The organism is Paenibacillus artemisiicola (genome assembly GCF_017652985.1).
In the GTDB taxonomy this organism is placed as follows: domain Bacteria; phylum Bacillota; class Bacilli; order Paenibacillales; family Paenibacillaceae; genus Paenibacillus_Z; species Paenibacillus_Z artemisiicola.
On sequence record NZ_JAGGDJ010000018.1, the window covers coordinates 57672 to 99144 of the forward strand.

The 41473-nt window shown below is 61.0% G+C and carries 38 protein-coding genes (1 of these 38 running past the window's edge); 27 read left to right on the forward strand and 11 right to left on the reverse strand.

Features of this window, described 5'->3' with window-relative positions:
• Together I8J29_RS19655 and I8J29_RS34245 are read left to right on the forward strand one after the other, a co-directional pair.
• Positions 1–324, forward strand: partial view of an ABC transporter substrate-binding protein gene (locus I8J29_RS19655; protein ID WP_208849212.1) — the 3' end only. It extends 1002 nt beyond the left edge of the window; 324 of the gene's 1326 nt are visible here — the last part of the coding sequence; its start codon lies off the left edge, out of view; the stop codon is at positions 322–324.
• 315 nt (positions 325–639) lie between these two features.
• Positions 640–762 (forward strand): hypothetical protein, encoded by a 123-nt coding sequence (locus I8J29_RS34245; RefSeq protein WP_276316304.1) that lies wholly within the window; start codon positions 640–642, stop codon positions 760–762.
• A gap of 264 nt (positions 763–1026) precedes the next feature.
• Here I8J29_RS34245 and I8J29_RS19660 read toward each other — a convergent pair whose 3' ends face one another.
• The 8 genes from I8J29_RS19660 to I8J29_RS19695 form a co-directional block, all read right to left on the reverse strand.
• Entirely contained in the window at positions 1027–1239 is a 213-nt protein-coding gene (locus tag I8J29_RS19660; protein WP_208849213.1) for a hypothetical protein, read from the reverse strand.
• Between the two features lie 49 nt (positions 1240–1288).
• Positions 1289–1927, reverse strand: a complete 639-nt coding sequence (locus tag I8J29_RS19665; protein ID WP_208849214.1) for a PadR family transcriptional regulator — start codon at positions 1925–1927, stop codon at positions 1289–1291.
• A 6-nt stretch (positions 1928–1933) separates the two neighbouring features.
• Positions 1934–3526 carry an MDR family MFS transporter gene (locus I8J29_RS19670; protein WP_208849215.1) on the reverse strand — a complete coding sequence of 531 codons (1593 nt, stop codon included), beginning with the start codon at positions 3524–3526 and terminating at the stop codon, positions 1934–1936.
• Between the two features lie 236 nt (positions 3527–3762).
• Positions 3763–3990, reverse strand: a complete 228-nt coding sequence (locus I8J29_RS19675; RefSeq protein ID WP_208849216.1) for a hypothetical protein — start codon at positions 3988–3990, stop codon at positions 3763–3765.
• 59 nt (positions 3991–4049) lie between these two features.
• The gene (locus I8J29_RS19680) at positions 4050–5039 is read right to left on the reverse strand and encodes a lipoate--protein ligase (RefSeq protein ID WP_208849217.1); all 990 of its coding nucleotides are present in this window, start codon (positions 5037–5039) and stop codon (positions 4050–4052) included.
• A 243-nt stretch (positions 5040–5282) separates the two neighbouring features.
• Positions 5283–5585, reverse strand: a complete 303-nt coding sequence (locus I8J29_RS19685; protein ID WP_240546335.1) for a Dabb family protein — start codon at positions 5583–5585, stop codon at positions 5283–5285.
• A 60-nt stretch (positions 5586–5645) separates the two neighbouring features.
• Positions 5646–6455 carry a phytanoyl-CoA dioxygenase family protein gene (locus I8J29_RS19690; RefSeq protein WP_208849218.1) on the reverse strand — a complete coding sequence of 270 codons (810 nt, stop codon included), beginning with the start codon at positions 6453–6455 and terminating at the stop codon, positions 5646–5648.
• Between the two features lie 131 nt (positions 6456–6586).
• The gene (locus tag I8J29_RS19695) at positions 6587–7435 is read right to left on the reverse strand and encodes an AraC family transcriptional regulator (RefSeq protein ID WP_208849219.1); all 849 of its coding nucleotides are present in this window, start codon (positions 7433–7435) and stop codon (positions 6587–6589) included.
• A 199-nt stretch (positions 7436–7634) separates the two neighbouring features.
• Here I8J29_RS19695 and I8J29_RS19700 point away from each other — a divergent pair, with 199 nt between their 5' ends.
• Positions 7635–8564 (forward strand): manganese-dependent inorganic pyrophosphatase, encoded by a 930-nt coding sequence (locus I8J29_RS19700; protein ID WP_208849220.1) that lies wholly within the window; start codon positions 7635–7637, stop codon positions 8562–8564.
• 256 nt (positions 8565–8820) lie between these two features.
• Here the strand turns inward: I8J29_RS19700 and I8J29_RS19705 are convergent, their stop codons facing one another.
• A complete protein-coding gene (locus I8J29_RS19705) occupies positions 8821–9801 on the reverse strand; it encodes an aldo/keto reductase (protein WP_208849221.1) in 981 nt (326 codons plus the stop codon).
• 270 nt (positions 9802–10071) lie between these two features.
• Here I8J29_RS19705 and I8J29_RS19710 point away from each other — a divergent pair, with 270 nt between their 5' ends.
• From I8J29_RS19710 to rpe, 20 genes are all read left to right on the forward strand, one after another.
• Complete coding sequence (locus I8J29_RS19710; RefSeq protein WP_208849222.1) at positions 10072–11913, forward strand: sensor histidine kinase; 1842 nt, start codon at positions 10072–10074, stop codon at positions 11911–11913.
• Positions 11914–12071: 158 nt separating this feature from the next.
• The gene (locus tag I8J29_RS19715) at positions 12072–13370 is read left to right on the forward strand and encodes a response regulator (RefSeq protein ID WP_208849223.1); all 1299 of its coding nucleotides are present in this window, start codon (positions 12072–12074) and stop codon (positions 13368–13370) included.
• 58 nt (positions 13371–13428) lie between these two features.
• Positions 13429–14337 carry a phosphotransferase family protein gene (locus I8J29_RS19720; RefSeq protein WP_208849224.1) on the forward strand — a complete coding sequence of 303 codons (909 nt, stop codon included), beginning with the start codon at positions 13429–13431 and terminating at the stop codon, positions 14335–14337.
• A 182-nt stretch (positions 14338–14519) separates the two neighbouring features.
• Positions 14520–16754: a helix-turn-helix domain-containing protein gene (locus I8J29_RS19725; protein WP_208849225.1), complete on the forward strand. Its 2235-nt coding sequence runs from the start codon at positions 14520–14522 to the stop codon at positions 16752–16754.
• A 211-nt stretch (positions 16755–16965) separates the two neighbouring features.
• On the forward strand, positions 16966–18558 hold the full coding sequence (locus tag I8J29_RS19730; protein ID WP_208849226.1) for an extracellular solute-binding protein: 1593 nt from the start codon (positions 16966–16968) through the stop codon (positions 18556–18558).
• Between the two features lie 11 nt (positions 18559–18569).
• Positions 18570–19475 carry an ABC transporter permease gene (locus tag I8J29_RS19735; protein WP_338113238.1) on the forward strand — a complete coding sequence of 302 codons (906 nt, stop codon included), beginning with the start codon at positions 18570–18572 and terminating at the stop codon, positions 19473–19475.
• A gap of 2 nt (positions 19476–19477) precedes the next feature.
• Complete coding sequence (locus tag I8J29_RS19740) at positions 19478–20371, forward strand: carbohydrate ABC transporter permease (protein ID WP_420831136.1); 894 nt, start codon at positions 19478–19480, stop codon at positions 20369–20371.
• A gap of 8 nt (positions 20372–20379) precedes the next feature.
• Positions 20380–21327, forward strand: coding sequence for a sugar phosphate isomerase/epimerase family protein (locus I8J29_RS19745; RefSeq protein WP_208849227.1), 948 nt, complete (start codon positions 20380–20382; stop codon positions 21325–21327).
• 8 nt (positions 21328–21335) lie between these two features.
• Positions 21336–22028: a hypothetical protein gene (locus tag I8J29_RS19750; RefSeq protein ID WP_208849228.1), complete on the forward strand. Its 693-nt coding sequence runs from the start codon at positions 21336–21338 to the stop codon at positions 22026–22028.
• Positions 22021–23103 (forward strand): Gfo/Idh/MocA family protein, encoded by a 1083-nt coding sequence (locus I8J29_RS19755; protein ID WP_208849229.1) that lies wholly within the window; start codon positions 22021–22023, stop codon positions 23101–23103. Before I8J29_RS19750 ends, I8J29_RS19755 begins: the two co-directional genes overlap by 8 nt.
• A 31-nt stretch (positions 23104–23134) precedes the next feature.
• A complete protein-coding gene (locus I8J29_RS19760) occupies positions 23135–24154 on the forward strand; it encodes a Gfo/Idh/MocA family protein (protein ID WP_208849230.1) in 1020 nt (339 codons plus the stop codon).
• Between the two features lie 419 nt (positions 24155–24573).
• Complete coding sequence (locus tag I8J29_RS19765) at positions 24574–25443, forward strand: carbohydrate ABC transporter permease (RefSeq protein WP_208849231.1); 870 nt, start codon at positions 24574–24576, stop codon at positions 25441–25443.
• A 1-nt stretch (position 25444) separates the two neighbouring features.
• Positions 25445–26317 carry a carbohydrate ABC transporter permease gene (locus I8J29_RS19770; protein WP_208849232.1) on the forward strand — a complete coding sequence of 291 codons (873 nt, stop codon included), beginning with the start codon at positions 25445–25447 and terminating at the stop codon, positions 26315–26317.
• 199 nt (positions 26318–26516) lie between these two features.
• Positions 26517–27992 (forward strand): ABC transporter substrate-binding protein, encoded by a 1476-nt coding sequence (locus I8J29_RS19775; RefSeq protein WP_208849233.1) that lies wholly within the window; start codon positions 26517–26519, stop codon positions 27990–27992.
• Between the two features lie 202 nt (positions 27993–28194).
• Positions 28195–28614 carry a hypothetical protein gene (locus I8J29_RS19780; RefSeq protein WP_240546336.1) on the forward strand — a complete coding sequence of 140 codons (420 nt, stop codon included), beginning with the start codon at positions 28195–28197 and terminating at the stop codon, positions 28612–28614.
• 124 nt (positions 28615–28738) lie between these two features.
• A complete protein-coding gene (locus I8J29_RS19785) occupies positions 28739–29848 on the forward strand; it encodes a GntR family transcriptional regulator (RefSeq protein ID WP_208849234.1) in 1110 nt (369 codons plus the stop codon).
• Positions 29849–30038: 190 nt separating this feature from the next.
• On the forward strand, positions 30039–30941 hold the full coding sequence (locus tag I8J29_RS19790) for a sugar phosphate isomerase/epimerase family protein (protein ID WP_208849235.1): 903 nt from the start codon (positions 30039–30041) through the stop codon (positions 30939–30941).
• A gap of 117 nt (positions 30942–31058) precedes the next feature.
• On the forward strand, positions 31059–32114 hold the full coding sequence (locus tag I8J29_RS19795; protein ID WP_208849236.1) for a galactitol-1-phosphate 5-dehydrogenase: 1056 nt from the start codon (positions 31059–31061) through the stop codon (positions 32112–32114).
• Positions 32115–32550: 436 nt separating this feature from the next.
• A complete protein-coding gene (locus I8J29_RS19800; RefSeq protein WP_208849237.1) occupies positions 32551–33588 on the forward strand; it encodes an alcohol dehydrogenase catalytic domain-containing protein in 1038 nt (345 codons plus the stop codon).
• Positions 33589–33607: 19 nt separating this feature from the next.
• Positions 33608–34282 (forward strand): ribulose-phosphate 3-epimerase, encoded by a 675-nt coding sequence (rpe, locus tag I8J29_RS19805; protein ID WP_208849238.1) that lies wholly within the window; start codon positions 33608–33610, stop codon positions 34280–34282.
• 73 nt (positions 34283–34355) lie between these two features.
• Here rpe and speD read toward each other — a convergent pair whose 3' ends face one another.
• Complete coding sequence (gene speD / locus I8J29_RS19810; RefSeq protein WP_208849239.1) at positions 34356–34727, reverse strand: adenosylmethionine decarboxylase; 372 nt, start codon at positions 34725–34727, stop codon at positions 34356–34358.
• Positions 34728–35251: 524 nt separating this feature from the next.
• Between speD and I8J29_RS19815 the strand changes: the two genes are divergently transcribed.
• The gene (locus tag I8J29_RS19815; RefSeq protein WP_208849240.1) at positions 35252–36184 is read left to right on the forward strand and encodes a spermine/spermidine synthase domain-containing protein; all 933 of its coding nucleotides are present in this window, start codon (positions 35252–35254) and stop codon (positions 36182–36184) included.
• A gap of 168 nt (positions 36185–36352) precedes the next feature.
• Here I8J29_RS19815 and I8J29_RS19820 read toward each other — a convergent pair whose 3' ends face one another.
• On the reverse strand, positions 36353–37543 hold the full coding sequence (locus I8J29_RS19820) for a pyridoxal phosphate-dependent aminotransferase (RefSeq protein WP_208849241.1): 1191 nt from the start codon (positions 37541–37543) through the stop codon (positions 36353–36355).
• 212 nt (positions 37544–37755) lie between these two features.
• Here I8J29_RS19820 and mtnK point away from each other — a divergent pair, with 212 nt between their 5' ends.
• The 3 genes from mtnK to I8J29_RS19835 all read left to right on the forward strand — a co-directional run bounded on the left by mtnK (position 37756) and on the right by I8J29_RS19835 (position 40995).
• On the forward strand, positions 37756–38973 hold the full coding sequence (mtnK, locus tag I8J29_RS19825; protein ID WP_208849242.1) for an S-methyl-5-thioribose kinase: 1218 nt from the start codon (positions 37756–37758) through the stop codon (positions 38971–38973).
• Positions 38974–39029: 56 nt separating this feature from the next.
• Entirely contained in the window at positions 39030–40259 is a 1230-nt protein-coding gene (metK, locus tag I8J29_RS19830; protein WP_420831137.1) for a methionine adenosyltransferase, read from the forward strand.
• 154 nt (positions 40260–40413) lie between these two features.
• A complete protein-coding gene (locus I8J29_RS19835; protein ID WP_240546337.1) occupies positions 40414–40995 on the forward strand; it encodes a sigma-70 family RNA polymerase sigma factor in 582 nt (193 codons plus the stop codon).
• Positions 40996–41473 lie beyond the last annotated feature (478 nt).

The window sequence follows — 41473 nt, forward strand, 5'->3', positions numbered from 1 at the left end:
CACCCGGACGAAGCGAAGGCGTTCCTGAACTGGATGGCAACGTCCGAGACGGGCAAGAAGTTCGTCGCGACGGACTTCAAATTCATCCCGTCGATCACGAGCATCCCGGCCGACCCTGCGGCCATCGGCAAGATCGGCGCCGACTTCGCGGCGTTCTCCGAAGCGCATCCGGACCAAGTGAAGGGCTGGCAGTGGGACCGCTTCCCGGACGGCGTGACGCAGCAGTTCGGCGCGGCGATGCAGGATTACATGGGCAAGCGGATCAAAGCCGACGAGCTGCTCGACCGGCTGGACAAATCCGTGGCCGATATCGTGAAGAAATAAGCTTGCGCTTGGCGCAGACGCGGCGGCCTGCGGGCCGCCGCGTTTGCTTGCGTGGAGGAAAAGCCGCTTGATCCGGCCGTTGGCCGGGTTGGGCGGCTTTTTGGGTTGGTTGCGGTGGGGGCGGGCATGGCGGAGGGGCTGGCGGAAAGGTTGGGCGCTGCGTCGGCGGTAAGTGGAGCTGCGGAGGAGTGGGAGCAGCAGCGCAGCGGGAGTAGGAGCGGCGAGCGAGACGGAGAGCGGCAAGGAGGCGGCGGGCGAGACGAAGAGCACGCGTATGAAAAAGCGTGAGCGGCAAGCGAGGAGGAGGGCGGTCGCATGAAAAGCGGCAATGGAGCGGCGAGCAAGACGGAGGGCGGGCTTATTACGAGCGATAGCGGCTTCGGCAAACGTTCGAATGGCAGATACGGGGCGATAGTCTGCACGGACCGTTATACGTGAGACGTGCCGGATTCATCGGTTGCCGCCGTATGCGGACACAGGAGCCGCTATTGCGTCAATATCAAGCTTATTCGTCATTTGGCGGACACCAGAGCCGCTATTGGCCGAGAAACCATCGAAACTGGGGGATTCGAAGCCATTAACGGATCCTGTGTCCGCGAAATCGCGGAATCAGGCCGAAATCGGAAAATAAGCGCGCTAGTGTCCGCTTGAAGCTTGCGTTGGTCATCACATGCGTGGCAGGATGATTCATCCGTTCCCCGCTCACCGGTCACTCCAATAGCCCGTGTCTTCGTTCGCGATCCGGCGCTGCTTGCCGCGTAACAGGACTTCCCGCAGCGGCGCTGGTCTCCCGATTTGCGGCGAATTCTGGCCCGCCGCTGCGAGCCGCTCCGGCATCGCGTCGGCTGCGCCCGCGCGCTGCGCCAGCGTGACCCTCGCCGCGCCAGCATCGCGCCGGCCGCGCCGCGCCAGCATCCCCGCGCCCCCAAAAAAAGACCGCCCACAACGGGCGGCCTTCCAAACCTCACTCCTCCGATGGCGGAGCCGGAGGATAACGCTTCTCGAATTCCTTCAACCCGGCGACGTACGCTTCGATCTGTTCGGGCGTCATCTGCCGCGTCTCGAACAGCTTGCCGGAGCGGGTTTCCGCGAGCAGCCGTTCGAGCCACGCTTTCTCGGTTTCGCCGAATTGGATGAAGCCTTCGATCATGAGCGAGGAACCGCGGGGGATGATGTCGCCCTTCAGCTCCAGGATCGCCTTCATTCGGGCGATGCGGGCTTCGCACGCCTCCAGCTGCTTGACGACGAGCTCCTCGATCGTGCCCGGGTGGCCGTGCCGGACGAACGGCATGGCCAGGAACAGCGGGTGCTGGGGGTACGACGTCAGCTTGAACTGCTCGTTCAGCAGCAGGTAGAACGCTTCGCGGCCCTTGTCCGTGATGCGGTAAATCGTCTTGTCGGGCCGGTTCTCGCCGGGCACCGCGACAACCTCGGCCGCCTCGATCAGGCCGTCCTGCCGGAGCTGGTCGACCGCGTAATAAAGCGAGCCGTCCCGCAGCTTGAAGCTTTCGTTCCAGTTGCGCAGCTTGATGGTCTGCCGGATCTCGTATGGATGCCGATCATGCTCCATAAGCAGCCCCAAAATCATGAGCCTCATGGACATGGCGGTTTATCCCCCGTGATACGACGGTTCCGGCTTGCCGGCCTCGCCGCCTGCTTGCGCGCCCGGCTTGACCGGCGCACCCGGCGCGCCGCCGGAACGGTTCGCTTCGAGACGCGCGCGGCCCATCAGGAACACGAAGACGATCGCCGCGGCCGGCAGGATGACCGACCATTGGAAGATGGAAATGACGGAATGCGCGAATTCGTTCAGCAGCTTGTTCGCGATATCGGCCGGCAGCCCCATCTGCTGCTGCACGTCCGGGTCGAGCAGCGCCTGGCCGCCCTTGATCTGCTCCGCCAGCTGCGGGTTCAGGTTCGGCGTGTCGGCGATGTTCGCTTGGAACGCGGACTTCTGAATCGCGCCGAACACGGCGATGCCGAGCGCGGAGCCGATCGTCCGGAAGAACGTGATGAGCGACGAGGACGTGCCCTTGTACTGCGGCGGCACGGCGTTTAGCGTCGAGATGTTGAGCAGCGAGAACGAGACGCCGATCCCGAGGCCGACGACGATCATGAAGAGCGAGATGACGAGCCGGCTCGAGGACGTATCCATGGCGAAGCCGAGCAGCGCCGTGCCGACGATAAGCGTCAGCGCGGATACCAGCATGACGTCGCGGTAGCGGAATTTATTGACGACGCGGCCGCCGATCTGGCTGCTCGCGACGACGCCGAGCATCATCGGAATCATGACCGTGCTCGTCTGCGTGGCCGTCTTATGGAAGACGCCCTGAATGAAGAGCGGGATGTACGACGCGGTCGCGATCATGACGGCGCCGTACAGCAGGCTGATCGCCATGCTGCTCGTGACGATTTTGTTCTTGAACAGGTCGAGCTTGATGATCGGGTCTTTCACCTTCAATTCGACGAACAGGAACGCGATCAGGAAGACGCCGGACGCGACGAAGAGCAGGATCGTCTTGGCGGCGCTCCAGGCCCAGCCGTCCGTGCCGCCGAGCTCGAGGCCGAACATGAGGAACAGGACGAACGCCGTCAGCATGACCGCGCCGAGCCAGTCGATCGACTGCTTGCGCGTGTTTTTGTTCTCGTGGTACGCGTTCAGGATGAACAGCAGCGACAGGATGCCGAGCGGCACGTTGATGTAGAAAATCCAACGCCAGCTGATGTTGTCGGTGATGACGCCGCCCAGGATCGGGCCGAACACGCTCGAGATGCCGAAGACGGCGCCGAAGAGGCCCATCATTTTGCCTCGCTTCTCGGCCGGGAACAGGTCGAAAATGATCGTGAAGACGATCGGCATGAGCGCGCCGCCGCCGATGCCCTGGATGGCGCGGTAGATGATGAGCTGCTCCATGTTCTGCGCCGTGCCGCATAGAACGGAGCCGAGCATGAACAGAATAAGACCGGTCAGGAAAAACGTTTTCCGTCCGTACATATCGGACAGCTTGCCGAAAATCGGCGTCGAAACGACCATCGCGATCATGTACGCGGAGTAGACCCAGATGAATTTGTCGAGACCCCCGAGCTGCTTGATGATGGTGCCCATGGCGGTCGAGACGATCGTCTGGTCGAGCGCCGTGATGAACAAGCCGAGCAGCAGGCCCGCGATGACGAGCTTGACGTTGCTGCGATTAGCGTCCAAATGATTCATTCCTTTCGTATAACCTACTCAAATTTGATTACCCTGTAGTCATTATACTCAAATTTGAGTGGTTATCAACCTAAATTTACGTAAACGCGGAAACGGCTCGATCCGCGGCGTTCTTCCGAACCGCCGCGCGCACGAAAAAGCCCGGCCGCCTGCCGAAGCAGCGGACCGGGCTTTTGAAGATCGTCGGCGGGGTCGAGACGTCATTGTCATCCGCCGTTCGGTTCGGGTCAGCTCTCGTTCTCGACGACGCGGGCGACCGGTCTGCCGCAGGTCCGGCATTTGCCGGTCAGCAGCAGGGCGTATTTCTCTTCGCGGATGCTGTAATCCACGATCTCGACCGCGCCGCCGCAATTGCCGCAGAAGACGTTGCGCACCAGCTTGTCCCGGTACGATTGCGGGATCGCTTTCCACAGCTGCAGCGCTTTGAAGGAGGTAATGTTTTCGGGTCGGCTCATCGTCTTTCCACTCCTCGTTCGTCGTGATATACCGTTCTCCCGCGCGGCGGCGGGTCCGATCAAAACAGCAGCGACAACCATTCCCGGCGGTCCACCGGACCGAAGTAGACGGTTAAATCCACGTCCTTCAGCGCCTCCGCGACGGCGGCGGCCTCGTACTTGACGCCGGCCAGCTTGTCCGTCACGTCGGACACCTCGCCCGTGCCGAAGAAGTCGCCGTAGACCGACGCCTCGGCGATGACGCCGCCTTCCACGAACAGCCGCACGTCGTACGTGCCCGCGGACAGCCGTTTCGTCTGGCGCACGTTGAACTTCGGCGAACGGCCGTAGTTCCAGTCCCAGCTGCGGTACCGCTCGTCGGCCAGCTTGCGCACGCCGGCCAGATCGGCTTCCGTCAGCTTGTATTCCGGTACGTCGGATTCGCTCCCGAAGATCGACGCCAGGATGAACGCGCGGAATTCCGCCATCGTCATCGGCGTCTTCAGAAATTCCGCGATGTTGGCGACGCGGCTGCGGACGGACTTGGTCGCCTTGGATTCGAACTTCGCGGGGTTGACGTTCAGCGCCGAGACGATCGCGTCCACCTCGGAATCGAACAGCAGCGTGCCGTGGCTGAACATGACGCCTTTGGAGGCGAACTGCGCGTTGCCGGAGATTTTGCGCTCGCCGACCTGCAGGTCGTTGCGGCCCGACAGCTCCGCGTCGACGCCGAGCTTGCGCAGCGCCTCCACGACCGGCTCCGTGAATTTGCGGAAATTGTGGAACGACTTGCCGTCGTCCTTGGTGATGAAGCTGAAATTCAGATTGCCGAGATCGTGGTAGACGGCGCCGCCGCCGGAGAGACGGCGGACGACGTGGATGCCGTTCCGTTCGACGTAATCGGCGTTCACTTCCTCGGCGGTGTTCTGGTTCTTGCCGATGATGATGGACGGCTCATTAATGTAGAAAAGCAAAAAGTCCTGCTCGCCCGCGAGGTTGCGCAGCGCGTATTCCTCGAGGGCCAGATTCCAGGACGGATCGTGGCGGTCGCCGTTGTCGATGAAGAGCATGGTCGTTCCTCCAATGGGGTCCGGGTAGGTTGCGGCTTGGGATGCGTCGTATGAATCGGCCGGGCGCAAACGATGCGAGATGCGCCGCCCGCGAGCGGCCGGCGTCCGCTTTTGCGGCTGCGGACAAGCTTCACGCTTCTATTATACCGCCGCGAAGCAAACAGGAACAGCCCGGCGGGGCCGCCGGGCTGTTCCTGCGAAGCGTCAATTTTTAGTAAAGCCGCCGAATCCGGATCGCTCCGTTCACTGAATCGGATAATCCACGACGACGACGTTGTCGAGCACGCCGCCGAGCCCCTGCACGAAATCCTGGTGCACGGGATGCGGGCCGTAGGCGCGAAGCGCTTCCAGGCTCTCGAACGTGACGCGCAGGCCGAGGGAATAGCCGCGGATATTGTCCGTCTCCTCCGTGGCGTTCAAGCCGGCCGAGAGGTCGACGATGCCGGGAATCCGGCCTTTGAACGCGAGCAGCTTGGCCAGCAGCTCCGATTCGCGTTCCGGGGTGATCGCGGCGTTGAATTTGAAGATGACGATATGCTCGTACATGGGCAGGGCACGCTCCTCTACTGGAATCGGCCGCGCGGGCCGTCTACGAAGAGCATTATATCATCCCATCGCCATTTTGCCGACGGCCGAAGCGTCCGCGTCCTCGAACGCCTTCGGATCGTTGACCCACGGCGTGACCCCGAGCAGCATTTTGCGCATGTTCGTTGCCGCCGCGGCCTTCAGCGCCTCGGACGGCTCGTAGCCCGGCCACGCGCGCAGGCAGGACTGGGCGTAGTTGTAGATGAGCGAGCGCCGGGTGACGTCCGAGACGTTGCTGAGCGCCGAATGATACGTGTACGCGTTGAAGATGACGGCGGTGCCGGCCTTGACGTTCATCCGGGCGTGGCCGGGCATGTCCTCGGGCTTCTCCGCCGCCGGCAGCTCGTCGTTGCGCATCCGGTTGCTGCCCGGCAGGAACGCGAGGCAGCCGCCGTCGTACGGCACGTCGGAGAGAAAATAGAACACCTTCACCATGAACGGCACCGGCTTCTCGTTCATGACGATCTGCGTGGAGGAATCGCGGTGCCACGACGTATGCGCCAGCTTGCCCGGCGGCTTCAGCATCGCCTCGTTGTCGATCATGACGAAGGAATCGCCGAGCAGATCCCGCAGGATCCGCATCATGCGCGGATGCTCCATCAGCTCCACGAACGGCTCGCCGTGCTCGATAATGCCGCAAATCTGCCGCACGTAGTTCAACGCGCCCGTCGCCGGATTTTCGGCGCCCGAGGCTTCGAACCGCGCGAACGCCGCGTCGACCTTGGCGTTGTACGCGTCCGTCTCCTCGCGGCCCAAGAAATTCTCCACGACCAGATACCCGTCTCGTTCCCACATCGATTGCTGTTCTTCGGTCAATCCGTGCAAAGTCATCGTCCATGCCCTCCCGTAGCGGAATGCTTGATTTGATTCCAGTGTACGACGAAGACGAGGGCAAGAAAAGAAACGCGATTGCCGAATACCCACCATAAATTGCGGTCTTTGCGGAAGGCGGAAAACGGCGCTCAGAAGCGCCGCAGGCTCTTGCGGAAATCCCGGGGCGACGCCTTCTCGATCCGCAGGAAGGCGTGCAGGAACGCGTTGTAGCTGGCGAAGCCGCTCCGCTGGCCCGTTTCGCCGACGGACAGCGAGGTGTTGGCGAGGAGGCGCTTCGCGTGACGGACCCGCTTCAGCAGCACGTATTCCTTCGGCGTCACGCCGTACTGCTTCTTGAACTGGCGGATGAAATGATACAGGCTGAGCGCCGCGACGGACGCCAGCTCCGCGACGTCCTCCACGTCCAGATAATGCGCGTCGATATGGGCTTTGGCCCGCTTCAGCGCTTCGGGCTCCGCGCCGTGGCCGGCTTGCGGCGACGCGCCGAGCTCCTGCTTCAGGCGGCAGACTTCGAGCAGCAGCTCGTAGAGGCGGACGGACTGGGCCAGCTCGGACGCGGCGTCGTCCGCCATCGCGCCGATCAGCTCCGCGAGCAGGCGCTGCGCGGGGTTCGCGCGCGGCAGCGCCTGCAGGACGACGCACGACGCGCCGCCGAACAGCTTCGGCCAGTAATGCTCCATGTCCGCGCCGTCGAACACGAGATAATCCATCTCGAACGGATCTTGGTCCTCCGTGCGATAGGCATGCGGCAGGCGCATGTCGTGCAGGACGCAGTCGCCTTCGACGACGTCGATCCACCGGTTGGCGTGCTTGAACGCGCCTTGGCCTTTCGTGACGAGCATGATTTCGTAGGCGGGGTAATAGTCCCGCGTATAGAGGAACGCACCCTTCGGCGCGTCGCAGCCGCCGATCAGGCCGTAGAGCAGCCGGCTCCGGGCGAACTCGCCGGGCGTGTTGACATGTTGGAAGGTTTCCATCGGAACGGTTCCTTTCGCTGGCTTGCTTGTCTCTCTCCAGTATAGTATAGCGCGTCCGCGGCGTGGGCCGAACGATGGATTTCAAGGGGAACCGGAGGGGGATTTTTGCGGATTTCCCCGTATAGGAATAGGCATTGAGGACATTTAACGGTATAATACCCGATAGGAAGCCCAAAATATCTGTATAAGGAGTATTCACATGGCTAAAACATTGATTTTCGGACACAAAAACCCGGATACGGACACGATCTGCTCGGCTATCGCCTACGCGGACCTCAAGACGAAGCTCGGCCAGGACGTGGAAGCGGTTCGCCTCGGCGACGTGAACGGCGAGACGCAGTTCGCGCTGGACAAGTTCCAAGCGGCCGCGCCGCGTCTGGTCGAGACCGTCGCGAACGAAGCGGAAACCGTCATTCTGGTTGACCATAACGAACGCCAGCAAAGCGCGAGCGACATCGAGAAGGTGCGCGTCGTCGAAGTCATCGACCACCACCGCATCGCGAACTTCGAGACGGCCCACCCGCTGTACTACCGCTGCGAGCCGGTCGGCTGCACGGCGACGATCCTGAACAAGCTGTACAAAGAAAACGGCATCGCGATCGAGCCGAACGTCGCGGGCCTGATGCTTTCCGCCATCGTATCCGATTCCCTGCTGTTCAAATCGCCGACCTGCACGCCGGAAGACGTGGCGGCGGCGCGCGAGCTGGCGGCCATCGCGGGCGTGGACGCGGACGTGTACGGCCTCGACATGCTGAAGGCCGGCGCGGACCTGAGCCAGAAGACGATCGCGCAGCTGATCTCCCTCGACGCCAAGGAATTCTCCATGGGCGGCAGCAAGGTCGAGATCGCGCAAGTGAACGCGGTCGACGTGAACGACGTGCTCTCGCGCCAAGCGGAAGTGGAAGCGGCGCTGAACCAAATCATCGCGGACAAAGGCCTCGACTTGTTCGTGTTCGTCGTGACGGACATCCTGAACAACGATTCCGTCGCCCTGGCGCTCGGCAGCAAGGCAAGCGCGGTCGAAGCGGCGTACGGCGTGAAGCTGGACGCCAACAAAGCGGTGCTGAAAGGCGTCGTCTCCCGTAAATCGCAAATCGTTCCGGTGCTGACCGAAACGCTTAGCAAATAAGCCGATACGCCCCGCGTATCCCAAGGCGCCCCGCACGGCCGACGGCCTGCGGGGCGCTTTGTCGTTTTCGGGCGTATCGGGCGTATCGGGCGTCGGGCGTTACCGGGACGGACGAATCTGGCCGCCGGGGCAAACAGCCTCCGGTGCCAGGCGCTCGGAAGCGCAAACACCCGGGGCCGCCCGGTCAACGCGAGGTTGACCATGGCGAGCCTCCGGGTGTCTGGCGCGTGCCGCGGCTTCGGGCCGCGCCGCCGCGTTAAGGCAGGTTCCGTCCCAGCGCGGCCGTATACAGCCGGTACCAGTCCTCGCGGTCGAGGCGCAGCGTCGCCGCGTCCTTGCAGGCGCGGATCCGCTCGGGATTGACCGTGCCGATGACCGGCTGGATGCCGGCCGGGTGCGTCATGAGCCACGCGAGCACGACGGCTTCCGCCGTCGTGTCCAGCCGCTCGGCCAGCTCGGCGACGAGCTTCGCGGTCGCGGCGACGGATTCGCTCTGCCCTTCGAGCGAACGGCCGGAGTAAATGCCCTGCGCGAGCGGTCCCCACGATTGCAGCTGGATGTTCTCGAGCCGCATGTACTCCATCGAGCCTTCCGGGAACACGTTGTCGCGCGCCGTCTCTTGGTTGACGCTGATGGCGGTGTCGAGGAAGCCGTGCTTGCGCAGGCTCATCTCCAGCTGGTTGACGATGAACGGTTCGCCGCTGTACGCGGCCAGCAGGCGAATCTGGCCTTGGCTCATGTTGGAGACGCCGAAATGGCGCACCTTGCCCGACGCCTTCAGCCGCTGGATCGCGCGCGCCGTTTCTTCGGGATCGACGAGCGGATCCGGACGGTGCAGCAGCAGGATGTCCAGGTACTCCGTGCCCAGCCGTTCCAGGATGCCGTCGACGCTGCGCACGATATGCCCTTCCGTAAAGTCGAACCGGTGCGGACCTTCCTCGTCCGCGAAGCGGATGCCGCATTTGGATTGCAGGATGATCTCGCCGCGCAGCGACGGGCGTTCCTTCAGCACCTGGCCGAAGACGCGCTCCGCCTTGCCGGCGGCGTAAATGTCCGCGTGGTCGAACATGTTGATGCCGATCTCGAGCGCGGCGTCGAGCGCCTCGCGGCCTTGCCGGTAATGCTCGGCGGTAATCGCCGATCGGGCGTTCCAGTCGCCGCCGAGGCGCATGCAGCCGAGCACGAGCTGGCTGGCGGGAATGCCGCGGGTTTGCAGCGGAATCGGTTTCGTCGTCATAGGGTCCTCCGTTGTGGTATCTTGGATTCAACAGCTCTTGCCCATTATGCTGCAGGGCGCGGCGAATGAAAAGTACTGAAAATAGGGTTATGTAATGAGCCGCGGTATACCTACTGAGGCCGAGTATAGCGCACCGCGGCCGTCCCTCCGCGGGCATTCGCCGCCGCAAAGCCGGTAGAAGCGCGCCTCGCGGCGATAAGAATAGCCATAGGCAGGCGGCCGTCGTTTCTGCTATCGTAACCGTACGGGGCAAAAGGAGAGACTGGGGACATGGCACGCTTCCTGACCAATCCGCTGACGCGGATGAACGTCAAGCAACAGATCATTTTGCTCTTCATCGTCATGGTCAGCCCGATTCTGCTCCTGCAGTGGTACGGCAGCTCGAAGGCGGAGCAGATCCTGAAGAACCACGTGACGAACGCGTACGCGGAGCTGAACAAGCAGAACATCGCGCTCTTGAACCGGGACATCGACACGGTCACGAAGATCACGACGACGATCATTCAGAACCCGCTCACGCAGCAGCTCATTCCGAGCGACAAGGATACCGTCTTCGAACGGGTGCAGGAATACGCCAAGCTCGACAAGCTGATCGCGGGCTATTCCATCGCGGTGAACGGCGGGGAGGCGGTCTACTACAGCCTCTACGTCTACGATCCGCGCAACTACTATTCGTTCGCGCCGAAGCAGCCGATGACCCAGACCGGCGTCTATTTCTTCCAGGACCGCGACAAGCCGGCCTGGTTCGACGAGGCGGTGGCCAAGAAGGGCGAGGGGTATATGAAGCTGATCTGCACGAACGTCGGCTTCTCCGCGCAGACGACGCTGGCATACATCCGCGCCGTGTCGAACATCAGCGACTACGGCGTCATCGGCGTGCTGGTGGCCGCGAAGATGGATAAGAAAATCCAGGAGTCCCTGCAGAGCGTCTCGCTCCCGGACGGACAGATTTACTTCACGGACAGCGCGAACCGGGTGCTTGCCGCGACCGCCTCGGGCGCCATCGGCTCGGCGCTGCGGCTGCCGCCGGAGGCCGCGGCGCTGAAGGCCGGCAAGGACGGCATGATCAACCTCATCACCCCGGCATTCATCTACGTCATCAACGACAACCGGCTGCTGCAGCAGAAGCTGGTGTACAAAATCCCGGTCGACTCGCTGCTGCAGCAGCAAAACGAGCTGAAGCGCGTCATCCAGCTCATCTCGGTCGTCTATGTCCTGTTCGGCATCATCGTCATGCTGTATTTTTGGCAGTCGCTCATGAATCCGCTTACGCGGCTCGCCCATTTCGTGCGCGGCTTCGAGCCGGGGCGGCGCGTGCCGGAGACGCCGGGCAAAGGACGCAAGGACGAGGTCGGCCAGCTGATCTCGGCCTTGTACGACATGGCGCGGCGGCTGAACGTGCTGATCCATTACAAATACCAGAGCGAGATCAAGGAGAAGGAAGCGCAGCTGCAGCTGCTCTATCAGCAGATCAACCCGCATCTGCTCTACAACACGCTCGAGAGCATCTATTGGAAGAGTTCGCTCGAAGGCAACTCGGAATCGGCCGAGATGATCAAGGAGCTGTCGAAGCTGATGAAGATCAGCCTGAGCCGCGGCCGCGAGCTGATCGCGCTGGCGGAGGAGACGGAGCATGCCCGGGCATACGTCAGCCTGCAGACGATGCGGTACGAGTACGGGTTCGCCGTCGTCTGGCAGGTGCCGGAGGAGCTGCACGACAACCTCATTCCGAAAATCACGCTGCAGCCGCTCATCGAGAACGCCATCATCCACGGCGTGCGCCGCATGGGCGAGGACGGGGAGATCCGCATCGCGGCGCGGCTCGCGGACGGCGAGAGCGTCGAGATCCGCGTCGAGGACAATGGCTACAAGAAGGTCGATTTCGACGCCCTCCACCGGCTGCTGAACGAAGAGAAGGGCGACCCGTCCATCGGCTACGGCATCCGGAACCTGCACCAGCGGATCCGGCTGCATTTCGGCCCGCGCTACGGCATCCGCTACGAGAAGCGCGAGGAAGGGGGCACGGCCGCCATCATCCTCCTGCCGCGGACGGTCCGGGAGCCCGCGCGTGGAGGGACGGTAAAGGAAGATATATGCCATGGCAGGGAGTGACCGGAGAGTCGGATTGGAGTCGGAACAGCGTTAGCGGTCGCCTTTGTAGTCGAATGATTACATTGTAACCTAGTTCCAAATCGTTCGACTACAACAGCGAGTGTAGACCCAATTCGACCGCAGGCCACGTTTCCGCCATGCCCAAGGGGGCATTCACCATGTACAACGTGCTGGTCGTCGACGACGAACCGCTCATCTGCAAAGGGCTGTGCAGCCTGCTCGCCTCGTCCGGGCTCGCGATCTCGCAGCTGTTCACGGCGCATAACTGCTACGAGGCGATGGACTACCTGCGCATGGAGGACATCGACCTGCTGATCACGGACATCCAGATGGGCGAGATGAGCGGCATCCAGCTCATGCACCAGGCCAAGATGATCAAGCCGTGGCTGCCGGCGATCGTCATCTCCGCGCACGAGACGTTCCAGTACGCCCAGCTCGCCATCCGGCTCGGCGCGAAGGACTACCTGATCAAGCCGCTGAACGGCGAGCAGTTCCTGGATGCGGTCCGCAACGTGCTGCTCGGCGTCAACAAGGCGGTGCCGCCGCAGGACGAGACGCTCGCCGGCTTCCGCGAGCAATTCCGGCTCGAGCAGCCGACGCCGGAGCGGACCGCGCTGTTGCACCGGCTGCTGGCGGAGCCCGCGTCCGCCGCCGAGACGGCCGAGCGGCTGCAAGCGCGCTTCGGCACGGAGCTGTCCGGGCCGTACTATGCCGTCTTCCGCGTGCGGCTGGGCGCCGCGTCCGAGCTGCTGCAGTACGCCGCGCTGAACGTCGCCATGGAGCTGCTCGACCGGGAATGGCGGCCGGTTGCGTTCTACGACGGGGACGACGCGGTGGCGGTCATCGTCCAATGGAGCGACGCGCGGTACGAGGAGAACGGCACGAACAAGATCGACCAGCTCGACATGCTCGGCCGTAGCCTGCACGCGAACATCGCGAAGTACTTGCGCGTCCCGTGCGTCGTCGGCATCAGCCAGATTCTGCGCGGCGCGGCGTTCCTCGGCGAGCTCGGCGCGCAGGCAGCCAAGGCGGTCCGGTGGAACGAGGAGCACCGGGAGCTCGGCGTGTTCTACTACGGCGACTTCAGCTGGGCCCGCTATGCGCAAGGACAGGAACCGTCCGAAGAAGAGATGGCCGCGCGCAACAACCTGATCGTGGCGAAGGCCAAGGCGTACATCGACGAGCATTACGCGCAGAAGGGGCTGACGCTGCACGAGGTGGCGCAGAAGAACCACGTCAGCCCGAATTACCTCAGCTACCTGTTCAAGAAGAACACGGGGCATAACTTGTGGGAGTACGTCATCAAACTGCGGATGGAGGAGAGCCGCCGCCTGATTCTCCACACCGACCTGCGCCGGTACGAGATCGCGGAGCGCGTCGGCTATGAATCGCCGGAGCATTTCAGCAAAATCTTCAAAAAAGTGTACGGCGTCAGCCCGACGGAACTAAAGAAGTGAAGGAGAAGTAACCACAAGAGCCGCTGCCGACGGCAGCCGCGAGAAGGAGGAATTCCCAATGACAGATCCGCAAACCGCCGAACGCTTCGTGCAGGCCCGCTTCGGCGAACGCGCCCGATCGCTCGCGCCGCTCGCGACGGGCGGCTGGTCGAGCGCATACGCGCTCGTGCTCGACGGCCGCGACACGGTCATTCGCTTCGGCGCCTACCGGGCCGACTTCGAGAAGGACCGCGCCATGGGCGCGTATGCGACGGCCGCGCTGCCGATTCCGCGGGTGCTCGAGCTCGGCGAGACGGACAGCGGCTATTACGCCGTCTCCGAACGCGTCCGGGGGACGAAGCATCTCGAAGAGCTGGACGGACCGGAGCTGGAGCAGGCGCTGCCGCCGCTGCTCGACGGGCTCCGCGGGCTGCAGGAGGCGGATCTCGCCGGCACGCAAGCCGCCGGACTGTGGCGCCCGGAGGGGGAAGGACCGAGCTGGGGCGAGGAGCTGCTGGCGGTGACCGGGCCCCGGGATCGGCTCGCGGGCTGGCGCGAGAAGCTGGCCGCCTCGCCGCGGGAGGCGGCCGTCTTCGACGCCGGCGCGGCGAAGCTTCGCGAGCTGGCCCCGCGGCTGCCGGAATGCCGGGGACTCGTGCACAACGATCTGCTGAACCGCAACGTGCTGGTCGACGGCGGGCGGGTGACCGGCGTGTTCGATTGGGGGAACGCGTTCTACGGCGACCCGCTTTACGACCAGGCGCTCTTCCTGTATTGGCAGCCTTGGTTCCCGCATTGGCGGGGACTCGACCTGCCGGCGCTGCTGGACCGCCACCGGGCGAAGCACGGCGGTCCGCCGCCGCGGATGGAGGAGCGCCTGCTCGCCTGCCTGCTCCACATCGGGCTCGACCATATCGCCTACAGCGCGTTTCGCGGACGCGCCGAGGATATGCGCGGCAACGCCGAACAAGTGTCGGGCTATCTCTAGGCAGATCCGTTTACGCATGCCGCGCAAAGCCGCTTCGCAGGACGAAGCGGTTTTTTGCGTTTCCGTAAAGGGGCCGCCCGCAACACTGAGATAACATACCGGGTCTATCATGGGGACAACTGGCCGGTCGCGACGATCCGGGAGCGGCCGCCGACAAGACCGCTTGGAAAGTTGAGGTTGAAATGGATACGAAAAAATGGTACAAACGACTGCTGTTTTCCCACTTCGCCATCCTGTTCATCGCCGGCGCGGTCATCAGCGGAGGCGTCTATGCCGTGACGTACGCCAACGCGGCTGCCGATATGAAGAAGGCGAACCGCGCGTACGCGGAGCGCGTCCAAGACGGCATGACATCCTCCCTCAAGGCCATCGAGCTGATGCTCGCCAATCAACTCGTCAACAACGAAGCGATCGACGGCTTCTTCAACGACCCTTCCGGCAGCTCCAAGCTGGCCGCTTACCAGGCGTCCGGACAGATTGCCAAGATCCGCAGCAACCCGCTGATCCATTCGGTGTACTTCTACCGGCAGCGCGACCGGACGGTGCTGACCGGCGGCTACCGGCAGGCGCTGGACGATTTTCCGGACAAGCCGTTTGTGCTCGAATTGGAGGGGAAGCCGCGCGCCGATCATTGGTCGGCGGTGCGTACCTACAGCGAATTTCCGCTGATCGACCCGCCGGAGCGGATCATCTCGATCGTGAAGAACGCGCCCCATAATCAGGGGCTCGTCGTGCTGAACGTAAAGGCGGACGCGCTGCTCGCCGCGGCCGCGAAGCAGAGAAGCGGCACGCCCCATTATATGGATATCGCGGACGGCGACGGACAGCCGCTCTATTCGACCGGACCCTCCGCCTCCATCAGGAGCGGGACGCTGACCCGTCTGCGTTCCGACTATATCGGCTGGCGCTTCGCGAGCGGCACGGCCGGCGTGAATCTGGCCGCCGAGGCCGCCCGCCGCGCCCTGCTGCCGCTGGCGGTCATCCTTTCGGGACTCGCGGCCATCGTCGCGTTCATCCTCTACATGACCCGCCGGAACTACCGGCCCATCGAACGCATGGTGCGCCGGGTCTCGACGTACGGCGGCGAGCGCGGCGAGGCGGCAGGCGACGAGTTCATGCTCATCGAGAGCGCCTTCGATACGATGCTGAGCCGCATGGCGCTCATCGACCGGCAGCAGGCCGAGAAGAACGCGATCGCCGCGCGCGGCCGGCTGTTCGCGGAGCTGCAGGACGGCGAGCAGGGGCCGTCCGCGGAGGAATGGGCCGAGTACGCCCGGCTGCTCGGGCTGCCGGAAGATCCCCGCGGGCTCGCGGTCGCGATCGCGGAGATCGACAAGTACGTGCCGCGGATGCGGCAGAACCGCCAGGCGCTGCTGGACGACAAGCGGCGGTTGGAAGCGGAGGCGCTCCGGGCCGCGCACGAAGCGGCCTGCGTCCTCGGCCTGGAGTGGATCTCCGGCGACCGGCTGGCGATCCTGATCCGGGAAGCGCCGTCGCCGTCCTCGCCTGACAAGATCCTCCCAGTACGCGGCATGCTGGACGAGCTGCGGATGCGGGCCGGGCGCGAGCTGGCGTTTACGGTCACCATCGGCCTCGGCTCCGCGGCGGCGGACGTGGCCGGCGTCAAGGCCTCCTTCGGCGAGGCGCTCTCGGCGCTGCAGTACAAGATGACCGCGGGGAACGACCGGCTGCTTCTCTACCGGGAGATTCGGGACATGGAGCACCGCGTCGACTCGAACTGTTTCCGGTGGCTGGAGGACATGGTCCATCATTTCCGGATCCCGTCGCCGGCGTGGGAGGCCGATTTTGCCCGGATCTTCGATTATCTGGAGAAGCGGGTGCTGCGGAACGAGGAGCTGCAGCTGCTGCTGAACTATCTGACCCACCGGTTCGCCCGGGAGATGGAAGAGATCTCGCCGGAAATCAACGAATATTGGCACGGCGTCACCATGCCGAGCTTGGCCGAGGCGCTCCGGGAGACGTGGACGATGCGGGAAATCCGCGAACGGTACGGCGCGCTGCTGCGGGAGCTCTACGGGCGGTACGCCGCGATTCTGGAAGCCGGCAGCCCGTTTCACTTGATCTTCGACGTCAAAACGTATATCGAAGCGAACTTCGCGAACCCCGACCTGTCCTTGAATCACATCAGCGACCGGTTCGGCATCAGCGGCAAATACGTCAGCCAGCTGTTCAAGGACCGGTTCGACGTCAAATTCGTCGACTTCCTGATCGGGCTGCGCGTCCGGCAGGCGCAGGCGCTGCTGCTGGAGACGGAAACGTCCATTCACGAAATCGCCCGCCAAGTCGGCTACGAGCATGCCATCTCCTTCGGCCGCATCTTCAAGAAGACGGTCGGCGTCTCGCCCGGGGACTACCGCCGGCAGATGCTGCGCGGGAGAATCGGACACGAGTGCTGAATCCCCGCAACGCCCGAAAAACCGCCGTTACCGGCGGTTTTTCGACCTTTCGTATAGCGGCCGAATAAGGTTGGTTCCGCCGGAATCGCGGCCGCGGCGGCGAATCCGACGTTTGGTATGGCGCGCGGAAACGTGTAAATTGCCGCCTCCCGTTCCCCGCCGCTACACTCGGGGTGCAGTCCAAAATACGATAGCGAGGTGTTTGGAGGTTATGAGAAGGAAAGCACGCGGTTCCATGCTGGCGCTCGTCGCGGCGGCCGTGCTGGCGGCGGGATGTTCGCAGGCGAAGAACGAGGCCGGCGGCAATGCCGCGGCCGCGCCGGCCGGCGGCGCGACGGAGACGAAGCAGGTCACGCTGAAGGTCGGCATTTTCGACCGGGGGAATTCGCCCGCGGGGGTCACGGTCACGGACAACTATTGGACGCAATACGTGCAGAAGAACTTCGGCGACCCGAACAACATTAAAGTGGAATTCGTGCCGATTCCGCGCACCGACGCCACCGACAAGGTCAACGTCATGATGTCGAGCGGCGATGCCCCGGACATCGTGTTCGCCAACACGAACGTGCTGACCTCGTACGGCTATGCCAAGGACGGCGGGCTGCTCCCGCTCGACGACCTGCTCGACCAATACGGCCCGAACCTGAAGACGTACCTGGCTTCCACGCTCGACCGCGGCAAGGTGGACGGCGTGCAGTATTCGCTCCCGGGGCTGCGCGTCAACACGGGCAAGTACGAGAACCTCATTCGCAAGGACTGGCTGGACAAGCTGAACCTGCCGATGCCGCAGACGACCGACGAGGTGTACGCGGCGCTGAAGGCGTTCAAGGAGAAGGATCCCGGCGAGACCGGCGGCAAGGTCATCCCGCTCGGCTTCTCGCTGACGCCGGCGTCCATCGAGCCGATCGTCTGGTCGTTCATCCAGGACGGCTTGAGCGACGAACAGCGCTACACGCTGTCGGAAAGCCTGGGCTACCCGGTGCTGCTGCCCGGCCACAAGGACGCGGTCCGCTTCCTGAACAAGCTGTACGCCGAAGGGCTGATGAGCCCGGACTTCTCCCTCGACAAGGACGAGAAGCAGCTGTTCCAGGACGCCATGACGGGCAAAGTCGGCATGTACAGCGACAACCTCGGCAACAGCTACAACGACACGCCGGGCATCGCCAAGGTGCTGGCGCAGAACGTCCCGGGCGCCGACCTCGCGCCGGTCGATCCGTATACGAACGACGCCGGCAAGCATATCAAGCCGGAGTACGATCCGACGGGCTTCTTCCTCATGGTGCCGGCCGCGAGTAAGCGCGGCGCGGAAGCGATCAAGTATCTCGACTGGATGGCGCAGAAGGACGTGCTGTTCACGGTCATGAACGGCATCGAAGGCGAGGATTACACGCTCGTGAACGGACTCCCGCAGCGCAGCGGCTCCGACGAGACGAGCAAGCGGATGTACAACGCGAACGACATCGCGATGATTACGCAAGGCGAGGACTTCGGCAGCGACGAGAAGAACTGGGAAGCGGCCGCGGCCTCGGTGCCCGAACCGTTCCGGCAGCACGTGATCGACGCCTACCGCATGTCGCTGACGGACACGGTCAACTACGCGAACTTTACGACGCCGATCGAAGCCGAGACGAAGTACATGCCGACGCTGCAGGACAAATACGACGAGCTGATCGTCAAGAGCATCATGGCGAAGCCGGCCGATTTCGACAAGACGTATGACGACCTGCTGAAGGATTACATGGCGAGCGGCGGCGACGAGATCGTGAAAGAGCGCACGGAGGCGTTTAAGAGCTTGAACAAATAGAGGTGAACGGCGTGTCCAATAAACGGCTTTATTTCGCTCGGAATTGGCAGCTGTACGCGCTGCTGGTTCTGCCGCTCGCCTACTTCCTGATCTTCAAGTACGGTCCGATGTACGGCATTCTCATCGCGTTCCAGGACTACAACCTGTTCAAGGGCATTACGGGCAGTCCCTGGGTCGGACTGGACGTCTTCCGGGAAATCTTCGGCATGAGCGGCTTCTACGAGGCGCTGCGGAACACCTTCCTGCTGAACCTGCTGGACCTGCTGGTCTCCTTTCCGGCGCCGATCGTGCTGGCGCTGCTGCTGAACGAGCTGGCCGGCCGGCGGTTCAAGAAATTCGCGCAGACGGCGCTGTACCTGCCGCACTTCCTGTCCTGGGTCATCATCGGCGGGATGATGTACCAGGTGTTCGCGACCAACTCGGGCATCGTCAACGAGCTGCTCGGACGGCTGGGCGTCGCGCCGATACCGTTTCTGACCGATAAGTACGACTGGCTCGTCACGTATCTGGCCGTCGGCGTCTGGCAGAGCGCGGGCTGGGGCACGATCGTCTACCTGGCCGCCATCGCCGGCGTCAACGCCGAGCTGTACGAAGCCGCCGCCGTCGACGGGGCGGGCCGCCTGCGCCGGATCTGGTCCGTGACGCTGCCCGGCATCCGGCCGACGATCGTCGTCCTGCTCGTGCTGAAGATCGGGGAGCTCGTCCAGATCGGCTTCGACCGGCCCTTCGTCCTCGGCAACGTGAGCGTGCGCGATTTCTCGGAGGTCATCAGCACCTTCGTGTACAAGACGGGCATTCAGACGGCGCAGTTCTCGACGGCCACGGCGGTCGGCCTCTTCCAAGCGGCCGTCGGCATCGTGCTGCTCCTGGGTTCGAATTATCTCGCCAAAAAAATAACCGAGAACGGAGTTTTCTGACGATGGCCGAGAACGCGCGACGGATGGCGGGCCGAAGCGGCGGAGGCCGGCTGTTCGAGACAGTCAACGCCGTGCTGATCGCCGCGCTCGTCATCCTGTGCCTAGCTCCCTTGCTGCATATCGCCTCCATGTCGCTCAGCTCGAACCGCGCCATCCTGTCCGGCGACGTGACGGTTCTGCCGCTCGGCTGGAACGTCGACGCCTACCGGATCGTCTTCCAGGACGACACGATGCTCCGGGCGCTGCTGGTGTCGGTCGTGCTGACCGTCAGCTACACGTGCCTGGCGATGCTGCTGACGATCGCGGCCGCCTATCCGCTGTCGAAGCGGCTGCGCGGCAAGAAGATCGTCATGTTCCTGATCCTGTTCACGATGTTTTTCAGCGGGGGGACGATCCCCGATTATTTGCTCATCCGGAGCCTGCATCTGACGAACCACATCGGCTCGCTGATTCTGCCGGCGATCATCAATCCGTTCTTCCTGATCATTCTGATCACGTTCCTCCGTTCGCTGCCGGAAGGCCTGACGGAGGCGGCGGAGATGGACGGCAGCAGCCACTTCCGCACGCTGACGCGGATCGTGCTTCCGCTCTCGCTGCCGGCGCTGGCGACGCTCAGCTTGTTCTATGCCGTCGGCCGATGGAACGGCTTCATGGACGCGCTGATGTACATCACGAACCCGAAGCTGTACCCCATTCAGCTCAAGTTGTACCAGGTCGTCATGAACAGCATGACCAACGATCCGCTGTCGACGCAGGGCGACCAGCTCGTCGCGATCATGCCGGAGAGCATCAAGGCGGCGAGCATCATGTTCGCCACGGTGCCGATCTTGATCGTGTACCCGTGGCTGCAAAAATATTTCATCTCCGGCGCGATGCTGGGCTCGGTAAAGGAGTAGAAGCGCGGATGAACACCGAAGGTTTTTCGTTCTCCACCTGCTGGAACATCAAGAAGCATCCGGACGACGGGCGCGGCATGATCGAAGGGATCCGGGCGTTCGGGTTCGGCAGCGTCGAGCTCAATTACAACGTGACGCGCGCGCAGCTGGCGACGATCGAGCCGATGATCGAGGCGGGCGAGATCCGCGTCTCCAGCGTGCATCACGCGTTTCCGTTCGCGAACGACAAGGATTTCGACACGGATTCGCTCATGCTCGGCTACGCGGACGAAGCGAAGCGCAAGCATGCGGTGGAGCTGCTCAAGCAGTCGATCGAATACGCCGACCGCTACGGCGCCGGAGCGGTGGTCGTCCATCCTGGCGAGGTGCCGTTCGAGACGAACGTCGATGCGGAATTAAAGCGGATCTACCGCGAGCAAGGCAGGGATTCGGACGCCTATGCCGCGCTGTGGGCGGAGATGGCGGAGCGGCGGGCCCGGCTCGCGCCGGAGTACCTGGCGCGCATCCGGCGGAGCCTGGAGGAGGCGTGCGAATTCATCGCCCGAAGCGGCTACCGCGTCGCCGTGGGCATCGAGACGCGGGCGCGCTGCTATCAGATCCCGACGCTGCGCGAAGCGGGCGAACTCATCCGCGGCCTCGAAGGCGGGCCGATCGGCCTCTGGTACGATATCGGCCACGCCATGATGATGGAACGGATGGGATTGTACGACAACGCGCAGGACCTGCCGGACGTCGGTCCGCTTATCGTCGGCGTGCACATCCACGAGACGATCGGGCTGTCGGATCACTGGTGCCCGTACGTGCACAGCGGGGACGACGTTTATTTCGACCGGTTCCTGCCGGTCATCGATCGCGCGCCGATCAAGGTGTACGAGCTGAAGGCGGCCTGCGAGCCGGACGACATCGCGCAAAGCCACGCGCTGATCGCGAACAAATTAACCGCATTGAAAGGATGAAGCAAGCCATGACGAATTGGAACGCCGACTGGATCGCAACCTATGCCCCTTATCTGTATTTCGACCGTAACGAGCCATTCTTCCCCGTCCGCGTGGGCATTACCGTGCTGGAGGCGTCCGGGCCGTCCCCGTCGACGCGCCGCACGTTCGAATTCAAAGACCCGAACCTGCAATGCATCATCGAATACGCGATCTATTGGGATTACGACATCCAGCATCTGTACGAGCTGGAGCACGTGTGGGTGTACGTCGGCCGAGGCAGCGAGGTGCTGGACTGCGACGCCAGCTTCCACGGCACGCACTTCAAAGGGCTGCTGCGCGACCGCGGCAACCTCGTCGACGGCACGCACGTCAAGCTGTATTCCCAGCCCGGCAAGCACGCGTTCATGCCGCAGGCCGACATGTTCTACCTGCTGCCCGATCTGATGGTCGCCACGGACGAGACCGCCGGCCGGCGGGGGCTGCTCGTCACCGGCCCGTTCGACGGCGTCTATTCGACCGACGACGAGACGAACCGGCTCGTGGAGCGGTACTTGAAGACGTTCCGCTTCAAGCCTTCGATGGAATTCGAGGAATACCGCATCGATCCGGCGCTGTACACGACATGGCCGGAGCTGCACAAGGAGGTTCCGCTGCGCATTCAAAACTGTCTGGCGGACATCAAAGAAGCCCTGCGAAAGGAGGATTCGGCCCATGCGTGACCGCTTGAAAGTCGGCATCGTCGGCTGCGGCTCGATCGCGAACGGCAAGCATCTGCCCTCGCTGAGCAAGCTGCCCCACGTCGAGCTGTGCGCGTTCAGCGACATCGCGGCGGAGCGGGCGGAGCAGGCCGCGGAGAAGTTCGGCGCGCCCGGCGCCCGCGTCTACGCGGATTACCGCGAGCTGCTGCTGGACGGCTCGATCGACGTCGTCCACGTCTGCACGCCGAACGACGCCCACGCCGAGGTCTCGATCGCGGCGCTGGAGGCCGGCAAGCACGTGATGTGCGAGAAGCCGATGGCGAAGACGGCGGCCGACGCCCGCCGCATGGCGGAGGCGGCCCGGCGCACGGGCAAGAAGCTGACGATCGGCTACAATAACCGGTTCCGGCCGGACAGCCAATACATGAAGCAGGCCTGCGCGAACGGCGACTTGGGCGAGATTTATTTCGCCAAGGCGCACGCGCTGCGCCGGCGGGGCGTGCCGACTTGGGGCGTGTTCCTGGATCGGGAGAAGCAGGGCGGGGGCCCGCTGATCGACATCGGCACGCACGCGCTCGACCTGACGCTGTGGCTGATGGACAACTACGAGCCGCGCGCCGTGCTCGGCACGTCGTATCGCAAGCTCGCGCCGCGCAAGGACGCGGCCAACGCCGACGGCTCCTGGGATCCGGAGACGTTCACCGTCGAGGACGCGGCGTTCGGCATGGTCGTCATGAAGAACGGCGCGACGGTCATGCTGGAGTCGAGCTGGGCGATCAACATGGTCGACACGCTGGAAGCCCGCTACACGCTGTGCGGCACCGAAGGGGGCGCGGACGTGAAGGACCGGCTGCGCCTGAACGGCGAGAAGTACGGACGGCTGTACGAGAACGAAGTGAAATTCGACGTCAAGGGCGCCGACTTCTTCACGGGACGCAAGGAAAGCATGCACGACCGGGAGATCCGGCTGTGGATCGAGGCCGTCCTGAACGACACGCAGCCGGTCGTCACGCCGGAGCAGGCGTGCGTCGTCTCGGAGATCATCGAAGCCGTCTACGAATCGAACCGTACCGGACGCGCGGTCTATTTCGACTGAGCCGACCGGAGGATGGAAAGGAGCGAGTCCGATGTTGCGGATCGCGATATTGAGCTTCTGGCATGTCCATGCCAAGGATTACGCGCTGCAGGCGGAGCGGCATCCGGACACCGAGGTCGCGGCGGTATGGGACGAGAATCCGGCGCGCGGCCGCGCGGAGGCGGAGGCGCGCGGCGTCCCGTATTACGCCGAGCTGGCCGGGCTGCTGGCGCGGCCGGACATCGACGCCGTCATCGTGACGGCGCCGACGGCCATGCACCGCGCCGTGATCGGGGCCGCGGCCAGAGCAGGGAAGCATGTGTTCACGGAGAAGGTGCTGGCGCCGACCGTCCGGGAATGCCGCGAGCTGCTGACGGACGTCCGCGCGTCCGGCGTGCAGCTGACGGTCTCGCTGCCCCGGCTGAACATGCCGTTCGCGCTCGCGGCGCGGGAGGTCGCCTCGCAAGGCTTGCTCGGCAGGCTGACGCAGGTGCGCGCGCGGCTGGCCCACAAAGGCGCCCTGTCGGCGGCCGGACTGCCGGAGCGCTTCTACCGCCTGGCCGAAAGCGCGGGCGGGGCGATGATCGATCTCGGCTGCCATCCGATGGTGCTGACGCGCCTGCTGCTCGGCATGCCGGAGAGCGTCTCCGCCAGCTACGGCTGCGTGACCGGCCGGGAAGCGGAGGACAACGCGGCGGCCGTGCTGCGCTATGCGAACGGGGCGATCGGCATCGTCGAAGCCGGCTTCGTCAACCCGTTGTCGCCGTTCACGCTGGAAGCGCACGGCACCGAGGGAAGCCTGAGCTATTCGCTTCACACCCGCAAGCTGATCGTCGCCAGCTTGGCGAACGGCGACAATCCGGTCGCCGAATGGCCGCTGCCGGAGGCGCTGCCGTCCGATTTCGAGCAGTGGGTGGCGCGGATCGGCGGGGTCGGCCTCGAGGCGGGCGCGCGCAATCTCGAGACGGCGCTCGACCTGACCCGGCTGATGGAAGCGTCCAACCGCTCCGCCCGCTCGGGCCGGGCGGTCAGGCTGGACGAGCTGGAGCAAGAGCAAGAGGCGGGGGAATAACGAGGCGTAACGAGGCGTAACGAGGCGTAACGAAGCGCCGAGCCACGGATCGAATGGACGATCACGCGGCGAGGGAGGCAGCCCGGAAACCGGCTGCCTCTTTGCCGTTCCGTCGTGCTTGCCGGCGAACGGTTTGCCGGCGCGTCTGCCGCCGGCGGCGAACGGCTGCCGTTCATGAGACGAACCCGGCCCGGAGATGGTACGATGGGAGTACGCGGGCAGCGGCGGACGAGTCCGGTCCGCCCGCGCGGAATAAGAAGAATAAGAAGAATAAGAAGTAAGATCGCCCATGATCCCCATAGAACCGCACATGTTCAGTCCCGCCCGCCGCCTCTAGAATGGGGAGGTACGGAAGAAATGGCCGATCCGGCCCCACCGGCCGGCGGCCTTCCGAGGAAGAGCATGAAAGAGGGGACACTATGCGGATCACCGCGCGACTTCGCAAGCATCTATGGGGGTATTTGTTCATCGTGCCCGCCGCCGCCGTCTTCGTGATGTTCCTGTGGATGCCGATCGTTAAAGGCTTCGTCTACAGCTTCTATCACATCGACTTCGTCAAGGGCAATTCGTTCGCCGGGCTCGACAACTACAAGACGGTGTTCCGCGATCCGGACGTCCGGACGGCCGTCAAGAACACGCTGTACTACATGTTCCTCTGCCTCGTCATCGGCTTCTGGGTGCCGATCGTCTTCGCGATCTCCATCTCCGAGCTGAAGCGGTTCCAAGGCTTCGTCCGCGTGGCCGCCTACCTGCCGAACGTCATTCCGGTCGTCGTCCTGTACGGGCTGTGGCGCTGGCTGTACGACCCGGCCGGCCCGATCAACGCGGTCGTCACGGGCTTCGGCAAGGATCCGGTCTCGTTCATGACCGACACGGGCTGGTCGATGATCTCGCTCGTCTTCATGGAGACGTGGCAGCAGTTCGGCGCGGCCATGCTCATCTACCTGGCCGCCGTGCTCAGCATCCCGCGCGACCTGTACGAGGCGGCGGAGATCGACGGCGCCGGCGTATGGCGGCGAATCCGCCACGTCACGCTCCCGTTCATCCGCGGCATCATCGTGCTGCTGTTCGTCCTTCAGCTGATCTCGACCTCCCAAGGCTACCAGTCCCAAATGGCGATGCTCGACGGCGGCCCGAACCAGGCGACGCTGACCTACGCGCTCTTGATCGTCAAGTACGCCTTCACGCGGCTCGATTACGGCGCGGCGTCCTCGCTCGGCGTGCTCATGTTCCTCGTGCTCGGGGGACTCGCCGTGCTGCAGCACCGGTTAAGCAGGGAGGCGAACTGACATGAAGCACCAAGAACGCGGCATTCTGTCCCGCTACGACCTGCACAAGACGCCGAACCGCATCGCGTACGGCCTGATGCTGCTCGTCATTATCGCCATGGTCGCGTCGATGCTGTATCCGATTCTCGTGACCTTGTTCAACGGCTTGAAGTCCAACGCGGAGGTCAACTCCTTCCCGCCGCATTTCCTGCCGGAGCACTGGACGTTCGACACCTTCGGGAAAGGCTGGCGCTACATCGACCTGCCGATGTTCTTCCGCAACACGCTGATCATCTTCGCGGGCAACATGGCCGTAACCGTGCTCGTCCTGGGGCTGGCGGCGTTCAGCCTGTCGCGGCTGAACATTCCTTACGGCCGCGGCATCCACTTCTTCTTCCTGGCGGCGCTGTTCATCCCGCCGACGACGTACATCGTGCCGAACTTCGTCAACCTGAAGGATCTCGGCATGCTGAACACGTTTCAGGCGTTCTGGCTGCCCGCGGGGGCGAACGCGTTTTTCCTCCTGCTGCTCAAAAGCTTCTTCGACGGCATCAGCCACGAGCTGTTCGAAGCGGGCCGCATCGACGGCGCGTCGGACTTCCGGCTGTTCGCGGGCATCGCGCTGCCGCTGTCCGTGCCGATCTTCTCGACGCTCGCGATCTTCGTGTTCTCGACGGCGTGGAACGACTGGTTCTGGCCGTCGCTCGTCATGCATACCGACCAGAAGCGGCCGCTCGCGACCGCGATCTACCAATACGTCATCAACGTGCGCAGGCTCGACACGAACGTGAAATTCGCCATGCTGACGATGGTCATGCTGCCGCCGATCCTCGTGTTCCTGCTGTTCCAGCGGTTCATCATCCGCGGCCTTCACATGGGCGGCGTCAAGGGATGAGCGCTTGCGTCATGGGAGCGGACCGCGCGCGGTTCGGCGCCGGGCAGGCGCGTTTCCACGGGGATCGGGCGCGTTTCTACGCCGGGTGCCGGCATCGTAGACCTGCACACGATCGACATAGGAATGCACATTCTGCTTTGCCCGCGGCTCCCTTATGATGGGCGTGTAAGGCAAACTAAACGCGAAAAGGGGAACGTACATGAGAAAGCTTCGCAAAGCGTCCGTCATCCTGGCGAGCGTGGCCATGCTGACGGGCGCGTTGACCGCGTGCGGCGGCGGCAACAACGGGAACAACGGGGGCGGCACGGGCAATACGGGAGCGTCCGGTACGAACGACGCGGGCACGAACGCCGCGGCCGGCAACGGCGGCGATGCCGCGGGGAACGACGCGTCCGCGAAGAAAATCACGATCAGCATCTACTATCCGACGCCGGATCTCGTGGAGAAGCGCGCGCTCGAAGACGACAAAATCAAGCGCTTCAACGAGAAATACCCGAACGTCGAGATCGTGAAGAGCGACTGGCAGTACAACCCGAACGAGATCGGCATCAAGATGGGCGCGAACGAGGCGCCGACGCTGTTCAACACGTACGCGACGGAGGGCAAATTCCTCGCCGAGCGCGGCTGGGCGGCGGACATCACCGACCTGTACGACAACTACGAATTCAAGGATCAGATGAATCCGATCCTGCAGAATCAATTCATCATCGACGGCAAAGTATACGGCATCGCGCAGCAGGGGTACGTGACGGGCACCGTCGTCAACAAGAAGATGCTGGACGATAAGGGCGTGGCCGTGCCGCCGTACGATTGGACGTGGGACGACATGCTGAACACGGCCAAGGCGGTCGCCGATCCGAAGAAGGGCGTCTCCGGCATCGCGCCGATGGGCAAGGGCAACGAGGCCGGCTGGAACTGGACCAACTTCCTGTTCGAGGCGGGCGGCGAGATTCAGACCGTCGAAGGCGGCAAAGTGACGGCGGCGTTCAACTCCGACGCCGGGGCGAAGGCGCTCGGCTTCTACCATAAGCTGGCCTGGGAAGCGAACGCGATTCCGAAGGATTTCGCGCTCGGCTGGGGCGACGCGGTCGGCGCGTGGGCGCAGGGGCGTACCGCGATGGTCATCGCCGGTCCGGACGGCCCGGTCGATCAAGGCTTGAACCAAGGCGGCATGAAGCCGGAGAACATTCTCGTCTATCCGATGCCGAAGATGGACGCGAGCGGCAAGCATACGGGCGTGCTCGGCGGCGACTTCCTCGTCATCAACCCGAACGCGGCGAAGGAGGAGCAGGAGATGGCGTTCAAGTACGCGACGTTCGACTACTTCTCCGACAAGGGCCTGGAGTCCGTCGAGGCGAGCATCCAGCAGCGCAAGACGGACAACAAATATTTCGTGCCGCCGGTCATCCAATACTTCACGGACGACTCCGAATACGGCCAAAAGGTCAAAGCGGTGTACGCGAAGTACGACAACGTGTACCCGTACAGCCCGGACATCATGAGCCTGCTCGACGGCAAGCCGGAGGCGCAGTTCAACACGCAGGACTACTACGCGGAGATGACGCTGAACGTGCAGTCGGTGTTCTCGAACAAGAACGTCGACGTCAAGGCGGCGCTCGACGCGTCCGCGAAGAAGATGCAGGAGAAGTTCTATAACGCGATCAAGGTCGAGTAGCCCGAAGCGCGGGCGCGCGAAATCGAAGGCGAAACGGCGTTTCCCGCCGGCTGCGGGGGACGCCGTTTATTGTGCTGCCGTCGTGCGGGAATAGGCTTGCACGCCGGACTTCGGGAAGGAAAATAATTGCTGCGGCTTCGGCGCAATCGCCTTATAATGGGAAAGCTCGGCTATTCTACCCGTATATTGGGAGGTCATACGATTGAAGGCGATACGCAAGGCCATGCTGCTGATTCCCGCGCTGCTGCTCGCGGCGCAGCCCGTGACGGCCGCGTCCAAGACGGCCAAGATCAAGGTGACGTTCGTCCGCGCGACGCTGGCGCAGAACAACCACGTCGGCAACGAGTGGTGGACCGGCGGCTACGTCAACGGCAAAGAAGTGCCGGAAGGCGGCTCGGTTACGTTGAACGTGAAATCGACGGATACGATCAAGCTGCTCGCCGAGGCGCAGGAGCAGGACAAGTATCCGGACGACGGCCAGGCGAGCGCCGCGGTGAAGGTCTCGTCGGTGACGAAGAGCCTCGACAAGGCGCTGTCGGTCACCGTCACGGAGAACCGCGGCCGCTACTCCGGCAACACGGCGAAGTGGAAGTTTACGTTCAAGATTCAGCGCGTATCCTAGCATGCGGGAGGCTTGTCCCTGAACGGGGCAAGCCTTTCGTCTTGAATTCGGGCGGGATCGCCTATACACTAGATGGATCACTGACACACGGATACATCGCCGCTGCGGCAAGGGGGATTTCGCGTTGAACGGGAACGAACGGAAGGAACGACTGGTTAAGGGGCCGTACGCGCTGTACGAGCAGATGCGGCGGAAAATCGTGGAGCTGATCGAGGAGCGGGGGCTGCGGCCGCACGATCCCGTGCCGTCCGAGGGCGAGCTCGCCGACATGTTCGGGGTCAGCCGCAGGACGAGCAAGGAGGCGCTGCTGGCGCTGGCCAAGGAAGGCATCGTTTACCGGATGCCGCGCCGGGGGACGTTCCTGGCGGAGTACGGCGAAGGACGCGCGGCGCCCGCGCGGCCGGCCGGACGGATCGTCGCGATGGTCGTGCCCGCCATCGACGACTTCGTCGGCCAGATCATCACCGCCGCGCTGCCGGCGGCGCAGGCGCTCGGCTGCGAGCTGATTTTCCGCGTCGCGGGGGACGACCATGACAAGGAAGAAGCGCTGCTGCGCGAGCTGTCGGAGGACCGGGGCATCGGTGGCATCATCCTGTTCCCCGGCGACCGGCGGGCGTTCGGCCGCCAGGTGCTGCGCCTGCACCTCGCGCAGTATCCGCTCGTCATCATCGACCGGGCGTTCCGGGAGATCGACATTCCGAGCGTCTGCCACGACCATTACGGCGGCGCCTACGAGCTGGCGAAGTACCTGATCGAAGCGGGCCATCGGGCAATCGGCTTCGTCTCCGAGCAGATGGCCGGCGTCATGAGCCGGGAGGAGCGCTACCAGGGCTACCTCCAGGCCCACTTGGACGCGGGGCTGCCGGTCAACCGGTCGCTCATTTATTCCGATTACGCGAACCGGGAAGAAGACCTCGAAGCGTTCATGCGCGGCGCGTCCGCGATGACGGCGGCGTTCTGCTCCAACGATTATGTGGCGCTGGCGGTCATGCAAACCGCGCGCCGGCTCGGCATCGACGTGCCGCGGCAGCTGTCCGTCGCGGGCTTCACCGACTCCCGCATGAACGGCCTGCTCCCGGTACCGCTCACGAGCGTGCGCAAGCCGGCCGGCGAGCTCGGCCGCGCCTGCATCGACCTGCTTCTCCGGATCATGGACGCGCCGCCGGGCACCGCCGTCCCGTCGGTCAAGCTGCCGACGCGGCTGATCGTGCGGGAGAGCGTGACGGGAAGGTGATGCCGGACGGCGGCCTGCTCGGTCCTGCTGCCTGAGCGGATGTTCAACGTAGGACGCCCTCTATCTACCGACGTAGAGAGAGGGCGTTTTTGCATGCGAAAAAACTAATTGAATGTATCACTGATACATAATAGTATTAGTTTATGTACTAGAAGAACAACTGACTTGTCCATAGGAGAGGATGGCGGGAATGGCTGTGGATGTGAAGCTGGGCATCAACTTGGGGTTTGCCGTCAACAAGTACGTGGAGCCGCATGTCTGGGCCCGCATCGTGGCGGAGGAGCTGGGGCTGACCTATGTGCAGTTCGTCGCGGATTTGCTGAACGCGTTTCTGCCCGAGGCGGTCCTGCAGCGGCAGCTGGCGGAAATTCAGGAGCAGACGGCCAAGCACGGCCTGCAGATCACGAGCACGTTCACGAGCTCGTTTACGCGCGTGAACCATTTCATGCATCCCGACGAGGAGACGCGGCGCGTATGGCTGGACTGGTTCAAACGGTTCGTCGACCTGTCCGCCGCGATGGGCGCGTCGTCGACGGGCAGCCATTTCGGCATTCTGACGTTCGCCGATTACGGCGATCCGGCCCGCCGGGACTACCTCGTCGGGGAAGCGCTGAAGCAGTGGCGCGAGCTGAGCTGGTACGCGAAGGACAAAGGCATGGCGTACCTGACGTTCGAGCCGATGTCCGTTCCGCGCGAGATGGCCAATACCGTGGAGGAGACGAAGGAGCTGCTGGAGCGGCTGAACGACGGGGCGGGCATCCCGTTCAAGCTCGTCCTGGACGTCGGCCACGCGCCGCATCCGAGCGACCGCGATCCGTACCGGTGGGTGCGCGAGCTGGGCGGCGTATCGCCGATCATCCATATTCAGCAGACGGAGCAGGATCACAGCCGCCATTGGCCGTTCACGCCGGAATACAACGCCCTCGGCATCATCCACGGCGAGCCGCTGCTGGCGGCGCTGGAAACGTCGGGCGCGAAGGAAGCGGAGCTGGTCTTCGAGCTGTCGCACCGCGAAGCCTGGTCGACGGAATTCCGCATCATCGAGGACCACAAGGCTTCCGTCGCGTATTGGCGGCAGTTCGTAAGCAAGTAAACGGGAGGCGCTCCGCATGATGAACACGATTGAACGACAAAGAGCGCGGCGGGTGCCGGACGCGGGCGACCGCGCGAAGGCAGCCGCCGGCGCCGAAGCGAAAGGAGCGCGCAGCCGATGAAAGCGAACGTGCTGCACGGTCTCGGCGACCTCCGCGCCGAGGAGATCGCCACGCCGGCGCCCGGTCCGGGCGAAGTGCTGCTGCGCATCGGCGCGTGCGGCGTCTGCGGCTCGGACATCCCGCGCGTCTTCACGAAGGGCACGTACCGGTTCCCCACGGTGCCCGGCCACGAATTCGCCGGCCGCGTCGTCGCGCTCGGCGACGGCGTCGATCCCGCGCTGCTGCACCGCAAGGCCGCCGTGTTCCCGCTGCTGCCGTGCCGCCGCTGCCCGTCCTGCGAGATCGGCGAATACGCTCTGTGCGACGACTACGATTACATGGGCTCGCGGCGGGACGGCGCGTTCGCGGAATACATCGTCTCGCCGGTATGGAATCTCGTCTTGGCCCCGGATACGCTCGGCTTCGAAGAGCTGGCGATGACGGAGCCCGCGGCCGTGGCCGTCCATGCGCTCCGGCAAGCCGGTCTTGACGTCGGCGACAGCGTCTTCATCAGCGGCGCCGGCCCGATCGGCCTCATGCTCGCCTATTGGGCGAAAGCGTGGGGCGCGTCGCGGATCCTGCTGGCGGACGTCGACGAGACGAAGCTCGCGTTCGCGCGCTCGCTCGGCTTCGCGGACGTGCTGAACCCGCTCCAAGGCGACGCCGGCGAGTGGGCCAAGGCCCGAACCGAAGGCCGGGGCGCGGACGTGGCGATCGAAGGCGCGGGCATCTCGGCGTCTTGGGAAAACTGCCTGCGCGCCGTCCGCAAGCTGGGCCGGGTCGTGCTCATGGGCAACCCGGCGGGCGGGATGGCGCTGTCGCAGGACGGCTACTGGGAAATGCTGCGCAAGCAGCTGACCGTCCGCGGCACGTGGAACTCGTCCTTCGCCGCGTCCCCGCGCAACGAATGGCGCCTCGTCGTCGACAGCATGGCGTCCGGCCGGCTGGATCTGAAGCCGCTGATCAGCCACCGCTGCTCGCTCGAGGACGCGTTCGAAGCGATGCGGATGATGCGCGACCGGACCGCGTTCTTTAATAAAGTGATGATCCTGCCGTCGGGCGGGGAGGTTTAGCCGGAAGTTGCTTTGGTCTTAATAGGGTTTTGGCCTGCAACAAGCAGGCCCAAGAGGTCCGCGAAGCCAGACCGAAGCAACGGGCCGCAGGAAAGTGCCCCATGTTTTGGGCCGGGAGGCCAACAGAATCATTCTAATGATGGAGTTCTCAATAAGGTTTTTGAAGGTTTAAGCATCCGGCAGGAAAAATGCCCGGAGGGCGGAGTGAGGTCGAAAAAGCGGAGCATATGCTTACGAAGCCGGTGAATGCTGCATTCCCTGTCTCCGACAGTGAACGCAAACCAATCACCTTAAGCCTTTGTCGTCGAATTTCTACCTTTATTATGTTTGATTAAATCGAAGAAATCCGATCTACAACAGCGAGCGGAGTCCCGCAACAATCGCAGGGCATTTTTCCGCCCGCACCCGGATGATTAAAAAGGAGGGCTAGGCAAACATGAAAGCGGCCGTACTGCACCAACTCGACCACATGGTCGTCCAGGACGTCGACATGCCGACCGTCGACGCCGACAGCATCCTCATGAAAGTCGAAGCCGTCGGCATCTGCGGCTCGGACATCCGCATCTACCACCACGGCAACAGCCGCGTGCAGCTGCCGCAAATTCTCGGCCACGAGTCGTCCGGCCGGATCGTCGCCGTCGGCGAGAACGTCACCAAGTTCCGGGTCGGCGACCGCGTCTCGCTCGGCGCGGACGTGCCGTGCGGCGAGTGCGTCTTTTGCGAAGCGGGCATCGGCAACAACTGCCAGATCAACTACGCGATGGGCTACCAGTTCGCGGGCAGCTTCGCGGAATACGTGCTGCTGAACAAAATGATGGTCGACTACGGGCCGATCCACGCGATTCCCGACCACGTCTCCCACGAGGAAGCGGCGCTCGCCGAGCCGCTCGCCTGCGTCATCAACGCGCTGGAGCTGTCGAACGTCCGCCTCGGCGACAGCGTCGTCGTCATCGGCGCCGGGCCGATCGGCTGCATGATCGTCGAGGTTGCCAAGATGATGGGCGCGACCAAGGTCATCCTCGTCCAGCGTTCCCGGCCGCGCCTCGAGCTGGCGAAGCAATTCGGCGCGCACGCCTACATCTGCTCGAACGAAGAGGACGCGATCGCGCGCGTGCTCGAGGAGACCGGCGGGCTCGGCGCCGACGTCGTCATCACGTCGAACCCGTCGCCGGAAGCGCAGGTGGACGCGATCCACATGGCGAAGAACCGCGCCCGGGTCAACTTCTTCGGCGGCCTGCCGAAGGGCAAGTCGCTCGTGACGCTGGACACGAACATCATCCACTACAAAGAGCTGTTCGTGCACGGCGCCCACGGCTCGCTGCCGGCGCATCACCGGAAGGCGGTCGACCTGATCGCGTCCGGCGCGATCGACATGAAGCCGTACGTCTCGCACACGTTCCCGCTCGAGGAGATCGGCGACGCGATCCGCGCGGCGGAGAGCCACGCCGGCATGCGCGTCATCGTCAAACCCTAGTACGAGGAGGCGCAGCAGCATGGCAGCCAAAATCTCCCCTTCGTTGATGTGCGCGGATTTCCGCCGGCTGGAGCAGACGGTCGAGGCGTTCGAGCGCGCCGGCGTCGAGTACCTGCACATCGACATCATGGACGGCCGGTTCGTGCCGAATTTCACGCTCGGCCCGGATTTCGTCCGGACGATCCGCGAAATGACGGCGATCCCGATCGACCTGCACCTCATGGTCGAACGGCCGGAGGACCATCTGCACCTGTTCCCGGTTCGCGGCGGCGACATCGTGTCCGTCCACCAGGAAGCGTCCGTTCACCTGCAGCGCACGCTGCAGCAGATCAAGGCGCTCGGGGCGCGCCCGTCCGTGGCGCTCAATCCCGCGACGCCGATCTATACGATCGACGACGTGCTGGACGACCTCGACGTCGTGCTCGTCATGACCGTCAATCCCGGCTTCGCGGGGCAGAAGCTCGTCCCGGCGACGCTGCGCAAAATCGCCAACATGAAGCGCCATCTCGCGGACATGGGCTACGGGGACGTGGAGATCGAGGTGGACGGTAATATTTCCAACGAGAACGCGGTCAAGATGCAGGCGGCCGGCGCGGACATTTTCGTCGCGGGGACGTCGAGCATTTTCAAGAAAAACGCCGATCTGCTGGAGCTGACGGAGCGGTTTCGCGCGTCGATCTCGTCCATCGCGTGAAGTCGCGGGACGAAGCAAAAACGCATTTCGACCGGAGATGCAGCCTCTTAATCTGTAAGAGGCTTGTTCATTATTAATCCATAACGTCTATTTCATTGGAACCGCGTATTAAAAATTTTGTATAGATTTTCATAGGGCTTAATCGATCGATTAGATAATCGATCGCTATTTTGGGATCTACGTTTTCCCCGCAAGTGTAGCAATCTATCGCCGCAAACTCCTTCTCAGGGTAGGTGTGAATGGAGAGATGGCTTTCCGATAAAAGAACTAAAATGGTACAGCCATTTGGATCGAATTCCTTATCGGATATGGATATTACCTTCGCGCCGCATTGCGTAGCTGCATCCAACATGATCGACCGTAAAAAATCAATATCATTCAAACATGCAAAATCAACTCCCCAAACGTCAACGATAATATGCTTTCCAAAAGTCGAGTATGTCAACTCGGATCACCCCTTCAAGTCTAATGATGAAAAAGCAGCGAGGATGGACGAGAGTTTTTCAACTCACTCCATAAAATATGAAAATAAATGAAAACCGATCTAGTAGAATGACTATTCTTAGTTTCGAGGAGGATGATCAGCGTATAGATTTCACTGGCTTTCCGCGCCAGCTTATGAGTTTTCATCGTAGCGGTCAACCGCTGCGCAGTATGAATCGGTCTTCCCGCTTTCATTCATCGGCATAGCAAAAAGCCTGTAACAAGCCTGTTACAGGCTTTTTGCTTGACTAAAGGCGTAACCGCGAAGTAGAACGACAGCGAACCGCGGGTGCTGTTTTTCGGGAACGCGCTCGGCTTCCGCGATTCGGTTGCGTACAAGGACTTACGGGAGCTGCCGAAGCGGCGCTTCGCCCACACTTTCCCGGATACATGGCATATCTTGAGATTAACTTATGCGGAGAAAATGCCGGAGCGGATATTGCATCCTTTTTTTGCAGGCCTATATTTAGATGAGAGGTGAAACAATTGGCAAAAAAAACGGCGGCCTCAACAAGCTCAACCGTTAACCGGGGAGATATATGGGATCAGAAAACCTTGAAACACTTGCTGCAAAGAAAACCTAAAATTCTTTACAAGGGTAAAAGCCGTTATCAAAATATTGTCCTGCTGGAAGCGAAAGATGTACGGATGTATCTGGATAAGCAGTTGCAATTCAGTTCATTGGACGAACGTTTTTATCACGAGGCTCTTGTTCACCCGGCGATGGTCATGTCGCCCTGTCGTCGTCATGTCCTGATATTAGGCGGGGGGGACGGATTCGCAGTACGGGAAGTACTTAAATATCGGGATGTAAAAACGGTTGATCTCATTGAGCTGGACCCCAAAATAATCAAGATAGCAAAAAGCAGACCTATCTCCGTATTAAATGAGCGTTCGTTATACGATAAACGAGTGAAGATTCATCAAAAGGATGCAAGACGCTTCTTTTCCAAGACGCCGAATCCAAATTCAAAGACCTACAATGTGATCATCCTCGATTTCCCCGATCCGTATGATAAAGAGCTAAGTAAGCTGTATACGAAAGAATTTCTAAAAGACGTAACCAAAAAGCTTGCTCCAGGCGGCATAATCGTCATCCAATCCAATTCGACCGATGATTTCCCGCGGGTTTATTGGAGTATTTATCATACTTTGAAAAGCGTAGGACTGATAACGAAAAGCTATAATGTTTACGTTCCTTCATTCGGAGATTGGGGATTCCAGATCGCTTCGTTTAAAAAGTTTGCGCCCGGAAGGAAAAAAGTATCCGTCGCGAACCAGACACTCCCCAAAAATCTCTCCGTTCTGTTTAAATTGCCCAAGGATGTTCTTCGCGATAAAAAAGAAGCCCTGCCTAACAGCTTGAAAAATCTGAGAATATTCAAATATTACGTCATGGATCAAAAAGCAGCGCTATAAGATGGAAGGGATCCTAAGAGGACTATACGAATAGTCCTCTGAAGGCATTCATGCATCAATCACGCCTTAGAATTCACGATTCTCATAGGGATGAGCGACCCGCGGCAATTCCCCTTTTCATAAATGAGTCAAGCAAATGCCCTACATAGCGTACGTTGCGGTATCCGCTTAAAAAAGAGATAAGGAATGAATTCGCTGCATCGCTTCCCGCAGGCGTTCTTCACTCGTTAGAAGTCCCGCTCGAACGTAACCCTCGCCGTTATGACCAAACCCGCTGCCTGGCGCCACAACCACCTGAACTTTTTCCAGAAGCAAGTCTGCGAACTGGCTTGAGGTGTATCCTGGCGGAACGGGAAGCCAAGTAAAAAACGTCCCTTCGGAAAGAGAGGCATTCCAGCCGATATGGCTCATTTCGCGGTAAACGGAATTCCGACGCGATTCATAAACGGCCACCAGTTCCTTTACGCAGTCCTGAGAAGCCGTCAAGGCCGTCACCGCAGCATCTTGAACCGCTCCGAACAGACTGCAGTAATAATGGTCCTGAAGCAAATTTATCAATCGGATCACTTCTTTATTTCCCAGCGCGAACCCGCTTCGCCAACCGGCCATGTTATAGGTCTTCGAGAGGGTATAAAACTCGATTCCCACCTCTTTCGCGCCAGGACGGGACAAAAAGCTGGCTGGTTTCTTCCCGTCAAATCCGAGCGCTCCGTATGCAAAGTCATGCGCGATAACCATTTTGTTCTTCTCCGCAAACCGGATTGCATCATCGAAAAAGGAGGGAGGAGCGCAGGCACCCGTAGGATTGGACGGATAATTCAGATAGATTAATTTACCCCTTTTCAGCTGTTCCGTTGGAATGGATTCCAAATCGGGTAAGAACGCGTTTTCCCTCAGCAGCGGCATGGGAATCATGTTAGCGCCTGCCAGCGCGATCCCTGACCAATAATCCGGATACCCGGGGTCGGGTACAAGCGCAACATCCCCTGGGTTCAACAAGATTGACGCAAGTTCGACCAGCCCTGTTTTTGTGCCGGGAAGAATCGCTACTTCATCGTCCGGATCCAAATGAACGCCATGTTCAACCTCGTACCATTGACATATCGCTTCTTTCAGCTTCCTTTTCCCGGAAAATAAGGGGTACTTGTGGTTCAGCGGACTAATCGCCGCTTCCTGCAAGGAACGTACAATATGCAAGGGTGTAGGAAGATCGGGATTTCCCTGGCCAAGATTAATCACATCGTATCCCTCTTCGATATATCGGTTCGCCCTCGACACTAAGCCCGAAAAAAATTGATTGGGGAGACGGTTCATTTGGTTTGATGCCTTAATCTCGAATCTGCCTATTCGCGCATCCATCGCATCACCTTCCATTTTATGAAAGGATATGAAAGAGAAGGGGAATTGCTTGTACGTCTATCCTCTTTTTTGCTAAAAACAACAATTTACTTCTCTATCAGCCACCTATCTATTTAGACGGTTGTCTTATTTATGACTATTCATAGACACCAATTCTCCTTCTTGGATTATCTATATAAGATAGTTCATGTTTTAGTAGAGGAGGAAGGATAATGCTCCAGTATGAAACCCTTAATGAATATAGAGCTTTGATGTATGCCCGTAAACTAAAAGACATGTTCGGGAAGAATGCGCAGCTGGTTTGCAGAGAGATCGGAGATGGGAATTTGAATCTCGTCTTTCAAATTACAGACAAGTTATCGGGTACAAGCATTATTGTGAAGCAGGCGCTTACTTATGCACGGGTTGTAGGGGAATCTTGGCCATTAACGCTCGATCGGGCGCGGATTGAGAGTCAAGCATTGATCATTCAGCATTCCATTTGCCCTGGTTTCGTACCTAAAGTTTACCACTATGATCCCATTATGGCAGTGACCGTCATGGAAGATCTGTCGAACTATCTGATTATGCGCAAAGGATTGGCTGCCCGGAAGCGTTATCCTCATTTTGCGCGTCATCTAGGCGTCTATCTGGCGCGAACGTTGTACTTGACGTCCGATTTTGCTTTACCTTCGCAAGTGAAAAAGAAAAAAGCGGCTCAATTCACGAATCCGGAAATGTGCAAAATCTCGGAAGATCTCATTTTTACGGACCCTTATTTTAATTCCGAAACGAATCAATTTAATCCCTTGGCAGCAGAACGGATAGAAGAAATATGGAACAATAACCCATTGAAGCTGGAGGTCGCAAAATTAAAAGCAGGTTTCCTCACTCATGCGGAGGCGCTGATCCATGGGGATCTTCATACCGGCAGCATTATGGTAAGCGAAGAGGGGACCAAAGTGATCGATCCGGAATTCTCCTTTTATGGACCTGTCGGATTTGATATCGGGGTTGTGTTTGGAAATCTTCTGCTCAGTTTTGTCTCCCATGGAGGGCATACCCAGGACGCGCCTGAGCGGAATTATCAGGCGTATCTTCTTGCAACGATCGAACAAATATGGGGTTACTTTGAACAAACATTCAGGGAACTATGGGAAAAAGAGTCTAAAGAACGCATGACAATCGTTCCAGGATTGCTGGACTCTTACTTGCTTCATGTGCTTGAGGACTGCGCGGGCTACGCAGGATGTGAAATGATACGCAGAATCATAGGTCTTGCGCATGTTTCGGATCTGGAAAGCATAGCGGATCCGAATCTCCGGGCAGAAGGGGAGAAGCTGGCGCTTTCGATCGGACAAAAGCTGGTGTTGGAAAGACGGCAAATTCAAGACATTAAAGACGTTACATGCCGTGTAAGCGAGATCGCGGGATATGGAACGAACCAATGAAAACATGTACCCGATTTCTTCTATGGGACAAGTATAATGGGGGGGAATAAATGACGATCAAAAAAAACCATCATCTCTTTACGTCCGAATCCGTGACGGAAGGCCATCCCGATAAAATGTGCGATCAAATTTCCGATGGCATTTTAGATGCTATTTTCGAGAAAGATCCGTTTGCGCGCGTGGCTTGCGAATGCTGCGTGGGACTAGGCTTTGTGCTTGTTACCGGAGAAATCACGGCAAACGCTTTTATTGATTATCGGAAAGTCGTTCGAGACACAATTCGCGGCATTGGGTATACGCGGGCGGATCTTGGCTTCGATGCCGATTCATGCGCGGTCTTTATCGCGATCAACGAACAATCCCCCGATATCGCAATGGGAGTCGATAAAGCCTTAGAGCTTCGCGAGGGCCGAAAGAGCGAGGATGAGATAAACGGAATCGGTGCCGGCGATCAAGGCTTAATGTTTGGTTTCGCATGTACGGAGACAAAGGAGTTGATGCCGCTGCCGATATCACTGTCGCATAAACTTGCTTATCAGTTGGCGCTCGTCCGAAAAAACGGAACATTGCCTTATTTACGTCCTGACGGTAAAGTGCAAGTCAGCGTGGAATATGAAGGCAACCGGCCTAAGCGAATAGATACGATCGTAATCTCGACTCAACACGACGCTGAAATATCCCGTGAGCAAATCATAAACGATATGCATGCGTTCGTGATTTCGCCTGTCGTTCCAACCGTTTATAAGGATGAATACACAAAGTATTTCATTAATCCAACCGGCCGATTCGTCATCGGCGGTCCGGCAGGGGATTCAGGATTGACGGGCCGTAAAATTATAGCCGATACCTATGGCGGTTACGCTCGTCATGGCGGCGGCGCATTCTCGGGCAAAGATCCCACCAAGGTTGACCGCTCGGCCGCTTACGCTGCGCGATATGTAGCTAAAAACATTGTTGCGGCAGGTCTTGCCGACAAATGCGAGGTTCAGTTGGCTTATGCCATAGGGGTTGCATATCCTGTGAGTATAGCCGTAAATACGTTTCATACCGGCAAAATCGGCGATGATATGCTCAGTCAATTGGTACGCAAACACTTTGACTTACGTCCGGCAGGCATGATTAACATGTTGAACCTTCGCAGACCGATTTATCAAAAAACGGCTGTTTACGGACATTTCGGACGTGCGGATCTTGATCTTCCTTGGGAACGGACAGACAAGGCAGCGTTATTAAACAAGGATGCGAAGCTGATAAAAGCAACGAGGGCCAAACGGGGAGGGACTTAAATCCTCCCGCCAAGCCCAACAAAGCCTCTTCATCTGTAAGAGGCTGCATCTCCGTCGGAGATGCGTTTCTTTTTTCGCCCTTTATCAGGTATAATACAGGGAGATGGATGACGGGTGGCAAAGGAGAATCGCGGTGAACGAGGCACAGTTAGTGATGTTGTCGAGACAAGGGGACGAGACGGCCTTCAATAAGCTGGTCGAGCTCTACAAGGATAAGCTGTTTCACATGGCGCATCGCATCCTGCGGAGCAAGACGGAGTGCGAGGACGTCGTGCAGGAAACCTTCTTGAAGGTGTACCTGAACCTGAACCGCTTCGACGAGAACAAACGGTTTTCGACGTGGATTTTTCACATCGGCAAGAACGTATGCCTGGATTTGCTGCGCCGCCGCAAAACACCGCCGCTCCCGCTGGATCAGCCCGTAACGGCCCATTCCGACCAGCATTTGTCCCTGCACGACGTCATTCCGCACGCGTCCCTGACGCCGGAAGGCGAAGTGATCGAACGCGAGCTCGCTTCCACGATGGCCGGGATGATCGAGAAGCTTCCCGAGAAGTACAAGACCGTCGTGTACCAGCGCTACGTGCTGGAGATGTCCATGGAGGACATCGGCCGGGCGAACAACATTCCCGTCAACACGGTCAAGTCGCGCATCCACCGCGGCAAGGAGTTCATGAAGAAACGGTGGGGCAAAATGCTCGTCATTTACTCGCTGCTGCTGTTTAACTTCTTTTGATCGAGGCTCCGGACTTTTAGGTTCAAGAAGCGTGCAAATCGGTTATCGATTTGACACGCTTTTTTTTGCGTCTGTCGGGCGAAGGGGCATAGCTGGCGAGAATGGCATAGCGGGAGCGAATGGCATAGCGGGGCTGAGTGGCATAGCGGGCGTGAGTGGCATAGCGGGCACAAGGGGCAATCGGATGCAGCAGCCGGCCGTCTGCCAAAGCAAACCGCGGGCCATCGTGCAGAGGCACGGTCAGGTTGGGGCGCGCCGAGCTTCAATGAAGCGTCCCACCCGATGACCGAGCGGACAAGAGATCCGCTATTCGTCGAATAAGGGGCCGATTTGGATCTTTGGCGGACACAGTGCTCCTCTGTCAATAAAGTGGACAACAGGCTAAGCCAATTTCTCGTAATAAAGCTGTTCGAAACGGATGGGCGAGATGTAACCCAAGGTACTGTTGGACCGTTTTCGGTTGTAAAAGAACTCAATG

What these genes read in the sequence shown, in the direction of transcription:
- I8J29_RS34245 (WP_276316304.1), top strand. Translation starts at nt 640, where the DNA reads ATGAAAAGCGGCAATGGAGCGGCGAGCAAGACGGAGGGCGGGCTTATT.
- I8J29_RS19660 (WP_208849213.1), bottom strand. Translation starts at nt 1,239, where the DNA reads ATGCTGGCGCGGCGCGGCCGGCGCGATGCTGGCGCGGCGAGGGTCACG.
- I8J29_RS19665 (WP_208849214.1), bottom strand. Translation starts at nt 1,927, where the DNA reads ATGTCCATGAGGCTCATGATTTTGGGGCTGCTTATGGAGCATGATCGG.
- I8J29_RS19675 (WP_208849216.1), bottom strand. Translation starts at nt 3,990, where the DNA reads ATGAGCCGACCCGAAAACATTACCTCCTTCAAAGCGCTGCAGCTGTGG.
- I8J29_RS19680 (WP_208849217.1), bottom strand. Translation starts at nt 5,039, where the DNA reads ATGCTCTTCATCGACAACGGCGACCGCCACGATCCGTCCTGGAATCTG.
- I8J29_RS19685 (WP_240546335.1), bottom strand. Translation starts at nt 5,585, where the DNA reads ATGTACGAGCATATCGTCATCTTCAAATTCAACGCCGCGATCACCCCG.
- I8J29_RS19690 (WP_208849218.1), bottom strand. Translation starts at nt 6,455, where the DNA reads ATGACTTTGCACGGATTGACCGAAGAACAGCAATCGATGTGGGAACGA.
- I8J29_RS19695 (WP_208849219.1), bottom strand. Translation starts at nt 7,435, where the DNA reads ATGGAAACCTTCCAACATGTCAACACGCCCGGCGAGTTCGCCCGGAGC.
- I8J29_RS19700 (WP_208849220.1), top strand. Translation starts at nt 7,635, where the DNA reads ATGGCTAAAACATTGATTTTCGGACACAAAAACCCGGATACGGACACG.
- I8J29_RS19705 (WP_208849221.1), bottom strand. Translation starts at nt 9,801, where the DNA reads ATGACGACGAAACCGATTCCGCTGCAAACCCGCGGCATTCCCGCCAGC.
- I8J29_RS19710 (WP_208849222.1), top strand. Translation starts at nt 10,072, where the DNA reads ATGGCACGCTTCCTGACCAATCCGCTGACGCGGATGAACGTCAAGCAA.
- I8J29_RS19715 (WP_208849223.1), top strand. Translation starts at nt 12,072, where the DNA reads ATGTACAACGTGCTGGTCGTCGACGACGAACCGCTCATCTGCAAAGGG.
- I8J29_RS19720 (WP_208849224.1), top strand. Translation starts at nt 13,429, where the DNA reads ATGACAGATCCGCAAACCGCCGAACGCTTCGTGCAGGCCCGCTTCGGC.
- I8J29_RS19725 (WP_208849225.1), top strand. Translation starts at nt 14,520, where the DNA reads ATGGATACGAAAAAATGGTACAAACGACTGCTGTTTTCCCACTTCGCC.
- I8J29_RS19730 (WP_208849226.1), top strand. Translation starts at nt 16,966, where the DNA reads ATGAGAAGGAAAGCACGCGGTTCCATGCTGGCGCTCGTCGCGGCGGCC.
- I8J29_RS19740 (WP_420831136.1), top strand. Translation starts at nt 19,478, where the DNA reads ATGGCCGAGAACGCGCGACGGATGGCGGGCCGAAGCGGCGGAGGCCGG.
- I8J29_RS19745 (WP_208849227.1), top strand. Translation starts at nt 20,380, where the DNA reads ATGAACACCGAAGGTTTTTCGTTCTCCACCTGCTGGAACATCAAGAAG.
- I8J29_RS19750 (WP_208849228.1), top strand. Translation starts at nt 21,336, where the DNA reads ATGACGAATTGGAACGCCGACTGGATCGCAACCTATGCCCCTTATCTG.
- I8J29_RS19755 (WP_208849229.1), top strand. Translation starts at nt 22,021, where the DNA reads ATGCGTGACCGCTTGAAAGTCGGCATCGTCGGCTGCGGCTCGATCGCG.
- I8J29_RS19760 (WP_208849230.1), top strand. Translation starts at nt 23,135, where the DNA reads ATGTTGCGGATCGCGATATTGAGCTTCTGGCATGTCCATGCCAAGGAT.
- I8J29_RS19765 (WP_208849231.1), top strand. Translation starts at nt 24,574, where the DNA reads ATGCGGATCACCGCGCGACTTCGCAAGCATCTATGGGGGTATTTGTTC.
- I8J29_RS19770 (WP_208849232.1), top strand. Translation starts at nt 25,445, where the DNA reads ATGAAGCACCAAGAACGCGGCATTCTGTCCCGCTACGACCTGCACAAG.
- I8J29_RS19775 (WP_208849233.1), top strand. Translation starts at nt 26,517, where the DNA reads ATGAGAAAGCTTCGCAAAGCGTCCGTCATCCTGGCGAGCGTGGCCATG.
- I8J29_RS19790 (WP_208849235.1), top strand. Translation starts at nt 30,039, where the DNA reads ATGGCTGTGGATGTGAAGCTGGGCATCAACTTGGGGTTTGCCGTCAAC.
- I8J29_RS19795 (WP_208849236.1), top strand. Translation starts at nt 31,059, where the DNA reads ATGAAAGCGAACGTGCTGCACGGTCTCGGCGACCTCCGCGCCGAGGAG.
- I8J29_RS19800 (WP_208849237.1), top strand. Translation starts at nt 32,551, where the DNA reads ATGAAAGCGGCCGTACTGCACCAACTCGACCACATGGTCGTCCAGGAC.
- rpe (WP_208849238.1), top strand. Translation starts at nt 33,608, where the DNA reads ATGGCAGCCAAAATCTCCCCTTCGTTGATGTGCGCGGATTTCCGCCGG.
- I8J29_RS19820 (WP_208849241.1), bottom strand. Translation starts at nt 37,543, where the DNA reads ATGGATGCGCGAATAGGCAGATTCGAGATTAAGGCATCAAACCAAATG.
- mtnK (WP_208849242.1), top strand. Translation starts at nt 37,756, where the DNA reads ATGCTCCAGTATGAAACCCTTAATGAATATAGAGCTTTGATGTATGCC.
- I8J29_RS19835 (WP_240546337.1), top strand. Translation starts at nt 40,414, where the DNA reads ATGTTGTCGAGACAAGGGGACGAGACGGCCTTCAATAAGCTGGTCGAG.